Below are 56,244 nucleotides of genomic sequence, written 5' to 3' on the forward strand. Positions count from 1 at the left end.
CTTCATGTGCAGCTTCCCCCACTTTTTGATAATGGGCGCCCCACGGTTCTCTATAACCCGCACTTCAGTCGCAGCCTGTCTTCATGGCCACGATTTGGCATGAGAGTGCTGGAATATTTCGCGCGGCAGGAAAAATACAATCTCATCTTTGCCCCGCATTACCGGCTTTTCGATACAAATCGTGAGAAAAGCATGGAAATTCTGGCGCCCTTTACCAAATTACCCCATGTGATCATTGACCCTGGCAGCGACAAAAGCGTGGATATGACCTATACCATGGCTGCTGACCTCTATCTGGGGGATGTCAGTAGCCAGGTCAGTGAATTCCTTATCAAACCGCGGCCCTGCCTGTTCCTCAACGCGCACCATACCTCGTGGCGCGGAGACCCCAATTATGAGAGCTGGACCCTTGGCCCCGTCGTGGAAAGCGTGGAGACAGCAGGCAATGACCTTGACAATGCTTTCCTGTCACATGCAAATTTCCTTGATCGGCAAAAAGAGTATATACGCGACACATTCGGGTTTGAGCCGCCAGCGGATACGGCGGCCAAAGGCGCGAAATCGATTATTGACTTTTTGAGGGTAATTGGTTGAACACCGCCCATTCGCCGTTTCAAGATACGTCTGTGGAAGTCAAATTACCGGAAATGATAAGCCTCCCGACCCCCTCCGATTCTGGTCTGCCCCGTCGTTACGGCGATTTTTCGTCGTTTCCGGCTGCGCTGGACTATGCCGCCCAGGGCAAGAGCGGCTTCAACATCTATTCCGGCAAGGGCGTCCTGCTCGAAACGCTGCCTTACAGCACGTTGCGCGAACAGGCGATCGAGACCGGCAGGCGCCTGCTGTCGCTTGGGCTGAAGCCGGGTGACCGGGTCGCCATCGTGGCGGAAAGCGATGGCGACTTCGCCCGCATCTTCTTTGGCTGCCAGTATGCAGGCCTGGTGCCAGCGCCCCTGCCGCTGCCCGTGGCGTTTGGCGGGCGCGAAGGCTATGTCGCTACACTGCGCGGCATGATTGAGGGGGCTGCGGCCTCAGCCGTGGTCATTGCCTCGATCATCGCATCCTGGACGGACGAGATTACCACCGGGCTGGACCTGCAATTCTCCGGCACGCCAGCCGAACTGCTGCAAACGCCCATTACGGTTGAAACCCTGCCCCCGGTCGGGCCGGACGACCTGTCCTACCTGCAGTTTTCCTCGGGCAGCACGCGTTTCCCCATGGGTATTGCCGTAACCCAGCGCTCGGGCATGGCCAATGCGCACGCCATTGCGCTCAATGGACTCAAGGTGCGCGAAACCGGCGATCGCTGCGTATCGTGGCTGCCGCTCTATCATGACATGGGACTCGTTGGTTTTTTCCTAACGCCCATGACCTGCCAGCTCAGCGTTGACATGCTGCCCACGCGCGAGTTCGCCCGCCGCCCCCATGTATGGCTGGACCTGATCAGCCGCAATCGCGGCACGATCTCCTACAGCCCCTCCTTTGGCTATGAGCTGTGCGCACGTCGCGCCACCTCGATCGAGCTTGATCTCTCATCGTGGCGTGTGGCGGGTATTGGCGGCGACATGATCCGCTATCATATCCTTGAGGATTTTGCCCAGCGCTTCGCTTCCGCCGGGTTTGACAGCGGAGCCTTTACCGCCAGCTACGGCATGGCAGAGGCAACGCTGGCCATCAGCTTCGCCCCGCTTGGCGCGGGCATCTGCACCGATACGATCGATCTGCGCGCGCTCGAGACACAGGGCAAGGCCGTACCCTCCAACGATCCGGCCCGCGCGCTGCGCACCTTCGTGCTGTGTGGTGAAGTGCTGCCGCAGCACGAACTCGAAGTACGTGACGCGCAGGGCCATGTGCTTGGTGACCGCGAGATCGGCACCGTCTATGTGCGCGGTCCGAGCCTGATGCAGGGCTACTTCCGCCGCCCGCAGGAAACCGCCCGCGTGGTCGATGCCGAAGGCTGGCTCAATACCGGCGACCTTGGCTACATGCTCAACGGGCAGGTGGTCATCACCGGTCGCGCCAAGGATCTGATCATCATCAATGGCCGCAACATCTGGCCGCAGGATCTGGAATGGTCGGCCGAGACCGAAATCAGCACCCTGCGCAGCCGTGACGTGGCCGTATTCTCGGTTGATGAGGATGAAGGCGAGAAGATCGTGGCCCTCGTGCAGTGCCGCGCCACCTCCCCCGAAGCCCGTGAAACGCTGAAAACCGAAACGGCCAGCCTGTTCCGTCGGCAGCACGGGGTAGATGTGTCCATCATCCTGGTGCCGCCCCATACCCTGCCGCAGACCTCGTCGGGCAAGCTGACACGGGCGCGGGCGCGGGCCATGCTGCTCTCGGGGGCGTTCCAGCCGCTGGAAACATCATCTTCCGTTTCCGTGGTCTGACAGGTCTGGCGAACCGTCTATCGCCGTTGGCACGTCAGTTCAGGGTGGAAAGCAGGACTGGCCAAAAACTTGTTTTTCGCCCATAAGGCTTTGCAATAAGGGGACGGATTGCAGTCCCCGTCCCCGCTCATGCGGGGCGACCATTCATGCTGATCCGCTGCCCCTGGCAGGCTGGACATGCCATAAGGATGTAGGAATGAGTGAAACGGTAGCGAGCGTCTCCGCGCTGATCGTGAAGACGCTGCTGGCGAACCCCAAGGTTCCCCGTGATATCAATGGCAGCAGCAAGATCGTTGAAGATCTGGCCTTTGATTCACTGGCCGTCATGAATTTTGTCATGGAAATCGAGGATACCCTCGATGTTTCCGTGCCACTTGACCGGCTGGCTGATATCCGCACCATCGATGACTTGGCGGCCTGCATCGTTTCCCTCAAGCAGGCTTCCTGACACGTCATGTCGATTTTTTCTAAATATGAAGGTCTCGCCTCCGCCCTCGCATCCGTTACCGTTGGCGGCGGCCGCAACCCCTTCGATGTCGTGATCGAAAAGCCCATTTCCTCAACGGTTGGGTTGATCGAAGGGCGCGAGACGCTGCTGTTCGGTACCAATAACTACCTTGGGCTGAGCCAGTCACCCGCAGCGATCAATGCCGCGGTCGAAGCGGCAAAGGCCTATGGCGTGGGCACGACCGGCTCGCGCATTGCCAATGGCACGCAGGGCCTGCACCGCCAGTTGGAGGAACGGCTTTCCGCCTTCTTCCGACGCAGGCACTGCATGGTGTTCTCCACGGGCTATCAGGCCAATCTTGGCACCATTTCCGCCCTGGCGGGCAAGGATGACTACCTGCTGCTCGATGCCGACAGCCATGCCAGCATCTATGATGGCAGCCGCCTTGGCCATGCGCAGGTGATCCGCTTCCGCCATAACGATGCCGATGACCTGCACAAGCGCCTGCGCCGCCTTGAAGGCACGCCGGGTGCGAAGCTGGTTGTGGTTGAAGGCATCTATTCCATGATGGGCGATGTGGTGCCCATGGCGGAATTTGCCGCCGTCAAGCGCGAGACCGGAGCCTGGCTGCTGGCCGATGAGGCCCACTCCGTGGGCGTGATGGGCGAGCACGGACGCGGCGTGGCCGAAGCCGATGGCGTGGAAGATGATGTGGACTTCGTGGTCGGCACCTTCTCCAAAAGCCTGGGCACGGTGGGAGGCTACTGCGTTTCCAACCATGACGGGCTGGATCTGATCCGCCTGTGTTCGCGGCCTTACATGTTCACGGCCTCGCTGCCGCCAGAGGTCATTGCCGCAACCATGGCGGCCCTGACCGAGTTGGAAAACCACCCCGAGCTACGTATCCGCCTGATGGATAATGCCCGCAGGCTGCATGCCGGCCTTCAGGCGGCGGGCCTGCGCACCGGCCCCCAGGCGAGCCCGGTCGTATCGGTCATTCTGGATGATGTGGCGGTTGCCGTGGCGTTCTGGAACCGGCTGCTTGACCTTGGGGTTTACGTCAACCTTAGCCTGCCGCCCGCAACGCCGGACCAGCACCCGCTGCTGCGCACCTCCGTCATGGCAACGCATACGCCTGCGGAAATTGACAGGGCCGTGGACATCTTCGCAACAGTAGCGCGCGAGATGGGTCTTAACCACGCCGCCTGAAGAACCCTGCCTGCCGTAGCTTCCATAACAGGTACGGCAGGCAGATCAGCGGATGCCGCTCGGAAAACGGCCCAAGTGGCAGTTCAATGCCGGAATGCCGCCTGATCTTCCAGGCAATGTAGCGCGCGCCCCCTTCAAACGTGAAGGCGCCCTTGAACAGGCGGCTGACATTGAGCACCCGCCCCAGCCGCCCGCGCAGCCACCAGCCCTCCTGCATGCTGCGCCGTAGTTGCGGTGTCAGGCGGGGGGCAAGCTGCGCGCCATCACGCGAGAAGGGCAGGCCATCGGCCAACCATATATCGGGCAGCAGCGCGCGATAACGCGCCTCGCGCCCTTCCAGCAGGGCAGATGGCCTGCGCCCGTTTTCCACCCGCAGTTCCGCGCCATAAGTATGCGCGAACAGCGCCAGCCAGAATTCATCCGCCGTGCCCTGCGCCGGGCCAAGAGCCGCCGCCCAGCGCCCGGCCTGCCCCATGGCGCGCACCAGGCAGCCCAGTATGGCATCAGCCGCCTCAGGCCCGCGCACCCAGACCAGCCTGACCGGCTGGCAGAACCGCGCCCAGATGGTGGTATCGAGCGTGGCCCGCCCCGTCATGCGCCGGAACTGGGCAATCGACAGGATGGCAACCTTGGCGCGGATGATGCGCCCGCCTACCGGAATTTCATGATATTCAACATTGGGCGGCAGCAGGCGATTGGCCTCACGCGCGAAGTAGCCTGAGGTCCAGTCCTCCAGCCGTTCTACAATGACATAAAAATCCAGCACGCCATCGGGGTCGGGTTCGCGCAGCACGGAGCCGTAAAAGAGCACGCCCAGAGGCTGCGCTGAACCCAGCAGGTCGCATACGAACTGCGTGACAAAGGCAGGAACGGGCTGGACCAGTTCATTGGCCAGCGTATGGGCAATGCGCCCTGCCGCGGCAAGGCGGCTGGAAGGATCAGCCATGGTCAGCATTCCTCAGGCGTGGATGAAGTCGATGGGTGCTGTGGCGGACAGCATGATCCGGCCAGACGCGCCGGGAGAAAAGACTTCCCCATCCAGCACGAAATCGGATTCAAGCGCCATTTCGATCCGCTCTTCGCAACCGCTGCAGTAATCGGGGTTATGGCGCAGCCAGGCCGGGTGCCGCCCCCGCAGCAACGCCCAGGCGGCAGCGGCGAGGCGCGAGGGCTGGCCTGCCACATGCAGGTAATTGATCACATCGCTGCGCCCGCCCGCCACATTCCAGAACGGCCATATGCCATGCGGCAGGCGCTGGAGCGTGCTGGACAGGAACAGAAAGCAGTTTCCATGTCGCACCGACCGCTCACCTGCCTTGAGCGTAATCGGGTTGCCCTGCATCCATTCCCGCCGCGAGCGACGGGTGAACAGATGCGCGACCGAGGACAGGAACGAGACGACAACCGCCATTTCATGGGAATAATTGTTCAGGATGGCGGGCTGGTGGGCCAGTTCAATGCCGCGCGTAAAGGCCGCTGCCCCATGAAACATGCCCACGACCGCAGGCTTGCCCTCGGCCTCGGGCCATTCAACAACCAGCCCGCAGCGCCTGCGCACCCTGCTCCGCAGCTTATCGGCAGCGGCAAGGCTGACCAGCCGGTCAAGCGCCTTTTGCCCGCGCAGGCCAAAGCCCACATCACCCGCGATCAGGTTGGTATTGCCCGAAGGCAGGATGGCAAGTGCTGGAAAGCGCTCAGGGGCATAATGGCGATGGATGGCGGTCAGCACATCGCTGACCGTGCCATCTCCCCCATCGACCACGATACAGCCCATGTCGCGCGCGGCCAGCTGCGCAATTGCGGCATCGAGAAGGGAACGGTCGGCCGGATCAATGAAATTCTCTCCCAGAAGGCTACGGGCCATCGGGGCATACGAACTCTTGTCGCCCATGTTCCGCCGGCTGCGCGGGTTATAAACAAGCGCAAAACGTCCGGTCACTGATGATTCCATCCCTGTCTGAAATTTGACTTACAGGCCATAAGCAACCATCTGCCTTCTATTGCAAGGCACGAAACGATGGAACGCATCACCACACCGGCAGGCATAACACGGCCCGGCCCGGTTACCGACCGGCCTGATGCAGGGAAAGACACCAGCTTGAACGCCATCACCATAGCCCATCTTTCTGACCCGCATCTGCCGACGGAGATGTCGCCCCCGCGCCTGCGCGAGAAGCTGAACAAGCGCCTGTTCAGCCATCTTTCATGGAAGCGGCGCCGCCGTTTCCTGCACCGCCCGGAAATTCTGGCCCGTGTGATGGCCGACATTGGCAGCGCCCATGTGAACATGATCGCGCTGACCGGCGACCTGACCAATATGGGCCTGCCGGGAGAATGCCGCCACGCCCTGCGCTGGCTTGAACAGATGCCTGCCCCCTGCACAGTCATACCGGGAAATCATGACACCCTTGTGCATGATAACTGGCAGCAGACCATAGGCCTGTGGCAGCCATGGATGGGCGCGCTCCCCTTCCCGTTCGTGCGCCAGATAGGACCGGTTGCGCTGATCGGCGTGAGTTCGGCAGTGCCAACGCCCTGGTTCAGGGCAACGGGCCGCATGGGTGCGCGCCAAGCCGCGCGCCTCGCCACAATACTGCATGAAACAGGCAGGCAGGGACTGTGCCGCATTGTCATGATTCATCATCCGCCCGTGCCGGGCCTTGCCATTGCCCGCAAGGCGCTCAGGGATCCCCAGCATTTCGCCCACACCATTGCACGCGAAGGGGCGGAGATGGTACTCCATGGCCATATCCATACCTCCACCCTGTCTTCCCTGCCCGGCCCTGCTGGCGCCGTGCCGGTTCTGGGCATTGCATCGGCGTCGGCACGGTCGCGTGATCCGCTGCGCGCGGCGGCATGGAATCGGATTACCGTCACACCACGCGATGGAGGATATACGCTTGGTGTTACAAGGCGTTTCTTTCCGGCAGACGGGGCAGTGGGTACAACGCAGGAAACTATTTTTTGAATGAGTCCTCCCCCGTATCGTTTTTCGGATATAAGCACGCCTAGATGAGCCGCATGTCTTTACAGCACGGGATTCTGGCCAAGCTGCGTCCCAATACCATGGACCGCTACCTGCTGCGGCAGGTCGTGCCGCCGTTTTCCATCGCACTGGGTGTGGTCATGTCCGCCCTGCTGCTGGAGCGGCTTCTGGTGCTGTTCAACATGCTGGCTGCCAATGGCAGCTCCATGAAAACATTCTTCGGCCTGCTCAGCGACCTGATCCCCCATTACCTGGGGCTGGCGCTTCCGGCGGCCATGTGCGTAAGCGTGTTTTCCATTATCCGGCGCATGAGCGCCAACCATGAAATCGATGCCCTGACGGCCAGCGGGGTCTCGATCTTCCGCATCTGCCAGCCTTTCGTGCTGACGGGGGCGGTCTTTAGCGTGCTGGCCTTCTCGCTCTATGGCTTTATCCAGCCTTACGCACGCTATGACTACCGCTCGGCCTTCTATTTCGCCAGCCATGCGGGCTGGACGCCGCACCTGCAATCCAAGATGTTCGCCATCTCCGATGACATCATGCTCACGGCCGAGAACGTGGACCATGCGGGGTCGCGGCTGTTCCGTGTCTTCATCCGTGACAGTTCGGACAAGACGCGCGTGCGCTACATTACCGCGCAGAAGGGCTACCTGTACAATCCGGCTGACGGCTCGCGCATGCGGCTTGACCTCGTCAACGGCACCATCGTGACCGACACGCATGACAAGCCCCCCTCCATTACCGGCTTTACCCGCACCACCCGCCTCATTTCCGGCGAGGCCAAGCTGGATGATGAAGCCTATCGCCAACGCGGCGAGACGGAGCGCGAACTGACCGTGCCCGAGCTGTATTATGGCCTCCGCCATGGCTATCCCGGCATCAGCCCGTCCTACATGCTGGCTGAACTGCACTTCCGCCTGGCGCGCACCGCTTCCATTCCGTTCATTCCCATTCTGGCCTGCGCGCTTGCGGGCGTGCGCAAGCGCCAGAAGGGCAACCCCGGCCTGGCCATCGCCGCCATCACGCTGGTCAGCTTTGACCACACGCTGCAGATGGGCATGAGCTTTGTCGCCAACATGCACATGTCTCCACTGCTGGTCATCTGGCTGCCCACGGTCATCTTCGCCGGAGTGTGCGTGGGCATGCTGATCCGGCAGGCAGGGGGCCTGCGCACCCTGTTCTCTCAGGGGCCAAGCCTGCCGCCACGCCAGCTTTCGGCAGATGGCCTGCCCCGGCGCATGCAGGAAAAAGAGGCATGAAGCGCCGCCTGCGCCTGGCGAGCGGCACGGTCCTGCTCGGGTATCTCTCGCGTGAGCTGCTGGCCAAGGTGTTTACCACGACCATCATCGTCGTGGCGCTGATGGAAATCCTGGCCCTGCTGGAACAGGTGACGGAAATCATGCACCGCAATCTCGGCCTGTCCGGGGTGTTGTATTACGCGGTCATGCACCTGCCGCTGCTGTTCGGCAATGCCATGCCCATTGCCGTGCTGATTGGCGCGCTGCTTACGCTGCTGCAACTGACAACATCGAACGAAATCTCGATCATGCGTGCGGCCGGCCTGTCCACGCCTGGGCTGATCAAGCTGTTCCTGCCCACCATCATCGGCCTCGGCGTGCTGTGTGGGCTGGTCAATGACCAGGTCACGCCACGCACGGAGCAGCGCCTCGCCCAATGGTGGAACGCCACAACACCCGATGCCGCGACAGTATGGCACAACTACTGGCTGCGCGCGCGTGATGACCTGATCAACATCAACTACCTTTCCGGTGGCGGACAGGTGCTTGACAGGGTCACGGTCTACCACCGCGACCACCAGAGCCTGCTCCAGAAAGTCACCACCCTGCGCAACGTGCATTACACGCATGGCCACTGGTATGGCACGCCCACGCGGGTGCTGAGCGTGCTCAGCCCGACCCGCGTCGACCTGCTCGACACGCCCGGGGAGCCCGTGCGCCTTGACTGGCCCGATACGCTCACGCCGGGCTACCTGATGCAGATTACCGTCAGTTTCACCCAGTCCATCGGCACCATGCTGGCCGAGCAGAACGACAGCCTGCCTTCCAGCCAGTCGCCCTCGTTTTTCATAACCGAAATACTGGGACGCATCATGTTACCGGTCACGTTCGCGGTAATGCTGTTACTTGCCGTGCCGGTGGTCTATATCCCCCCCCGGGCTGGCACGCGCAGTTGGTTGCCCATATGGTGCCTCGGCGCGGGCCTGCTGTTTGTCGTGTTCCAGGGGCTGCTCCGCGCGCTTGGCAATGCGGGAACATTGCCCTCGCTTATGGCGATATTCGTCGGGATCCTGATTTTCATCCTTGGCGTCATCACCGTGCTACTGAGGATCGAAGAGCGATGATTACAAATACCCTGAAGAACAGTTCCATCCGCACAGGCCGCAGCTTCGACCTGGGCAAGATGAACCTGTCCCAGCTCTGGATTGCCTACCTCACCTACCCCACCATCATCCTGTATTTCGTGCTGGCCATCGCCAGCTACGCGGTCATGGTGTACGCCTACACGTCATTCGTGCCGGTCGCCATCAGCATCGCAGCCGTGATGCTGGTCTACCCGCTGGTATGGTATGGCATCCATCGCTACATCCTCCACGGCCGGTTTCTCTACCGCATGAAATGGAGCGCCACCCTGTGGAAGCGCATCCACTTCGATCACCACCAGGACCCCCACCTGCTTGACGTGCTGTTCGGCTCGCCGCTCAACACCATTCCCACCATTGCCATCGTCACCATTCCCATCGGCTACGCCATTGGCGGCCTGGCGGGTTCGGGTGCCGCCTTTGGCGCGGGGCTGACCATTACGTGCATCTATGAATTCTTCCACTGCATCCAGCACCTGAACTACAAGCCGCGCATGCGCTGGATCCAGCTGATGAAACAGCGCCACGTGCTGCATCACTTCCATAACGAGAATGGCAATTACGGCATTACCAGCTTCGTGGCCGACCGCATCTTCCACAGCTACTACCCCGATGCCCGTGGCTGCCCGCGCAGCCCCACCGTGTTCAACCTTGGCTATGACATCGAGGAAGCCCATCGCTACCCCTGGGTGATGGAAGAGACCGGCGCCCCCCCGCGCGACCGCCCCGATGGTGCCAACACCACCCGCAACGCGGCGTGAGCACGGACATGGCACTGAATGTTCTCATCCTGGCGGGCAGCAGGCCGGGGCGGCCCGACCCCATGGCGCAGGCGGCGGGTATTTCGCACAAGGCCCTGCTGCCGGTGGGTGGCAGCCCCATGATCAGCCGGGTCATCACGGCCCTCCAGTCGGTCGAGGCCATTGGCAAGATAGCCATCTGCATCGAACGCCCCGAGGTGCTCGCGGGCATCGTGCCGGACAACGTGATCTTCATCCCGCCCGCTTCGGGGCCGAGTTCCAGCGTGATGAAGGCGCTGGACACGCTGGGCACGCCGCTGCTGGTCACGACCGCAGACCATGCCCTGCTCGAGCCCGCCTGGGTGCGCAGCTTCGTGCAGAAGGCGCAGGAAAGCGGGGCCGACGTAGCCGCAGGCATTGCAATGGAACGCGACATCCTGCGCGATGTGCCGGGCACCAGGCGCACCATGATCCGCCTGGCCGATGGCGCTTTCTCGGGCTGCAACATGTTCCTGTTCCGCACACCTGCCGCAACCGGCGTGATCCGGCTGTGGCAGAAGCTCGAGGCCGACCGCAAGAACCCGCTTAAAATGGCGCGCACGCTTGGCCTGGGCATCCTGCTGCGCTTTGTGCTGCGCCGCCTGACCCGTGCTGATGTATGCCGCCGCATCGGCCAGCTTTCACACGCGCGGGTGGCCATGATCGCGCTGCCCAACGGGCGCGCCGCCGTGGATGTGGACAAGCCCGCCGACCTTGAGCTTGTCACGCACCTGCTTGCATCAAGCCCCCTGCCCGCGACCTGAGGCCCACGCCCTTACGCCATGCACCGCCCATCCGCGCCACAGCTCCAGTCCGCCATCCGCACGGGCGTCAGCCAGATGTGCCGGATGCATGGATGGGCGGTTTTGCATGAATTCGTGCTGCCCGATCGCAGGCGCGCCGATATCATGGCCCTGACACCCCAGGGCGACCTGCTGTGCATCGAGATCAAGTCAGGCCTGCCAGATTTCCGCGCCGACCATAAATGGCCCGATTACCTGCAATGGTGCGACCAGCTCTATTTTGCGGTCAACCAGGACTTCCCCCGCCATATCCTGCCTGAAACTGCCGGGCTGGTGATTGCCGCCACCCACCCTGCTGCCACGCTGGCGGCTACCTGCATGGACTGCGCCATCATCCGCCACCCGCAGCGCAGCCCGCTTGCCGCTGCGCGCCGACGCAAGCTTACGCTGCAGTTTGCCATGCAGGCTGCCGAAAGGCTGGGTCGGGTGGACATGCCGCAGGTGGAACATGCGGTGAAAACGGCGTTACGTGTAGAATAGAATGTTCCACAAGAAAGGTTACCCATGTCACAGGCCATCCTGACCCGTTTTGAAGCCGCCCGCTCCGTCGTGCGCGATGCTGCCGCCCTTGCCATGAAGATGCGCCCCGCCCCGGGCGGCCCCAAGGGCACCCAGAAAAGTGCGCAGGACTGGCTGACCGAAACCGATGGCGCGGTGGAGGCCTTCATCTCCGAGCGAATCGGCACGCTGTTCCCCGAAGATGGCTTTCAGGGCGAGGAAGAAGGCCGTACCCGCACCGGCAGCCTGCGCTGGGTGGTGGATCCGATCGATGGCACATCCAACTACGCGCGCGGGCGCAACCGCTGGTGCATCTCGCTGGGCCTGATGGATGGCGACACCCCCGTGGCCGGCATCATCGAGGCCCCGATGCTGGGCGAGACCTATACGGCGGTAAAGGGGCATGGCGCGTTCCTCAATGGCGAGCGCATTCATGCCTCCCCCGTGACCGACCCCGCCACCTCCCTGATCGAGATGGGCTGGAGCAACCGCGTGCCCCCGGGGGTGTTCCAGGAAAAAATCGATGCCATACTCGGGCTGGGCGCCATGCCGCGCTCGGGCGGGTCAGGTGCCATCGCCCTGGCCGAGGTCGCGTGCGGGCGGCAGGACGGCTATCTGGAAATCCGCATCAACCTGTGGGACGTAGCGGCCGCCCTCGTATTGCTGGAGGAGGCAGGTGCAAAGGTTTCTCCCTTCCTGCGCGATGGCGGGCTTGAAGATGGCATCCACATCCTCGCTGCCGCACCCGGCATTGCCGATGCCCTGTCGCAGGCGGTGGGCGTCTCCCTTAAATAACGGCAATATAGGGCTGGATCATGCCACACAGACTTGCCTAGAGAGCCATGATTCAGCCATGAACACAGACCACTCCAGTGCACGGACCGTTTTGGTGGATCTGCCGTGACGAATCGGAAAGGGAGCATGGGTTTGCACAAGTTTCATCTCATCAGGACGTCATTCACCACGCTGGCCCTGATGATGCCGCTGCACGCCGCGATGGCCGCCAGCATGGAAGAAGAACAGAGCCTGGTGGACCGCGCCACGCTGACCGTGCGCGACATGTTCTCGGGTGCCACGGCAGGGAGCAAGGTCACCCGTTACCTTGCCGAATCGCGTGGCGTGATTGTCTGCCCCTCTGTGTTCCGCATGTCGATCGCCTTTGGCGGCGGCGGCGGCGGTTGCGTGTTCCTTACGCGTGATGCCCATGGCTCATGGTCCGACCCGGCCTTCTACCGCATGTCATCAGCCAATTTTGGCCTCCAGCTTGGCATGCAGGATGTGCAGGTGATGCTGTTCGTCATGACGGATCAGGGCGTGCAGTCGCTACTCGACAGCCAGATGAAACTCAGCGCAGATGTCGGCACGTCCTTCGCCTCATCCGGCTCCGGACTTGAAGCGGGCACGGCAGGTGAGCACAATACCTCCATCAAGGGCGTGCAGAAATCCAAGGGCCTGTTTGCCGGTGCCGCCCTTGGTGGCTCCAAGATGCGGGTCAATAGTGCCGCCAACCGTGCCTATTACAACCAGATTGTAGGGCCTGAGGATATCGTGGTGTCCATGCGGGTGAACAATTCGGGGGCTGACCCGCTGCGCTCCGCCCTGACAGAAGTGCTGGCCGCCGCCCAGAGCCGCCCGGACAAGAACGGCCAGACCAGCACTCCCACCACGCAGACGCAGCCCCAGCAGCCGATGGAAACCGCACCTTCTGGCTCGGTCAGCAGCCAGAGCCTGCCTGCTCAGTAAAAGATTGTCTGAAAATAACGGGAATGTCCGGTGCCGCCTTTTTTCCAAAAGGCGGCATTTCTTTTGAAGCTTTTTGAAAAAAGCTTCACCAAAATCTTTCAGTCATTCGTGCGCGGGCTGGCCTGCGCTGCGCGCCTGCTGGCCCGGAAGGCCGCCACATGGCGGTTATGGTCATCAAGCGTGCTGGTAAAATCATGCCCACCCAGGCCATTGGCCACGAAATAAAGCTGGTCGCCCTCTGCCGGATGGGCTGCGGCATAAAGTGCTGCCATGCCGGGTGAGCAGATCGGCCCCGGCGGCAGGCCAACAATCACGTAGGTGTTGTAAGCCGTAGGCTGCTGCAGGTCAGCATGGGAGAGCGCATGCCCCAGTGGGCCTGCCCCCCTGTTCAGCCCATAAACCACTGTCGGGTCGGACTGAAGCCGCATGCCCTGATGCAGGCGGTTGAGGAACACGCGCGCCACCATGGGGCGTTCGGATGCAATGGCCGTTTCACGCTCGATCATGGAGGCCAGCACCAGCAGGTCATGGCGGTTGACGATGGCCGGATCCACCACGCGGCCCTCCCATGCCTGATCGATGGCGCGATCCATGGCATGCTGCATGCGCGCGAGCATCTGCGCGCGCGGCATGCCCCATTCATAATCATAGGTGAGCGGCATGACCGATCCCTCATTGGGGAAAGGAAAACTGCCATCCATATAGGGGGCATGTTCGAGCAGGTTGGCGATCTGGATGGCGGAGAGCCCCTCCGGCACGGTCAGCCTGTGCACGACCGGCTTGCCATGCCGCAGCACCAGCAGCACCTGATGGATGGAGGCATGGGCGGGAAATACCAGCTCGGCGGCATGAAAAGCGCCATCAACCCGTGTCAGCACGGTGGCGGCCTCGAACACCTTCTGCGCAAGCCAGCCCTGCTCGATGATGCCCGCAGCCTGCAGGCTGGTCAGGACCTGCTCGGTTCCGCCATGAGGCACGACCAGTGTGCGCTGCTGCGCCAGCGGGCCGGGAGCATTGTACTGCCGCACTCCCATGAACAAGGTGCCAAGACCTGACAGAACCAGCACGAGAAATGCCAGTCCACATACTGCCAGAACCCTGCGCACACTCACTCCTTTACCCTATGGCTGAAAATAAAAAGGGGCGCCCTTGAGCGCCCCGGTCCTACACGCCGCGCAGGATGATGCTGGCGTTGGTGCCGCCAAAGCCGAAGCTGTTGGACAGGATCGTGTCGATCTTGCGCTCCTGCGCCGTGTGCGCCACCCGGTCGATCACGCTCTCGCGTGAGGGATTGTCGAGGTTGAGCGTGGGCGGCGCAACATTGTCACGAATGGCGAGGATGGAATAGATCGCCTCGACCGCGCCCGCGGCACCAAGCAGGTGACCCGTGGCCGATTTGGTGGAAGACATGGCCAGCTTGCGCGCATCATCGCCAAACAGGCGCTCGACGGCATCAAGCTCAAGGTCATCGGCCATGGTGGAGGTGCCATGGGCGTTGACGTACTGAATGTCAGCCGTAGTCAGACCCGCGCTACGCACGGCGTTCTGCATGGCGCGGAACGCCCCTTCATGCCCGGCGGCAGGCGCCGTGATGTGGTGCGCATCACCTGACATGCCGTAGCCGATCACCTCGGCATAGATCTTGGCGCCACGCGCCTTGGCGTGCTCGTATTCTTCCAGCACCACGATACCGGCGCCCTCACCCATCACGAAACCGTCGCGGTCGCGGTCCCACGGGCGGGAGGCTTTTTCCGGAGTGTCGTTGAAGTGGGTGGACAGCGCCTTGGCGGAGCAGAACCCCGCAATGCCCAGTGGGCACACGGCAGCTTCGGCGCCGCCGGCCACCATCACGTCGGCATCGCCGAGCATGATCATGCGGGCGGCATCGCCAATGGCGTGCACGCCGGTGGCGCAGGCGGTGACAACCGAATGGTTCGGCCCCTTGAATCCGTATTTGATCGAGACATGCCCGGAGACCAGGTTGATCAGGGCGGACGGAATGAAGAAAGGCGAAAGCCTGCGGGCCCGGCCTTCCTTTACCGTCACGGATGCCTCGTAGATGGTCTGAAGACCACCGATGCCAGCACCGATCATGACGCCGGTGCGGCAGCGATCCTCTTCTGATTCCGGCTTCCAGCCCGAATCCTCGACCGCCTCGGTAGCCGCGACAAGACCGAGATGGATGAAGCGGTCCATCTTTTTCTGGTCCTTGACGGGCACCCAGTCCGAAAGGGTCAGGCCGCCACTTTCCGTAGGCCCTGCGGGCACCTCACCCGCGACCTGCGCGGGCAGGTCAGAGGCGTCGAACGACGAGATACGGCCAAAACCGTTCTCTCCGGCCACGATACGCGACCAGTTGCGCTCAACACCCAGTCCGAGTGGGCTGACCATGCCCATACCGGTTACGACAACGCGCCGCTGTCCAGACATTGATCCGGTAGACTGCATCAACCCGCCCTGCTTCCTGAAAGTAACGATACCTGACTGAATTCGTAGTAAACTATGATCGACAAACGGGTCGATCAGGCAGCTTTCTGCTTTTCGATGTAGTCGATCGCGTCCTTCACGGTCGTGATCTTTTCAGCTGCATCCTCGGGGATCTCGACGCTGAACGCTTCCTCGAACGCCATGACCAGCTCGACCGTGTCGAGGCTGTCGGCGCCCAGATCGTCGATGAAAGAGGCATCCGGGGTGACCTTGCTTTCGTCAACACCGAGGTGCTCGACTACGATCTTCTTAACCTTATCGGCGATTTCGCTCATCTGTCTCTGCTTCCTGTCTGCCCCTGAAGAAACGGGCGGTTCGAAACGTGTTCGTCCTGTAACGTCCCTGCAAACCAATGATGTACACCGGCCCGCTTCGGACGAAGCTGCGGGCGATTAGCACGGTTTTGACGCAATCGCCAAGGCAGCGTTTGCATTTCCTGTCCGCACGCCCCGCAATTAAGGGGACAGCTGGGCTGTCAGGACTATCTTTTTTGTCACTTCAGGCCCGCTGTCCAGCAAAATATCACATTGCTCAGACCATCGCCATGCCGCCATTGACATGAAGCGTCGTTCCCGTGACCCATCCGGCCTCATCCGACGCCAGATAGACCACCGCAGGCGCGATATCACCGGGCTGGCCCATGCGGCCAAGCGGGATGGAGCCGACGAGCTTTTCCTTCTGCGCTTCAGGCAGCACGTCGGTCATGGCGGTCTGGATGAAGCCCGGCGCCAGCGTGTTTACGGTCACGCCACGGCTGCCTGCTTCCTGCGCCAGCGACTTGCCCATGCCGATCATGCCCGCCTTGGCGGCGGCGTAGTTGGCCTGGCCTGCATTGCCCGTGACCCCCACAACCGAGGCGATGTTGATGATGCGCCCCGCCCTGCGGCGCAGCATGCCCTTGAGTGCAGCGCGACACAGGCGGAAGGGGGCAGCAAGATCCACGTCGAGCACGCGGTTCCAGTCCTCATCCTTCATCCGAATCGCAAGCGTATCGCGCGTAAGCCCCGCGTTGTTGACCAGAATGGCCAGAGGTGCTCCTGCCTTTTCCTCGGCTGCCGCGACCAGCGCATCGGCCGCCGTGGCATCCGACAGGTCAGCGGGGCAGACATACAGGCGCTCGGCGCCGCCCTCGGCCCCGATGCTGGCTGCAACCTCATCCAGCACGGCCTGACGCGTGCCTGACAGCACCACCGTGGCCCCCTGCGCATGCAGCGCGCGCACGATCTCGCGCCCGATTCCCCCCGATGCGCCGGTCACCAGCGCTACTTTTCCATCCAGCCTGAACATGAGCCGTCTGTTCCCTTCGGTATCCATCAATCAGAATGCCCCCGGCACGCGGGCCGGGGCGTTGTTTCAGCGCGTGGCCAGATAGGCTTCGATATCCGCCGGCGTGCCCACCGAGCGGGTCGCGACATCGCCATTGATGCGCTTGACCAGCCCCGCCAGCACCTTGCCAGAGCCAATCTCGACAAAGCTGTCCACGCCCATGGCCACCATGGCATCCACGCTTTCGCGCCAGCGCACGGTGCCGGTAATCTGGCGCACCAGCAGGTCACGGATCGTGGCCGGGTCGGTCACCTTGGCCGCCGTTACGTTGGCCACCACGGGCACGACGGGAGCCTTGATCTCGGCCTCGTCCAGCGCCTTGCGCATGGCTTCGGCAGCGGGTTCCATCATCGAGCAGTGGAAGGGGGCGGAGACTGACAGCTTGAGCGCGCGCTTGACGCCCTGCGCCTTGGCGAGGTCGATCACGCGGTCGATTGCCGCCATCTCGCCTGCCACGACCACCTGGCCGCCGCCATTATCATTGGCCACTTCGATGATCTGGTTGTGCGTTTTACCCGCTTCATCGGTAAACGTCGCGGCCTCGGCGCACAGGCTGGCGGCGCGCGCCATGTCCATGCCCACGCCAATCAGCGCCGCCATGCCACCCTTGCCCGGCGGCACCGCTGCCTGCATGGCGTTGCCGCGCAGGCGCAGCAAGCGGGCTGTCTGGGCAATGCCGAGCGCACCGGCGGCCGCAAGGGCGGAATATTCGCCCAGCGAGTGCCCGGCCACCAGGGCCACATCACGCTTAAGGTCCACGCCGCCTTCGCGCTCAAGCACCCGCAGCACGGCCAGCGAGACGGCCATGAGCGCGGGCTGGGCGTTGTCGGTGCGGGTCAGGTCCTCCATCGGGCCGTCGAACATGAGCTTGGAGAGATGCTGGCCCAGCGCCTCATCAACTTCCTGAAACACTTCGCGCGCCGGGGCGAAGGCCTCGGCGAGGTCACGCCCCATTCCAACTGACTGACTTCCCTGACCGGGGAAAACAAAGGCTTGCACAGGCATGACTTCCATCCAGACTAACTATGGTTCTTGGGTTCATCCGCGTGATGCGGGCTGGGGCGGGCAGTGTCAATCACCATCACGCCCGGCGCGCAGCAGGTGGGCAGCCAACAGCAGCACATCCCACGGCAGGGCCACGACCTCACGCATACGCCACCACCACCGCCTGACCCAACGGCGCGCGGCGGGCACGGGTGGTGGTGGCACGCGCACTACCGTCCAGCCCATCATGCGCATGAGCACAAGGCAGCGTGGCAGGTGATAGGCGCTGCTCGCCACCGCCACAGGTCCTTCATGCCCGCGCTGGCGCAGCAGCCGCGTGCAGGCAATGACGGAGGCCAACGTGTCGGGGGCCGTGTCCTCCACCAGCAGCGCATCAGGCGGCACGCCCGCGGCCCCGAGCACCGTGGCCATGACCTCACCCTCCCGCATGCCGGAAGGGCGGGAGGGGCCACCAGTCGGAATATACAGCACCGGGGCATGGGCCACGCCGAAGGCATGGGCCGCAGCCAACCGCAGCCACAATGTGCGCCCCGGCGCGCCATCGGGTTGCAGCTTCGCCCCGAATATGACCACGGCCAACACATGGCCAGGCTGCCTGTCAGTATGCATGGCTCAGGCAGGCGCGCGCAGCAGCACCCGGTTGAGCGATTCCAGCGTGGTGAACATCTGCGCCCAGATTTTGGCAAAGCGGCTGGCCGAGACACCCCGCGTTTCCATGATGGCAGCGAGATCAACCACCGTGCGCTCACCGTCGATCAGCGGCAGGATGCCACGTGCCTGCGGCGGCAGGGCAATGGCGACCTGAAGCGTGCCGAACGCAAAGGGCAGCCGGTCATCGGCCCCCATCATGCGGGCGAGTTCAAGGCCGGGTATCTCGCGCATGATGGGTACGGCATCTGGCGCAAACGGGTCAGCCCGTGTGACCGGCTCGCTCACACGGCGCACATAGGCGACATGCGTGGCCATGTTGCCTGCCACGTCCTCCGCCACGGCCTGACGGGCGCGTTCAGGCAGGGCTGCGATCCGCTCGCGCAGGCGCGGGTCGGGCAGCAGCAGGGCGGGATCATAACGGGCGGGTTCCATCAGACACGCTGCCGCAAGCCCCGCGCGGTCAAGCAGGGCGTGAAAGGCGGTAATGTCATAGGCGCGGTCACGCGGGTTGAGCAGCAGGTCATACAGCCCCGCATCGCCCCCGGTCAGGTGATCGCCAAAATTGGTGTTCTGCCGCAACCAGGCCGTGGCGGGCAGATGGCGCATGACGCGGCGGGCCACGTCGAGCCGCCCTTTGGGGGCTTCCTCCACCGGGGCGAGGCGCTCAAGGGCGTCCTGCAGCATATACACGCCCGTGCGGCCATAAGGCGCATAGACCATCAGCCCCATGCCTCCACCGGGCGCGAGCACGCGCTCGAGTGCGGCAAGCCCGGCATCGGGGTCAGGCAGATGATGCAGCACGCCACAGCAGTCAATATAATCGAACGGGCCAGGAGCCACCTGCGCGATATCGGTCAGGTCACCGCGCACGAAGCGCATGTTCTCCAGCCCGCGCGCCGCCGCACGTTTGCTGACAATGTCGAGGGCTGCGGGCGAGCGGTCGAGGCACAGCACCTCACCCGGCCGCCCGGCACGCGCCATGTGGGTAGCCAGCATGATCGCGCCATCGCCCGTGCCGCATCCCGCCACCAGCACCCGCAGCTTCTGCGAACGCGGGCGGGTGGCACCAAACACCCAGTAATCGATCTCGCGCAGGTGGCTGGGACTGCCAATCAGCAGCCTGCTTTTTTCCTCACGCGGGTCGCGGGCGGGATAGGGGTAATGCTCGTACTGGGCCAGCAGCCCGGCATCACGCCCGTCATGCGGGGCAGGAACGGCGCTTTCATCGCGGGTCATGGCAGGCCTCAGCGCGGCAGCAGCTTGCCGCGCTGCCAGGCCTCGGCGGCATCTTCAGCGCTCATGCCCTCGAAGCGCATGGCATGGTCGAGCGCGCTGACCACCTTGTTGCCCAGCGTCAGCTCATCAAGCTCATCAAGCAGGTCGCTGTCCATGTCGCCACGAATGGCCGAGCGCAGCAGGATACGGGCATCCTGCTCCGTGCCATAGCTACCCTTGGGGTCATCGAGTGACAGCAGCTTCTGGCCATAATGCACGAAGGAAGGCTGCCAGGCGGGAATGATCTCGGGCAGGCTGCCCTCAAGCACCTGGGCTGCGTGATCATAGGCCTGCGCATCAGGCCGCGAGGCGATGGTGTAGCCTGCTTCGGTCAGGTTATAGGCGGCCACGACCTGGCGCACCCGGTCAAGCAGCGAGGCGGGGGTCACGATCTCGCGGTTTACGGGGCAGTCCGCTGCGGCAAGCCCGGCTACCGAGGTCACACCCGTAGCCGCGGCCTCGGGCACGCCCCAGCCAAAGGCGGGCCGATAAAGCTGGCCGAAGGCTTCCATGCCCAGTTCCGGGGCAAGGAAGGCTGCATCCACCTCAGGCAGCCAGGCCGAGACGAACAGGTCCACATCGCCACGGCGCATGTGCTCGATCATCTCAGCGCGCGGGGCGACGACGTATTCGATTTCCAGCTCATAGGCTTCAAGCACGCGGGCAACAGCGGCGGCGGAGGCCTGCTGCACGGTTTCATCAAGGTGCCCGAGGGTCACGGTGGTCATGTAGTTTCACTCCTTGGTGGCAAGTGTGCCCGGCCCGTCAGCCCTGCTGCTGGGGAACCTGCGCCGCGCGCCCGGTCTGGACCGGCGCCTTGCGCACGGGATGCGCGGGTGCAACGGCATAGTCAAATACGAGGGTGCTGACGATATAGGGTGCCGCGAATTTCTTGAAGGCTTCATGCGCGGGGTCGAAATAGGCCGGGTCGGTCACGACCGGGCGGCCCACGTAATAATTGCGATCTCCCTCCGAGCGGAAGGTGACCACGAAGGCCTGCTGCAGGCCGTCATCCACGCCCTCGCCGCTGATCTGCGCACCGGTCTCGATCGAGACCACCACGGGCGATCCGTCCTCGCGGCGCGAGGTGCGGGCCAGCGCCATGAACCGGCGCACCACCTCGGCACGCTGGTCATCGGTAATGGTGGGCAGAAAGCGGAACAGGACGATATGGCGCACAAGACCGCTATGAAAACCCGCCGATGTAAAGTGCAGCAGCCCCACCTGCGATGCCATGAGCCGTTCGGCGCGCGTGGCATCACTGACCGGCGGCTCGGTGGGCGCCTGCGCCCCGCTGGCCGGAGCCGTAGCTGGGGCCGCAGCAGCGGCTGGGGCCGGAACTGGATTCACGGGAGCGGTCGGAGCCGAGGTCGGGGCTGGAACGGGTGCCACAGGCGCGGCCGGGGCTGAGGTCGGGGCCTGAACCGGAGCCACAGGAATGGCCGGAACCGGAGGCTGGGCCGGGACCGGAGCCACGGTAGCATCCGGGGCGGGCGTTGCAGGCACGTCGTCCGCCCGCGCGGTTCCTGCCATGAACAGGCAGCCCGCCGCGATGATGGCAGCCTGCCCCGCCCTGATGTCACGCACCTTCATTCAGTCTTCATTCCTTTCATGCAACTGCCTGTGGTCAGGCTGCGGCGGTCATTCGCGCGAATTTGCGCTGGCGCATCATGAGCAGGCGGTACACCGCGCTGCTGATCAGCCCGTTCAGCCGCCCGTGGGGCGTCCAGCCTATGGTCTTGAGGATCATGCCCGTGACCCGCACGGCATGGCGCGGCTTGTACAGCCGCAGCGCGCGCGACATGTAGGCCGCGATGCAGCGGCGGTGATCGTAGGGCATGGAGGCGGACTCATTGGTGGTGTGGAAGGCGGAGGCCAGTTCGTCATCCTCGCTTTCCGTCACCCGGCCCAGCGCTATGCGGGTGCGCTGCCATGCGCCCAGGCGCTCACGCCGCAGGTAGCGGCGCATGTGGTCATAGAACAGCTTGAAATGCCGGTATTCATCGGCGGCAATCTGTTTGCATATGGCCTTGAGCAGGGGCTCGTCGGTGGCATCGGCCAGGGCGGTGTAGAAGGAGGACGTGCCCGTCTCGACCATGCAGCGCGCGATCAGTTCCCCCGTGCGTGAGCCGCGTATGGAGGCATCCACGTCAAGGTCGAGGCTGTAGGCCTGCCGGTAGCGGGCGAACGCGGCCATGTAGTCCCAGCTCGGGTCGGCCAGCATGGCCCAGCGGCCCAGCGCATCGCCATGCTGCACTTCTTCTTCCGCCCAGTTATCCGCCGCACGGGCAAAAGCGGGGTCATCGGCAAAGACATTCTTCAGGTAGCGGGCGTAATCAAGGCCATTACGCTCCACGACCGATGCCGCCTTGATGACGGGTATCATGTCAGGGTCCACCCGTTGCGGGTCGAAACTGTTCCAGTTCATCTGTTCAATGCGCCAGTGTTTCATCGCAACCTGCTCTTGTGCTTTTTCTCCATGAAGGCGCGCGCTGCGTGCCATTGATGAGGAGGACATGACACATGTTTCATGTTTACGCCAATCCTGACACCATCCCACCCCTGTCATTGCGCGCCCAAATCATGCTAGGGGCCTAGCCCGACACCACCAATAAGAACGACAGATTGGGTCGCCACATGAATATTCATGAATATCAGGCCAAGGCGCTCCTGCGCTCCTACGGCATGCCCGTGCCTGAAGGACATGCCGCCACCACGGCCGATGAAGCCACCGCCGCAGCAAAGGCGCTTGGCGCGCCGGTTACCGTGGTCAAGGCGCAGATCCACGCCGGTGGGCGCGGCGCCGGGCATTTTGCGGGCAAGCCCGAGGGCAAGGGCGGCGTGCGCCTCGCCCGCACCCCTGCCGAGGTGGCCGAGGCCGCCCACGCCATGCTCGGCCAGGTACTCGTGACCAAGCAGACCGGGCCTGCGGGCCGCCTCGTGCGCACGCTGTATGTCGAATCCGGCTGCGACATCGCGCGCGAGCTGTATTTTTCCATGCTGGTCGACCGGGTAACCGGGCGCGTGGTCATTGTCGCATCCCCCGATGGCGGCATGGAAATCGAGGAGGTCGCCGCCCGCACGCCCGAGCGCATCTTCAAGGAATATATCGACCCCGCGAAGGGCCTGTGCGACTACCAGTCACGCGAACTGGCCGTGCGCCTGGGCCTGAAGGGACGCGAGATCCGCGCGTTCCAGGCCGTGGTGCGCGCGGCCTATACCGCGTTCACGGGCCTTGACGCCGCCATTGTCGAGATCAACCCGCTGGTCGTGACCGGTGCGGGCGACCTGCTGGCGCTCGACGCCAAGATGTCGTTCGACGAGAACGCGCTCTACCGTCACCCCGAGATTGCGAAGCTGCGCGACGAGCACGAGGAAGACCCCCGTGAGCGCGAAGCCGCCGAATATGGCCTGGCCTATGTAGGGCTGGACGGCAATATCGGCTGCATGGTCAACGGCGCGGGTCTGGCCATGGCCACGATGGACATCATCAAGATGGAAGGCGAGGAGCCTGCCAACTTCCTCGATGTCGGTGGTGGCGCGTCAAAGGAGCGCGTGGCGGCAGCCTTCCGCATCCTGATCGGCGACCCCAAGGTGCGCGGCATCCTGGTCAACATCTTTGGCGGCATCATGCGCTGCGACGTGATTGCCGAGGCCATCATCGCCGCCTCGCACGAGACCGGGCTGAACGTGCCGCTGGTGGTGCGTCTGGCAGGCACCAATGTCGATCGCGGCAAAGCGCTGCTCGCTGAATCCGGCCTGACCATCATCCCCGCCGATGATTTGGGCGATGCCGCCCGCAAGATCGTAGCCGCCGTCCGTAACGCGGGAGCCTGAAGCCCATGTCCATTCTCGTCAACAAATCCACCAAGGTGATCACGCAGGGCTTTACCGGCGCGCAGGGCACCTTCCACACCGAGCAGGCGCTGGCCTACGGCACCCACATGGTCGGCGGTGTAACCCCCGGCAAGGGCGGCAGCGTGCATCTGGGCCTGCCGGTGTTCGACACCGTGGCGCAGGCGCGGGCCGCAACCGGAGCTGAGGCTTCGGTCATCTACGTGCCGCCCGCAGGCGCCGCCGATGCAATCCTTGAGGCCATCGCCGCCGGCATTCCGCTAATCGTGTGCATTACCGAGGGCATTCCCGTGCAGGACATGGTGCGCGTGCGCGCCGCCCTCGAGCAGTCGGGCAGCCTGCTCATCGGCCCCAACTGCCCCGGCATCATCACGCCCGATGAATGCAAGATCGGCATCATGCCCGGCCCCATCCACCGCCGCGGGCATGTGGGCATCGTCTCGCGCTCGGGCACCCTGACCTACGAGGCCGTGGCCCAGACCACCGCCATCGGCCAGGGGCAGAGCACCTGCGTGGGCATTGGCGGCGACCCGGTCAAGGGCATGGACTTCACCGATGTGCTCGCCCGCATGATCGAGGATCCCGATACGCATTCCATCGTCATGATCGGCGAGATCGGCGGCACGTCGGAAATCGATGGGGCGGAACTGATCCGCGCCAGCGGCACGCACAAGCCGGTCGTGGGCTTCATTGCCGGTGCCACCGCCCCTCCCGGCCGCCGCATGGGCCATGCGGGTGCCGTGATTACCGGCGGGCACGAGACCGCGAGTGCCAAGATCGAGGCCCTGCGCGAGGCGGGCATCCATATCGCCCCCAGCCCTGCCGAACTGGGCACGACACTGGCCCGCGTGCTGGGCTGATCCCTGCTTCCGGCGATGGCCCCACAGGAATAAAAGAGTGGTCATCGCCGGTTTTGTATGGCACAGCCGGAAGCGTTTTTTTCCAACACCTGCCAGAGGACCCAAGCCCGATGCCCGATGGGAGCAGCCCGGATACCCTGCCGTTGCATGGCACCCCCATGCCCCCCGTCCGCACGGACTGGACGCGCGATGAAGTCGCGGCCCTCATGGCCCTGCCCTTCCCCGACCTGATCTACCGGGCCCAGACCGTGCACCGTGCGCGTTTTGACCCCACGGAAATGCAGATCTCCACCCTGCTGTCGATCAAGACCGGCGGCTGCCCCGAGGACTGCGCCTACTGCCCGCAGAGTGCGATGCACGAAGATGGCGGCGTCAAGGCCAGCCGCCTCATGGCGGTGGAAGAAGTGCTGAAGGAAGCCCGTGCCGCCAAGGCTGCCGGTGCCGCGCGCTTCTGCATGGGCGCCGCCTGGCGCAGCCCCAAGGAGCATGACCTCGAGACCGTGTGCGCCATGGTCGAAGGCGTGAAGGCACTGGGGCTGGAAAGCTGTGTGACCCTGGGCATGCTCGACAACAGCCAGGCACACAGGCTCAGGGATGCCGGGCTGGACTACTACAACCACAACATTGATACCTCGCCCGAATATTATGGCGACATCATCTCGACCCGCACCTTCCAGGACCGGCTCGATACGCTGGAGAACGTGCGCGATGCGGGCATCAATGTCTGCTGTGGCGGGATCGTGGGCATGGGCGAGGACAGCACCGACCGCGCAGGCATGATCGCAACGCTGGCCAGCCTGCCCCGCCACCCGGAGAGCGTGCCGATCAACATGCTCGTGCGTGTGGAAGGCACGCCCCTGGCCGACAGGGCTGAAGTGGTTGATCCGATCGAGTTCGTGCGCACCATCGCCGCCGCCCGCATCACCATGCCCGCCAGCCGCGTGCGCCTTGCCGCAGGCCGCGAGGACATGACCGATGAAGCCCAGACCCTGTGCTTTCTGGCTGGTGCCAACTCCATTTTCTATGGCGAGCGCCTGCTGACCACGCCCAATCCCGCAGCCTTGCGCGACCGGCAGTTGCTGGACCGGCTGGGCATGCATACATCCCACAAACAGGGCTGAACCCGACGCGGCCGGGCGAGGTCCGGCCGGGGCATTTTCCCATGCTGGGCCTGTAATCCGGCCACGTGCATCACGAAATCTGGAACATGTCCTACACTGTAAAGGAAATCTTCCCCACCCTGCAGGGTGAGGGCGCACAAGCCGGCCGCACGGCCGTGTTCTGCCGCTTTGCAGGGTGCAATTTGTGGAGCGGGCTGGAGCGCGACCGCTCAAAGGCCATCTGCCAGTTCTGTGATACGGATTTTATCGGAACGGATGGCGCAGGCGGCGGCCGCTTTGCCGATGCCGATGCGCTGGCCGATGCCATCGCCGCACAATGGTCCGGCCCGGATGCCGCTCGGGCCTTCGTGGTGTTTACCGGCGGCGAGCCCCTGCTCCAGCTTGATGCGGCGCTGATTGCCGCCATGCATGCACGCGGGTTTGAAATCGCGGTGGAAACCAACGGCACCGTAGCCGCCCCCGCCGGCATAGACTGGCTGTGCGTCAGCCCCAAGGCGGGCGCTGAGCTGGTGCAGAAATCGGGGCATGAACTCAAGCTGGTCTACCCCCAGCCCGGCCTGCCACCCACCGATGTGGCGGGACTGGACTTCGGGCAGTTCTGGCTCCAGCCCATGGATGATGCGCGCCGCAACCAGAACACGGCGGCAGCGGTTGACTACTGCATGCGCCACCCGCAATGGCGGCTGTCGCTCCAGACCCACAAGCTGATCGGGATCCCCTGAACATGAGCGTTGCCCCTCCCCCCTCGAAGCCCGAGAACGAAGCGGCCCTGGTCCTGTTTTCCGGCGGCCAGGATTCGGCCACCTGCCTTGCCTGGGCGCTGGCGCAGTTTGGCCGGGTGGAAACGCTGGGCTTTGATTACGGGCAGCGGCATGCAGTGGAACTGGAATGCCGCGCCACGCTGCGCGATGGCATGGCGCGGCTCAACCCCACATGGGCGCAGCGCCTCGGCGCCGATCACACGCTTGACCTTGCAGCCCTTGGCACCGTGTCGGACACGGCACTGACGCGTGAGGCGGAAATTGCGCTGACCGAGGGCGGGCTACCCAACACCTTCGTGCCCGGTCGCAACATCATTTTCCTCACCTTCGCCGCAGCCCTGGCCGCGCGCCGCAATATCCGCCACATCGTGACCGGCGTGTGCGAGACAGATTATTCCGGCTACCCCGACTGCCGCGATGACACGATCAAGTCCCTGCAGGTGACCCTCAACCTGGGCATGGCCAGTCATTACATCCTCCATACCCCGCTCATGTGGATCGACAAGGCCCAGACATGGGATCTGGCCGAGCAGATGGGCGGCGATGCGCTGGTGCAACTGATCAACCACGAGAGCCATAGCTGCTACATCGGCACGCGGGGCGTGCTGCATGAATGGGGCCATGGGTGTGGCACATGCCCGGCCTGCCTGCTGCGCAAGGCGGGGTGGGAGCGGTTCATGGCACAAAAACACCATGTTTGAACTGGTCTTCAGCCGCCGCTTTTCCATGGCGCACCGGCTGCTGGCAGGCAGCAGCGAGCGCTGCGCCCTGCCGCACGGGCATAATGAATATGTGCGCGTGCACCTGCGCGCAACAACACCCGCACCGCTTGATGGCAGCACCAACATGCTCGTGCCCTTCGAACGCGCCAAAGGCGTGTGGCACGGCTTTATCGACAACCATGTTGACCATGCACTGCAACTTGGCGAGGGCGACCCGCTTCTGGGCTGGTTCCACGCGCATGAACCACAGCGCGCGGCCCGCATCATGGTCACGCCGGGCGACCCCACGACCGAGCTGCTGGCCTGCCTGCTCATGGCCAAGCTCAATGCCTTCCTTGCCGCCGATGGCGGGGCACTCACCTGTGCGGCCATCGAAATACAAGAAACGCCCACCAACACGGTCCGTTACACCGGCGACCCGCTCGCGGTCCTGCCCCAGCCCCGTGCGGCCCCCCAATGCTGGTGGCGGCGCGCGGACATGACCATAGCCGACACCTGATCCTACCCTGAAAGGCCCCGTTTTTTACATGTCAGCACTCGCCCGCTACCGCCACGAATGGTTCGGCAACATCACGCGCGACACCCTGGCCGGGATGGTCGGAACGTTCGCGCTGATCCCCGAGGTCATCGCTTTTTCCTTCGTGGCGGGGGTAGACCCGACCGTTGGCCTTTATGCCTCCTTTGTCATCAGCGTGGTCATTGCGTTCACGGGCGGGCGGTCGGGCATGATCTCGGGGGCCGCGGGCTCGGTGGCGCTGGTAGCGGCGGCGCTGGTGCGCGGGCATGGCGTGCAGTACCTGCTGGCGGCGACCCTCCTGTGCGGCCTGCTGCAGGTTGTGTTCGGCATCCTCAAGCTTGACGTGCTCATGCGCTACGTCTCGCGCCCGGTGCGCACCGGGTTCGTCAACGCGCTGGCCATCCTGATCTTTTCGGCCCAGTTGCCACACATGCTGCATGTCACGTGGCATACCTATGCAATGATCGCGCTGGGGCTTGTCATCATCTACACGGTGCCGCGCTTTTTTACCGCCATCCCCTCGCCGCTCATCTGCATCGTGGTGCTCACGGCGGTAGCCGTGGCCTACCCCATGCCGCTGCACACGGTAGCCGATCTGGGCCGCCTACCCGACAGCCTGCCGCATCTGGTCTGGCCCGATGTGCCCTTCTCGCTTGATACGCTAGGCATCATCGCGCCTTACGCCCTGGCCATGGCCAGCGTGGGCGTGCTCGAATCCATGATGACCGCCCGCGTGGTCGATGACATGACCGACACCCACAGCAGCAAAAAGCAGGAATGCATGGGCCTTGGCGTGGCCAACATTGCGGTGGGCCTGTTTGGCGGCATTGCGGGTTGCGGCATGATTGGCCAGACGGTGGGCAACCTGCGCTATGGCGGGCGGGGGCGGCTTTCCACCTTCGTGGCGGGTGCATTCCTGCTACTGCTGATGGTTGCCCTGCGGCCATGGGTGGCGCAGGTGCCGGTGGCAGCCCTTGTCGCGATCATGATCATGGTCTCGGCCAGCACATTCTCATGGGGTTCGCTGCGTGATCTCGCGCACCACCCGCGCACGACCAGCATCATCATGCTGGCCACCGTGGCGGTTGTGGTGGGCACGCATGACCTTGCGGCAGGCGTGGCCGTGGGCGTGCTGCTCAATGGCCTGTTCTTCGCCTTTCAGGTGTCGAACATGCTGTCGGTCACCAGCACGCTCTCGCCCGACGGCTACAGCCGCACCTATATCGTGAACGGGCAGGTGTTCTTTGCGTCATCGGACGGGTTTACCGATGCATTCGACCTGCATGATACCGCCCGCGACATCACCATCGATCTCAACCACGCCCATCTGTGGGACATGACGGCAGCAGGCGCAGTGGAAGAACTGGTGGGCCGGATGAAGGCGCAGGGCATGCTGGTGCGCCTGACCGGGCTGAACACGGCCAGCACCACGCTGATCGAGCGGCATACCGAACTGGACAGCCTGGCCTGAGCAGAATGGGGCTGCATGCCCCTCCTGCTCTTTTCCCGGGTTTTGCCTGAAAAGGCCGCCCGGGAAATATCCTGAAAATCATAAAGAAATTGCAGGTGAAGCTTTTTAAAAAGCTTCACGGGACGCAGCCTTCCCCGCTTGCTGAAAAGCGGGTCAGCCTGACTGGCTAAGGCACGATCGGAAACCGTCCCTACAGGTCCAGCCCTTCAATGATCCGCGCGGCAAGCTGGGCATGCAGGTGCTGGTCATGGCAGAACCAGACATCCTTTTCCGTAACGCCGTCTGCCTCGAAAGGCCGACGGCAAGGTGCGTTCATCTGTCATGAAGTTGCCTTGCCGGGCTGAACGATCACCCTTAACCTTATATCGAAAAAAATTGCCTGCAGTGCGCATGCGCTCCACAGGGCATCGGGCTGCTATTTCCCGCTTTTTCCTGCCGTGTCTTTAGCCGCGGTTGCGGCCGGTGCCGCAAAGGGATCGGCAACCGGGGCCGTACCCGCAAGTTTGGCCCACTGGTCGGCTGCCGTCGTATCGCCGGCCTGCCGCGCGCTCTGGCTGGCGCGGGCATAAAGCTGGGCTGCAGCCTGCACATTGCCTGCCTTGGTCGCCGCACGGGCGGCTACGCCAAGGGCGCGGGCCATGTCACGGTAATGCACCTGTGTCTGGCGGATGGTCGCGGCCTGCAGCGCATCCTGCCAGGCGGTCTGGGCACTGCCGCCGGTGGCGAGCAGGTTACGGGCCGCCATCTCCTTGCCATCTGCGGTCCAGCTATCGGGCAGCTTGCCGGTCAGTGTTTCGAAATACGCCGCGACCGAGGCAAGTGTCGCGCCATCCCCGCTCTCATCGGCAATCAGCCCGCGAATGAACTGGCCTTTCTCGGCAATGTCAGGATCCTGCGCACCTGCGGCAAGGGCAGCCTGTTTCGCGGCTTCGGCCTCGCGGCCCAGTCGGTGCAGCGCACCAGCCTGCACCAGGTCCAGCCCCGTATCATCGGTGGCCTGCCCGCGCAGCGCCACCGCCGCGCGGGTTGAGGTGATGGTGGCCAAGGCATCCTGCGGCTTGTTTTCATCAAGCTGCACGGTGGCCAGATTGTAGCCTGCATCGCCTATGGCCGTTACATCATCACGCGCTACGGCACGCTGGCCTGCCGCGCGGTACTGCTGCTCGGCCACCGCAAGCCGGTCAAGCCCTACGGCATCGTGCCCGGTATCCATATCCTGCGACAGGGTGCTGTCGGTCGGGGGGGCGGCCTTCTGTGCCCCGCCGCAGGCGGCAAGGGCCAGTGCCAGGCCCAGGGTCGCGTAGTTTTTTTTCATCTTCATGGCTGCACCTTCTGCGCGGGAAGACGGGCGTGGCGCTGCTTCACCTTGTTGCCGCTGCCACCCAGCAGCCACATGCCCCGCATCTGGTCAACCAGCTTCTGCAGGCTGCTGGCCGTGGTCTGGGCCTGCACCAGAAGGACCGGCAGCTGCTGGCTGGCATCCTTCAGGTTGCCGGTAATGGCGGGCGTGGCATTGCTCAGGTCGCCCGTCGCCTTCTGCACGTTGCTCATCGAGGCACTGGCCTTGTCCATAACGACGGCAAGCTGCTTCTCGATCGGGGTCAACTGGCTGACCGTGGCGTCAAGGCTGGTGATCATCTGTTCCGCCTGGCGGATCAGGTCATCATTGGTCATGAGCCGCCCGATGGAGCCCTTGCCCGCATGCATGTCGGTAATGGTGGCATCCAGCGTTGCCATCATGTGCTGGGCGTTATCAAGAACAGGGATCACACGGTCGCGGATGTCACTGAAGGTCTGGGTAATGGTATCGGCCGGGTTGGGCGCGTTGGTGGCACTGAGCACGGCATAGCTCCAGTCCAGCTTCTCGCCCACGCCACGCGAGATGTCGATATAGCTCGCCCCCGCCACAACGAAACGCTTGCGGATGATGGCCGTGCTGTCATGGCGGATATAGGGTTCGATATCCGGATCGATCTCGGCCACGGCGTACATGCCGCCCGACGGGTTGATGCGCACGCGGCGCACCGTGCCCGCATGGATGCCCATCACCTCAAGGTCATCGCCAACGGAAAGACCGCTCACCCCGTCTTCTGGCAGGACGATGCGCAGCCGACCCGCGGGCGTGAGCCAGTCGCGCAGCACGCCAGCCTCGATTACCGCGCCAAACAGGATGATCAGGGCGACCAGAACAAGGATGCCCACCCATTCATCGGCGTAACGGACGCGCACAAGCTGCCGGATTCCGTCTGACTGTTGTTTCTGCACCATTACACCACCCGCAGGGAAAAAAGACCTTCGTCGAGAAGGCGCATGTGGATATTCACCGCCTTGCGATATGCATGCCACGCAGCAGAGGAGCGGACGAACCACAGCACCCCGCAGCCACGGTCGCGCGCGGCGGTCATCGTCTCAAAAAACGGCAGGACCGTCTCTTCTGGCAGCATGTCGGAAATATCTTCCAGTATCAGCAGGTCTGGCCGCCCCATGAAGGCGCGCACGCAGGCCGCCCGTGCCAGATCCGCGCCTGAAAGCCGGTCTGGCGCGGTAATGGGCAGGCCGGGAAAGCCGAATGTATGCCCAAGCTCGGTTGCGCGCCGGACCACGTGCTCGAACGGGTCTGTCGTATGGTACAGGTGTGGCAGCATGATGTTGAGATGCGTGCCAAACAGGCTCAGCCAGCTGCCATGGCGCGAGATACGGCCAATACGCCCGCGCAGCGCATTGAGCTGCCGGTCATACAGCGTGCTCCAGTCCAGCCCCATGAACTTGATGCTGCCCTGCGTGAGCGGGATCATGCCCGTGCACAGATCAGCGAACATGGCGGCGCGCTCGAAGTCACGGCAGTCGATCACCGCGCATTCGCCTGGCATGATGCGCAGGTTGTAGGGCGCGGGCATGAGGCCGCTTTCCTCGAACGAAGGTACGGCATCGCGTAGTTCCAGCAGGGGCGCGTTTGCTGCCATGGTCAGAAATCCAGCATGAAGAGGATATTGACCACCAGCACCAGCATGATCCCGCGGGCAAAGCCGCGCGGCATGATGGTGGCCATCGTATCGTTACTGCTTACGGTCAGCCCCGAAATGCACGCCCCCAGCCCGACAAAGAAACCGACCAGCACGAATTTGAGCGGGATGACGAGGTAATCCCACGTGGTCATGGCGGCCAGCACGTTGAAGAAGAACGTCCAGACCGAGGACGTGATCGCCCCGCTGGCATGTGCCACCACGAAACCCATGAGCAGCGATACGACCGCGAAGATCATGCCAAGCGTAAAGCCGCCCACCGTAAAGGCAAAGGTGCGCGGCATGACCAGTACGAGGAAGGGATCGATGCCCCGCGCCTGCAGGCCACGTACTTCGCCGCCAAGCACCATCATGCCGATCTCGGTCAGTGACAGCATGCCGCTACGACCCATCAGGATGATCCCCACGAGAATGGGCGAGATTTCACGCACCAGCACCGAGACCAGGATCGAGCCTGTCATCTGCGCCATGCCAGCATAACCCAGCCAGTACGCCGCCTGCGACACGACCATGAGGCCCGCGAGTGTTGCGGTAATGACAATGCTCAGAAAACCGCCACCAATCACCTGCCGCAAGGTGGCGCGAAATTCATAGATGACCGGCCTGCGCCATGAATTGGGGCGCAGGCTCTCGCGCAGCGTGCCCCACCCCGCCCCGATCAGCAGCAGCGTGAAGCGGACCTGATGGCGCGTCAGCCGCCCCAGCGCGGCAAGCCATGGCGCAAAACGCCCGACCAGCGTGGCGAAGCGGCCGGTGTCCCTGCTCTCCTCTGGCGGGGCCATCTGGGCCAGCACGCTTGATGCCTCCTGTTCGGGCGGCGGGGAAGCGTTTTCTGTCATCGCCGCCCGGCCAGCACATAGGTGCGCGTCAGCCCCGCGCCGGGAATGAAGAAGCGCCCGCGCTCACGGAACAGGAAGTTCTGGCGCAGCTGGTGGTAGACATCCTCCGTCACCTGAATGGTGCCGACATCGGGCGCGCCCTGGGCCATCATCTCGGCCATGCCCATGGCATCGCCCCACAGGTTGAAGGCCTGCGGCGCCTTGCCGAGCATGCCGCCAAAGACGGGGCCGACATCAATGCCGATGCGGAAGACGGGGTCAAGATCCTCCTTCGCCAGCACGGCCAGCGTGTTTTCACGCATCATCAGCGCCGCGTTGGCCATGCGGAAGACCGCACCCTTGTCGGGTGTATGTGAGCAGCCCGCCACGCACACCACGCGGTGGCCGAGCATGCGGATGGAGAACAGCCCGCACTGACGGGCGATGTCCTGCAGCATGCCTGCCATCATATCGATCAGCTTGAGGTTGGCCATCGGGTCGTTCTGGGCCGTCATGACCATGTCCGACAGGCTGATGACCATGATGGCTACGGCAGGGAAGAACCCTTCCATATTGGCCAGATCCTGCGCCGCAGGCTGGCCGTTCATGCCCAGGCTGCCGGGCGCGAGCAGGAAGCCCTGGTTGGGATCATGCGCCACTTCATCAGGCGAAGGCTCGGATTCCAGTTCCTCACGCGCGGCGGCGACCGCCGTGTAATGCTGCGCCGAGAAGCGTGCCGCCGTAACGCCTGCCACCATTTCCACGAAATGGGAGACCACCTCCGCCCGCGGCGCATCCTCAAGCGTGATCACGCCCACCGGGCCGCTGCTGCCCAGGATGGGGCTGCAAAACAGCGCCCGGCTGCCAAACGAGCGCATGTAGATGCGGTAGAACGACCCGACCCGCTCATCGGCCGCCGCATTTTCCGTTGTCAGCGCATCACCATGCGAGACGGCATCGAAGAAGGTCTTGAGGTCCGTTGTGGCCATCTCGAAGCCACCGGAATGCACATCTTGCTGCCGGTCGTAGGAATCGATGCACATCAGCGTGTGCCCGTCATGCAGGATGCGCCAGATGGCGGCCCGCCGGGCATGGGACTGATCGGCCAGGGTCTCGGTCAGCAGCAGGGCATTGTCTTCCGGGTTGAACAGGTCCGGATAGGTCGCAACCGACTGCAGGGCATGACTCTCGTAATTGGCCACGGCGCGGGAGCTGGCAATCTGCTCACGCATGCGGTCGGCCCGGCGCGCCTGCAGGAACAAAAGCAGCCCCAGCCCCGAGGCCAGCATCACGACCAGCACGGTAAAGAGCAGGTTCTGCCGCCCATCCGCCATGGCAAACTGCGAGAAATCATCCTCCGGCGCCACGAGCAGCAGCACCCAGCTATCGCTGCCAACCGGCAGGTTGGCGGTGATGGTGACGTAATTCTTGCCGTGAACCTTGACCGTGCGCGCGCCATCGCCATGAACGCGGTATTCGTCAAACGCCTTGGTCATGACCGGAAAGTGCTTGGGGTCGAGCTTCATCCTGTCGGGGTCGCCGCCTGCGGCGGCCTCGGCCTCCTGCATGCCGTGGCCTGCCAGCACATGCCCCTCGCGATCCATCAGGATGGCGTTGCCGCTCTCACCGATGCGCAGGGAATTGAGGAATTTGTTCAGATGCGCCAGCGACATGTTGATGGCATAGACATAGGTCTTGTCGTCCATCCCCTTATAGGGAATGGCCGCCGTCAGCGTCAGCTGACGGGTCACTTCCACGATATAGGGATGGGTCCAGTGCAGTTGCCCTGCCTTGACTGTATCAGCAAACCAGGCATGGCCACGCGGGTCATAGCTGCCTGCGGGGGTCTGCCACTGCCTGAGCACCTTGCCGTTGGCATCACGCAGTTCATGGGTGAAGATGGGCGGCTTGTCCGCCTGCCGGACCAGGGTGGTCAGAGCCACCTGCTGATCGTTCTCGCCATGTTCGAGCGTGCTGAAATTGCCATCGCCGTCAGCGATATAGAATGACTGGATCTGCGGCACGTTGCGCAGCATGGTGCTGCTGTAGCCCATGAAGATCTTCTGTTCCACCGCGGGCGCGCCATGTTCGAGCATGTCGCGTGCCACCACGCTGCCCGCCGATGCCGGAGCGAGGAAGGAATTGACTTCCTTGGCGATGTAATCCTGCTGGCTGACCAGCAGTTCATGCGTCAGGGCGAGCGCGCCGGTGCGCACCGTGCGGTAGGAGTGCCAGCCAAAGCCTGCGATGATGGCAATAATGCCCACCACGCACCCCACGGGCACGCCCACATGCCGCAGGAAACGCTTGACCTGATCGGAAGGGGCAATCGTGGGATCGACAATCTCGTCCGTGGACAATGCTCTCTTCCTGTTCAACACATCAGGGCCGGTGAAGGGACAAGACTAGACCAAAGCCACCCGAACAGCCACTCCCTTTGTTACATACCCCCTATTCAGGTCAGCCAGACGGGGTCGGACAGGGCGGCCACAAAGGCCTGATGGGCCTCGATTTCCGCTGTGTCGGGCTGCACGCGCACCGCCACATGCCCCGGCGGGCGCGCATAGGTGTAGGTAGCGATGCCCCCACCCCCTTCAGCCACCGACAGGCCAAGCCCGCGCTGGCGCCCGCCGGTCAGTTCAAGATAGACCTCGGCAAGCAGTTTGCAGTCGAGCAGGGCGTTATGGGTGGTACGGGCCGAGAGGTCGATGCCAAAGCGGCGGCACAGCGCATCAAGGCTGTTGGGCATGCCGGGAAAACGCTCGCGCGCCATGTCCAGCGTATCAACCATGCGACCCATATCAAGTTCAGGCAGGCGGGCGCGGGCGAGCTCCGCGTTCAGGAAGCCAAAGTCAAACCGCGCATTATGGGCGACCAGCGGATCATTGCCCACGAATTCAAGGAAACCAGGAGCAATCTCGGCAAATTTCGGCTTTCCCTCAAGGTCGGCATAGGTAAAGCCATGCACGCGCGATGCCTCCTCGGGCACGTCGCGCTCGGGGTCGATCAGCACATGGAAATTATTGCCCGTGGGCAGGTCGCCCATCAGTTCCAGCGCTGCGATTTCAATCACGCGGTCGCCCTTGAGCGGGTCAAGCCCCGTAGTTTCCGTATCGAACAGGATGGAACGTTTCATGCGGGTTTTCCCCTGTAGGCCGCCCATGCGGCGGGGCTGGCATCATGCATGGCCCGCAGCAGGCGCCTGACCTGCCGGAGCGTGTCATGCCGCGACAGCCCGGTTTCAATCACGATATCGGCCCTGCGCCGCCGGGCGGCATCGGGCATCTGGCGGACCAGAACGGCGTCAAGCTGCGCGGGCGTCATGGTGCCGCGCCTCAACACGCGCGCGCGCTGGATGGAAGCAGGCGCGCTGACCACCACAACCCTGTCACAGATCCGCTCGGCCCCGGTCTCCAACAGGAGCGGAATGTCGAGCACCACCCACCGGCATCCGTCACGCCGCGCCCGCTCAAGAAAGCGCGTGCGCGCGGCCCGCACCAGCGGGTGCATAATGCCCTCAAGCCCGCGCATGATGCCGGGATCAGCCAGCGCTGCGCGTCGCAGCACCGCCCGATCGAGCACGCCATCGCGCACGCTGCCGGGTACCAGCTTTTCAATGGCGGGCAGCGCGCGGCCATGCGGGCCCTGAAGCGCGCGCACCTGCGCATCGGCATCGAACACGCGCAGGCCGGCGCGGCGCAGCAGGGTCGCCATGGTGGACTTGCCCATACCGATCCCGCCCGTAAGGCCGAGCACCCGCATGGTGTTCAGCCCCCTGCGTGGGCCGCGCGCAGATCGGCATCAAGCAGGGCTTCGACCTCCGGGCCGATGGCAGGCCTCGCGCCAAACCATTTTTCAAACCCCAGCCCGGCCTGATGGATCAGCATGCCCAGCCCATCCACCGTGCGCAGGCCGTGGCGTGCGGCAAGTTGCAGCAGCCCGGTCTGGCGCGGCACGTAAACGATGTCGCACACCACAAGCCCGGCATCGGCCTGCGCCAGATCAAGCGGAAACGCGGCGTCATCCGCCCCTTCCATCCCGATCGAGGTGGTGTTGACAAGCAGCGTGCAGCCCGCCAGCGCCTCACCGGCCCGCACCCAGTCAATGACCTCGATTCCCTCCAGCGCGGCTGCAAGGGCCTCGGCACGGGCGCGGGTGCGGTTGGCAACGATCACCTTCACGCCCCGGTCGAGCAGGCTTGCGGCGATGGCGCGCGCAGCCCCACCAGCGCCAAGCAGCAGGGCACGCCCGCCGTGCACCGCCACGCCATGCGCCTCGACATTGGCCACGAAGCCATCGCCATCGGTGGAATAGCCCTCGATCTGGCCATTGGCGGCAAAGACCAGCGTGTTGACCGAGCCCGAACGCTGTGCCGAGCGGTCAAGACGGTCAACGATGCGATAGGCGGATTCCTTGTGCGGGATGGTCACGTTCACCCCCCGGAAGCCCGCGGCCTGCAACCCTTTTACCGCCGTATCAAACGCGCCGGGCTGCACGGGCAGCGGCACATAGGCGCCATTGATGCTGGCCTGCGCCAGCCAGAAATTATGCATGAGCGGCGAGCGTGAATGCGCCACCGGCCAGCCGATCACCCCCGCAAGCAGGGTATGCCCGTCAATACGGAGGCTGCGTTCCATCGTGTTGTTCATCAACGGCGTGTTCCTGCTCAGTGGCGGTATTCTTCCCAGGCCCGGGGCAGGATGCGCGCAAGCCGCGCAGCCCATTCGGCCTGCCCCTCCGGGGTGGCGATCAGGTCCTGCCTGATCTCGATTTCCAGATACGGCAGGCCGCGCCCTTCGGCATGGACCGGCACGGTGTAGTCATTCACATCCGTCAGCGCATAGGGCTCGTTGCTGCCCACCACCAGCCCGTCTTCCGCCGCGAGCAGGTCACGCACGCGCAGGCCGAAGGCGGGGTTGCGGTTGTGCAGCACGCCCGTATGCCACGGCCGCACCTGACCGTTCATGCAATCGGTAAAGCTGTGCAGCGAGATCAGCACCACGGGCAGGCCGGCCTCAAGTCGCGTGGAAATCTCGCCGCGGATTTTCTGGTGATAGGGCAGGAAGATCTCCTCCACCCGGCAGCCTTCCGCATCTGCGCTCAGGGCGGCATTGGCGGGTACGGGCGTGCCGTCGCTTTCGCGCACGATGGAGGCGGGATGCCCCGGTGCGCGGTTACAGTCGATCACGAGACGGGAATAGGCCTGCTCGATCAGCACACAGCCCAGCTTTTCGGCCAGAAGGCGCCCGGTTTCGGCCATGCCCAGATCACAGGCGATATGGCGCGCCCGGTCCTTTTCACTCACCCCCATGTCGCCCAATGCGGCGGGGATGGCTTGGCCCGCATGGTCACTGACCAGCACAAAGGGCAGCCCCCCTGCCGTGGCCACGCCATCAAGCGCCGACGGGCCGAACTGGATGACCGGTGCCGGATCGGCCGGGGTCAGCAAACGTGACGGCTCCTGTGCAAGGGCTGCATGGTGCATTGTGGCGTAACGTCCTCTGCCATGGGCGGGTTGGGGGCCGACATTACAGCCCTGACCCGCCAAGTAAAAGACCCCGCCGGGGCTACGCGCCGCAACCCCGCCCCGCGCCACCGCCCCATGCGCGCAGGATTGCGGCGCGCCATGATTGTATCTGCCGCGCCGCGCCGGTAGGGTGCGCAGCGCGCAATGGCATTTTGCCATGAAGGCGCGCCATAATCCTTTTCACACTTGGGGTAGCTGGAACACAGGATGCCGGGGAACGCAAAAACGCTGACGGATCAGGACGCGCACAAGGCGAACGCACAATGGGGCGGCCGCTTTGCCGGAGGGCCTGCGGCCATCATGCAGGACATCAACGCCTCGATCGGCTTTGACAAGGCGCTGTGGCGGCAGGACATCGCAGGCTCGAAGGCCCATGCTGCCATGCTCGCGAAAACCGGCATCATTTCAGACGAGGACGCCAGGGCCATTACCGAGGGGCTGGAGCAGATCGGCCGCGAGATCGCGGCGGGCACGTTCGAATTCAGCACCGCCCTGGAAGATATTCACATGAATATCGAGGCCCGCCTGTCCGATCGCATTGGCGAGGCGGGCAAGCGCCTGCACACCGCGCGCTCGCGCAACGACCAGGTGGCGACCGATTTCCGCCTGTGGGTGCGCGATGCGATTGACGGGCTGGACCAGCAGGCCGCCTCCCTCATGCGCGCGCTCGCCCGCCGCGCGCTCGAGCATGCGGCAACCCCCATGCCCGGCTTCACCCACCTCCAGACCGCCCAGCCCGTGACCTTCGGCCATCACCTCATGGCCTATGTCGAGATGCTGGCGCGCGACCGGGGCCGCCTGAACGATGCCCGGCGCAGACTCAACGAATCCCCGCTCGGCTCGGCAGCGCTTGCAGGCACGTCGTTCCCCATCGACCGGGAGATGACGGCCCATGCGCTGGGCTTCGACCGCCCCACCGCCAACTCGCTCGATGCCGTATCGGACCGGGATTTCGCGCTGGAATATCTCTCGGCCCTGTCCATCATGGCGATGCACCTGTCGCGCCTGGCGGAAGAAATCGTGATCTGGTGCTCGGCCCCCTTCTCGTTCATCCGCCTGTCGGATGCGTTCACGACCGGCTCGTCCATCATGCCGCAGAAGCGCAACCCGGACGCCGCCGAGCTGGTGCGCGCCAAGGGCGGCCGCATTACCGGCGCGCTGGTCGGCCTGCTTACGGTCATGAAGGGCCTGCCGCTGGCCTATGCCAAGGACATGCAGGAAGACAAGGAACCCGTCTTCGCTGCCACCGATGCCGCCACCCTGTGCCTGGCCGCCATGGATGGCATGGTGCGCGACCTCACGGTCAATGAGGCGCAGATGCGCGCCTATGCCGGGTCCGGCTTCTCCACCGCCACCGACCTGGCCGACTGGCTGGTGCGCGTGCTCAAGGTGCCTTTCCGCACCGCACACCACGTGACCGGCCGCCTTGTGGGCAAGGCGGAAGCAAAAGGCGTGGGGCTGGCCGAACTGAGCCTTGCGGAAATGCAGGCAGAGGAAGCAGGCATCACGCAGGATATCTTCTCGGTGCTGAGCGTCGATTCCTCCATCGCCTCGCGCACCAGCCACGGTGGCACGGCGGCCGATAACGTGCGGGCACAGGCCACCCGCTGGCTTGAAACACTGGGAGCAAAAGAATGAACACCCTGACCACCCTGCGCCGGGGCGCACCCCGCTTCATGCTCATGGTTGCCATGCTCGCGGCCATGGGGGCGACACTTGGCGCCTGCGGGCGCATTGGCAACCCGCACCACCCCAGCAAGGCGATCTACAACACCTACCCTGACAAGGACCGCTAAGGCCCGCGCCGGTCAGGTCAGGCTGCCCGGCCCGAAACTGTCGGGCAGCAGGTCGGCCAGCGTATGGACCACCAGCGTTGCCCCCTGGGGCGAGATCATGGCGATCTCGGCCCCGGGCGGTGCGAATTCCCTTATTTTCTGGCGGCATCCGCCACATGGCGTGCAGGCCGCCCCCGTGCCGCCACACACCACCACGCGCCGGATCTCGCGCGCGCCTGCCGCCACCATGGCCGCAATGGCGCCTGCTTCGGCGCAGGTTCCCTCGGGGTAGGCCGCGTTCTCGACATTGCAGCCGGCAAAAATCCGGCCATCCGCAGCCTCGACCGCGGCCCCGACCTGAAAGCGGGAATAGGGTGCATAGGCATGCGCCCGTACGGCCATTGCCGCCCGTGCCACGGGGTCGTGATTCATGATGGGCCTGTCCTTACCTGTTCTTTCCTGCGTCAACCACCTTGGAAGGGATGCTGCAAGGCGGTATCGTGCAGGCATCATGGCTGATACTCCCCTCCCCTGTCCCGGACAGGACCCTTCCGTTGCCGACCTTCTGGCTGTCCGTCCCGCGCTGTCAATGCACGCCATGGACGGGCTCGTGCTCGAAGACGTGCCGCTCAACGCCATAGCCGACGCGCTGGGCACGCCCACATGGGTCATGAGTGCGGGTACGCTGCGCGCGCGCTACCGCAGGCTGGCCCATGCATTCAAGGCGACGGGCCGCCCGGTTTCCATCCATTTCGCGGTAAAGGCCAACGACCATCTGGCCGTGCTGCGCGCGCTGGCGGCTGAAGGCGCGGGGGCCGACGTGGTGAGCGGCGGCGAGCTGCGTCGCGCCATGGCGGCGGGCATTCCGGCGGGCAGGATCGTGTTCTCGGGCGTGGGCAAGACCGCGGACGAGATGCGGCTGGCGCTGCGCGCGGGCATTTTGCAGATCAATGTGGAAAGTGCCGAGGAACTCGAACTCCTCTCCGCCACGGCGCAGGCCGAAGGGCTTGAGGCGGCGGTGGCCCTGCGCATCAACCCCGATGTCGATGCGGGAACGCACGCCAAGATCACCACGGGGCTGGCCAACAACAAATTCGGCATTCCCTATAATCGCGCCGTTGAACTTTATGCCCGCGCCGCCGAACTTCCCGGCATTCGCCCCGTGGGGCTGGCCATGCATATCGGCAGCCAGATCGTGCGCATGCAGCCTTACCGCGCCGCCTATGCCCGGCTGGCCGAACTCGTGCATGCCATCCGCGCGCGCGGGCTGGTGGTCGACGCGCTGGACTGCGGCGGCGGCCTTGGTATTTCCTACCGCGATGAAACCGAAGGCGCGCCCGAAGCGCTTGCCGCCGCTATTGCGGCCGAACTTGGCGGGCTGGGCACGCGCCTTGCCATAGAGCCGGGCCGCTGGCTGGCCGGGCCTGCGGGCGTGCTGCTGAGCACCGTCATCCTGCGCAAGCGCGGCTATGATGGCATGCCCCCCTTCCTGGTGCTTGATGCGGCGATGAATGACCTCATGCGCCCCAGCCTGTACGATGCATGGCATGGCATTCTGCCGCTTTCGGCCAAAGAGGCCACAGCCCCGGTCGAGACAGTGCATGTGGTCGGCCCCGTATGTGAAAGTGGCGACAGCTTCGGCCACGACCGCACCCTGCCCCACATGGAGGCAGGCGCGCGCGTGGCCCTGCTGGACTGCGGCGCCTATGGCATGGTGATGAGCTCCACCTATAACGACCGCCCGCTGGCGGCGCAGGTCATGGTTGATGGCAATCGCTGGGCCGTCATCCGCCCGCGCCAGCCCGTTGAGGAACTCTGGGCTGCCGACCATGTTCCCCAGTGGGTGGACCAGACCCTTACCCCCGCTGGCGGAGGCCTATGACCGTCGGGCAGGACAGCACCCGGACGGGCGGCGACCTGCCGCAACGCCTTGCCCGCGCGCGCGGACAGGCCCGCCGTGCCCTGTGGGCCGAACGCCTGTGGCCGCTCATGCTGCCTGCCGCAAGCACAGCCATGGGCGTGGCCCTGCTGGGGCTGGCGCGCATACCCCAGCGCCTGCCCGACAGCGTGCACGCACTTGCACTTCTGGGGCTGGGCGGAGCCGTTGCCTGGCGTACATGGCGGCTGTGGCAGGGTATCAACGCGCCGACCGCCACTGAAACCGACCGGCGCGTGGAGCAGGCCTCCGGCCTGGCGGGGCAGCCACTGCGCACCCTGCATGACCAGCCCGCCAATACCGGCACGCCTGCCCTGCATGAATTGTGGCAGTTGCATCTGCACCGCACGATGGCGGCCCTTGATCACCTGCGCGGCGGCTGGCCGCATCTGCGGCTGCCCGCCTCGCAATGGGTACGCGCGGCCCCCGTGCTCGCGGTGCTGCTGGCCGGAGGGCTCGTCTGGACCGGCCCCCATGCCGCAAGCCGCATCACGGCCGCTTTCCTGCCCGGCATGGATGATGCCGATACCCCCGCCCCGCAGGTCAATGCCTGGATCACCCTGCCCGACTACGCGCCCGGCGCGCCCGTTTTTCTTGATGCCACCCATGCCACCGCCACCATTCCCGCAGGGGCCGTGCTGAGCGTTACGCTAAACGGGCTGGACGGTACGCCCGCCCTACGCATGCAGGCCAGCCAGTCGGCTCCCGCCATTGGCCCCCACGCCTTTCACGCACTGGGCAAGGCAAGCTGGAGTGCCCAGGCCACCCTTCTGGCAAGCGGCACGCTGCGCCTGCGTGGCCGGGGGCGCACGCTGGCACAATGGAGCCTGCACGTAACCCCCAACCCGCCACCGGATGTGGCCTGGGGGCCAAACCCCGGCAGCGGCGAGGGAGAATGGCGCACGCGCCTGCCCTACCATGTGGCCCAGCCTTACGGCATTGCCAGCCTGCATGCCGAACTGGTCATGCCTGACAGCGCGAGCGACATCCTGCGCGTGCCTCTGCCGCTCAACGGCCAGCCCCGCACGGCTGATGGCGTGGCAACGCCCGACCTGTCAGACAACCCATGGGCGGGCGAGGACGTGACCGCCCGCCTTGTGGCCACCAGCCACAGCGGCACCACTGCCACCTCTGCCCCCATAAAGCTGCGCATCGGCGCGCGCGCGTTCCATAACCCGGTCGCCAAGGCGATTCTGGACATTCGCAAGCGCCTCGCCCTGCATCGCGAGAACCGCGCACAGGCCGCGCGCGAACTTGTGGGCCTGGGGCAGGCCGATACCGTGCTGACGCACCATATCGGGCTGCTGCTGGCCCTGACCAGCACTGCCGCCCTGCTGGGCAGCGAGGATACGAGCGATGAAGCCACCATTACCCAGGCCACCGCGCGGCTGTGGTTTCTGGCCCTCGATGTGGAGCACAACCGCCGCGATATTGATAACGAACAGGCGGATTTTGGCGTAAGGGCCGCGCAGGAAGCCGTGCGCCAGCAGCTTGAGCATATGCGCGAGATGGGCCCAAAGGGGCAGGATGCCGACCAGCAGGCCGAACTCCAGCACCGTATGCAGGCACTGAAAGATGCGATCTCGCGCAAGATGCAGGCTTTGGGCCAGCAGGCCATGCGGGAACATTCCGCCATTCCCGCCATGCCGGAAATGACCCAGCAGGGCGAGCAGAATCTGGGTCAGATGATGCAGCAGCTGCAGGATGATGCCGCATCGGGCCGCAATGCCGATGCCATGCAGAAACTCCAGCAGATGGAGGACATGGCCGACGGAATCCGCAACGCAACCCCGCAGGACATGATGCAGCTGGCCCAGCAGATGCAGGCCCGCCAGCAGGCGCGCGAACTGCGCCGTGACCTGCGCGATCTGGTCACCCGTCAGTCGCAGTTGCTCGATCATGCCCAGTCGCGCATTGACCAGGACCAGCACCAGCGTGACCGCGAGGCCGCCAGCCGCCAGACCGACATGGATGAGGATGAAGGCGACCTGTCCTCCATGTCCACCACAGACCTTTTGCGCCAGTTGGGCATTACACCCCAGGGCAGCACGGCTCCAGCAGCCCCGCAGGCAGGTCCACCCCCACCACCGGCCCAGACGCCCGAGGCCCGTACGGCCCAGCAGCATGCCGACCGCGCCGTGCAGCATGCCCTCGCCCGCGCCCTGCATGAGCTCCAGCGCGAGTTCAGGCAGGCCATGGGCAAGGACATGCCCGCCCTCGACAAGGCCCAGACCGACATGAAGGCGGTGCGCGCCGCCCTTGGCGCGGGCAAGGACCCCGAAGCTGCGGCAGCGGAGAAAAAAGTGCTGGCCGACCTGCAGCAGGGCAACCAGCAGATGCGCCAGTCCATGCGCAGCCAGAGCAGCAGGGGCACCATAAGCGTGCTGCTGCCCATGGTGTCTGACGATGGCAAGGGCAAGGGCTCCCGCGGCAGTGGTGGCAACCAGTCCGGCGACCCGGATGATGAGGATGACGAACAGCAGCAGGCCGGTGACAAGGGCGATCGTGATCCGCTCGGCCGCAAGAGCGGTGGCACCCATGCCGGCATGGATAACGACACCCACCTGCCCGACAATGCCAGCCGTGAACGCGCGCGCGAGATCGAGCAGGAACTGCGCCGCCGCGATGCCGACCGCACCCGCCCGCCAGAGGAACTGGAATATCTCGACCGCCTGCTCCGCCCGTTCTGAACCCTAATGTTCAGGCGGGAGGGCACGGGAAGCAGTCGCCTTTTTAGAAAAGTGACGGTTGACGAAGCTTTTTGAAAAAAGCTTCACCAAAAACTTTTGCTGTTTTCAGCAGTTTCAGGCGCTGCCTGAGCCGCTCCCCCGCACCGGTATGGCCTGTGTTACCGGGGCCGTAGCAAGGTCGATCGCATCATAGGAAGGCGTGCGGCCCGCCATTTCCGCGCCATCGCCGGGCAGAAGCTGGGCATCGGGCAGTTCGCCCTTGGCGCGGGCCTGTAACAGGCGCTCGAGATTTTCACCGATATGGGGATAATCCTCGACCAGCTTGCGGAAGTCGCGCGCGCTCATGGTCATGAAATGCCCGAACTGCAACGACCGGCTGGTCGCCGCCACGCGTCCGTCCTTCAGGGCTTCCTCGCCACCAAGCACGGCCCCTGCCCCGAATCGCACGTCATGCTTGGGGTAATGCGTCTCGGCCAGGCCCGCGCTGATGAAGTAGACCGTGCGCACCTTCTGCCCCTTGCGGTACAGTCGCTCGCCCGGCGTGGAGAAATGGATCGACATCTTCATCGCGATATCATGCAGCACGCCATCGGCCACGCCCTCGAAGAGAGGGAAATTGTGGATACGGCTTTCAATACCCGCGCGGATGTTGAACTTGAGCCGGAAATCAAGCTGCTCGCGGCGGTGTTCCACATCGCGGTGCAGTTCGCGGTGCAGTTCCTCGCTCAGCAGCGATTCCGACATCAGGGTATCGTATTTTTCCTCTTCCAGCCTTAGCGCGATCTGGCGCAGCATCCGGTTTTCCAGCGCCTCGGAATACCCATGATAATGCAGCCGCAGGGTCTGCAGCGCCTCATCAAGCAGCTTGCACTGCCGGCCGAGCACCTCGCCCACGATCTCGCTGATGCGGACACCGAGCGTGGGCTCCATGCGCTGGCGCATGAAGCGCGTGAGCGACAGCGAGACGAAATAGCCGATCATCAGCATCTCGAAGCGCTCCATCATGCAGTACATGAGGGGGGTGTCGAAATTGAAGCGATGATGGATGAACTGCGCCACGCGAAAGCGCAGCGAGGGCCGCAGCCTGCGCCGCAATGCGCGCACATAGCCAAAGCGGCCTTCAAGGCGCGCGCCATCCACCATGGCCTCGGCCGAGCGCAGCAGCGTTTCCATCACCCGGCGCGACAGGCCCTGGATGCGGAACAGGTCGAGCAGGATGGAGCGCTCGCGGTTGGCGATCACGATCAGTGCGAGTGTCACGCGCTGGCGGTCACCAAGTGCCGTATCGAATGTATTGGCCTGTTCCTCCGAATGGACGCGCCGGTCGAGCACATCGACTACCGTGCTGGTCACGTTGCGGGAAAAGCCGAGTTCACCCGCCACGTCGCGCGTCTGGTCACGCACTTCGCCAAGGCCGATGGCCAGAATCTGGTGGCGCAGCGCCTGATCGATCAGCGGCAACTGGTCGAGCTTGAGGAACAGCACGAGGTAGCGCAGCGACAGCCCGTTGACGAACAGCGTGATCAGCACGAACCCCGTGGCGATAATGCCGATGAAGTGCGCGATGCTGCTGGAGACATGCTCATTTTCCGTCACTGCCAGCGCCAGTGCCAGCGTGATGGCCCCACGCAGGCCGCCCCACACCATCGTCACCTTGAACGGCGTTGGCACCGGCGGCGAGAGCTTGGTGGCGGCAAGCACAGGCAGCATGCCGAACACGACCGCCCCGCGCGCGAGCAGCCCGGCCCCGGCGGCCACAAGGATCAGCACGCAGTCCCACTTCGTCATGCCCACCAGCAGGCGCGGCACCAGCATGGAGGCCAGCACGAACACGAGCGACCCCGCCCAGAACACAAGCTGCTGCCACAACTCGTTAAGGAACCGCCAGGTCTGGGGCCGGAAGGTGGACGGGCCATAGATTGAGATGGTCAGCCCCGAGGCCGCCGTGGCCACCACGCCCGAAAAACCGAGGAATTCATCACACACGATATAGGACAGATAGGGCAGCGCCACCGTCAGCGTGACCTCGGCCGCAGGTGCCGCACCCAGTGCCGGGATCATCATGAGCACCAGCCGCCCGAACAGCACGCCGATGATGAGCGCGCCAATGAACGAGACCAGGAACTCCAGCACCGCCCCGCCCAGCATGATCTTGTGGTGCGAGGTGATGGAACCGAGCAGGATGGTGAAGATGGAAATGGCCGCCGCGTCATTGAGCAGCGCCTCGCCTTCCACCAGTCGGGTCAGGCGGCTGGCGGCTCCGATTTCCTTGAAGATGCCCGCCACCGCAGACGGATCAGTCGTGGCCACGATGGAGCCGAGCAGCAGGCACACCGCAAGCGGCATGCCCGCCAGCGGATAGAGCGCAAAACCGATGGCGGCGGTGGAAACGGCAACCGCCACCACGGCCAGCAGAAGCACGGTGGCGGTTTCATGCGCGAGCCTGCGCACGTCAATGCCCAATGCCCCCTGAAACACCAGTATGGGCAGGAAGATGAGCAGGAACGCTTCGCTGTTAAGCGGAAAATCCAGCAGCGTTTCCGCAGCGCCATTGAATATTTCCAGATGGCTGTTGCGCAGCACCAGATCGGCCGCGCCACCGATCACGATGCCCACGATGGCAAGCAGCACGGTTTCGGACAGTTCGAGGCGGCGGGCAAGCGGCTGGACCGCACTGACCACGACAAGCAGCACGGCAATCGCCATCAAGATTGCTGCCAGACCCGCTATCTCCATTCAAAATCCCCGCCTTCCGGCCACATCAATATGTAATAGGCCAACCCTAGCGACCGACCATGAACAGATTATGTCCATCACGTATCGGCGCGGCAGAATCCGGCATTCCAAACTCAATATCTGGCCGTAAAAGGCGTTCCTTCAAGGACCAGTATTATCAGTACCAATAATGCCACAGAAGCGTTGCATGAACAACACAACGCCGATCACATTATGTTCCGCTTTTTCACAAGGCCTGTCCCGTGTGGGTCGCGGCAAGCCAGGCCTTTACCTGCCCTGCCGGGTCAGGCATGCGAATGAAATCCGACACCGCCGAGACACAATCCGCCCCCGCCGCGATGCATGAAGGTGCGCGCTCGAGCGTAATGCCGCCAATCGCCACCAGTGGCAGATCACCGATGCGCTGCTTCCACACGGTCAGTTTGGCCGTGCCCTGCGGCCCCCACGGCATTTTTTTCAGCCTGGTGGGCCAGACCGGGCCAAGGGCCACGTAATCGGGGCTGACCGAGAGGGCACGATCGAGTTCCGCCTCGCTATGGGTGCTGACACCCAGCCTGATTCCGGCGGCGCGGATGGCGGGCAGATCCGCCGTATCAAGATCTTCCTGCCCCAGATGGATGTAATCCACCCCCTCCTCGATCGCGATGCGCCAGTAATCATTGAGCACGAGGCACACGCCGTGCTGCCGAGCCTGTGCAATACCTGCGCGGATTTCGCGCAGGAGAGCCTCGGGGGCCATATCCTTGAGGCGCAACTGGATCAGCTTCGCCCCGGCCAGCCCCAGTTCGCCAACCCAGCGGGCTTCATCGACAACCGGATAGATGCGCGAAGGCAGCGGGGCGGTGCTCATAGCACGGCCTGCCCGATAACGGGCGTGGAGGGCACGGCCATGTCGCGTTCTTCCATCGGGTCGGCAATATAGGCCATGCGTCCGGCCTCGACCGCCATGGCGAAGGCACGCGCCATTTCTGCCGGATTACCCGCCTTGGCCACCGCCGTGTTGATCAGCACCGCATCATAGCCCAGCTCCATGGCCTGCGCGGCATGAGAGGGCACGCCAATGCCCGCATCGACCACCATCGGCACATCGGGGAAGTGCGCACGCAGCGCGCGCAGGCCAAACAGGTTGTTCAGCCCCTTGCCCGAGCCGATCGGCGCGCCCCAGGGCATCAGCACCTCGCAGCCCGCGCGCAGCAGGCGCTCGGCGCCCACCAGATCCTCGGTCATGTAGGGAAAGACGTTGAAGCCGTCCTCGACCAGAATGCGCGCCGCCTCGACAAGGGCGAACATGTCGGGCTGGAGGGTGTCGGATTCGCCAATCACTTCAAGCTTGATCCAGTCGGTGCCAAATACCTCGCGCGCCATCTGCGCCGTGGTCACGGCCTCGCGCACGGTGTGGCAGCCCGCCGTATTGGGCAGCACGGGCACGTCAAGCCCGCGAATCAGTTCCCAGAAGGCCTGACCCGCGCGCGCGCCTGCCGCCTCGCGCCGCAGCGAGACGGTCACCACTCCGGCTCCGGCCCGGCGCACGGCATCCGCCAGAATTTCGGGCGAGGGATACTGCGCCGTGCCCAGCATCAGGCGCGACGAGAGTTCGGTGCCATAGAAAAGGGTCATTGCGGTTATCCTCCCTGCATGGGGGCCAGAATTTCCACCTGCACGCCCGCGTGCAGCGGCAAAGCCGTGCGCTTGCTGGCTGCTACAAAGCACCCATCCACCGCCGTGGCGATGCGGGTCGTGGCATCATAGCCCATCTCGTCAAGCAGGGCGCTCAGGGTTGTGGCCTGCACGTCATGGCGTTCGCCATTTACGAGTATCTGCATGGAACGCTCCTGTAGGGGCTGCTTACACCGCGCCGAACACGATATCGGCCGCCTCCGCCGCCCGCACGGGCGAGAGCAGGAAGCCGTGGCGATACATGCCGTTGATATGGATGTGCCGCCCCTCATGGCGCACGGCGGGCATGTTGTCAGGGTAGGAAGGGCGCAGGCCGGTGCCGGTTTCAAGGATCTCGGCCTCGCCAAAGGCAGGGTGGAGGGCATAGACCGCGCCCAGCATTTCCACCATCGAACGCAGGGTCATGGGGCCTGCGTTCTCGCTCTCGATCATGGTCGCCCCCACCATGTACACATGGTCGGCACGCGGCACGATGTAAATGGGAATACGCGGATGCAGCATGCGCACCGGGCGGTGCAGCGTCACATCCGGGCAGCGCAGCAGCAGCATCTCGCCGCGCACGCCGCGCATGTCGGTCAACTGCTCACGCGCGGCGATGCCAGTGCAGTCCACCACCCAGTCAAAGCCCGCGGGCTGTTCATCCACCGGCACGTTGAAACGGATTTCACCCCCGCCTTCAACCACGCGCGCGGCAAGAGCCGCCAGCGCATCACGCGGGTTGACGTGACCTTCACCCGCAAAGAACAGCGCGCGCGAGAAACGATCGGCCAGGTCCGGCTCAAGCTGCGTGATTTCGGCCTCGCCAATGGTGTCGTAATGCGAGGTGCGGCGGCCAAAGCGCGTGATCTCGCGCACGTCGCGCGGGGGGGCGAGCACCAGCGTGCCGTTGCGGTCCACGCCGGGTACATGCGCATCCCACCAGTCGAGCGAGGCGAGGGACTGGGCGGTGACCTCCGGCGTTGCGGATTCGGCCTCGCACCACGGGGCCAGCATGCCGCCTGCCTTCCATGATGCGCCCCAGCCCACGCGGGGGCCACATTCATGCACCACCACCCGCGCGCCACGCTCGGCCAGCGTTACCGCCGCCGTCAGCCCCGAAACTCCGGCACCCCGCACCAGAACGCGCGGACCCGACCCGTGGGGGAATGCCGTTGGTGCTGTCATGTGCCTGCCGTGCCCCTGTGCTGGTTCAGTCCTGCTGGCGGCGAGTGTGCCAGCGTGCCTGCGCGTGTCTATTCAACAGTAACGGATTTGGCCAGATTACGCGGCTGGTCCACATCCGTGCCTTTGATGAGCGCCACCTCATAGGCCAGGATCTGCACCGGAATGGTCTGCAGGATGGGGGCCACGAACTCATCAACCGTCGGGATCGCCACCACGCATTCCGCAATCTCGCGCAGGCGGGGCGCGCCCGCCATGTCGGTAAACACCAGCAGGCGGCCGCCACGGGCCTTGGCTTCCTGCAGGTTGGACAGCGTTTTTTCAAACAGAGGGCCCGACGGCACGGTGGCTACGACCGGCACGGTGCTGTCGATCAGCGATATGGGGCCGTGCTTCATCTCGCCCGCGGCATAGGCCTCGGCGTGGATGTAAGTGATTTCCTTGAGCTTGAGCGCGCCTTCGAGTGCTACGGGGAACATCGCACCGCGGCCCAGATACAGCACATCACGCGCGCCAGCCACAATGGCGGCCATGCGGCGGATCTCGTCATGGCGCTCGAACACCTCGGTGGCCTTGCTCGGCAGGTCGAGCAGGTTGGTGACCATGCGTTCTTCCTGTGCGGCATCAATCGTGCCCCGCGCGCGGGCGAAGGCGATGGTCAGGCACGCCAGCACGGAAAGCTGGGCCGTGAACGCCTTGGTGCTGGCCACCGAGATTTCAGGGCCCGCCACGGTGCCGAGCACGGCATCGCTTTCGCGCGCCATGGTGCTCTGCTCCACATTGAGCACCGAGACGATATGCTGCCCCGCCGCCCGCATGCCGCGCAGGGCCGCCAGCGTATCCGCCGTCTCGCCTGACTGCGAGATCAGCAGCCCCAGCCCGCCATGAGCCAGCGGCGGGTTGCGGTAACGCATCTCGCTTGCCACGTCGATATCGACCGGCAGGCGCGCATACTGCTCGATCCAGTAGCGCCCGATCATGCCCGCGTAGAAGGCCGAACCACAGGCGGTGATTACGGCACGCGGAATGGCGGCAAGGTCAAACGGCAGCTCGGGCATCACCACGCGGCGGGTGGCGGGGTCGATCAGGCGCTGCAGCGTCTGGCCGATCACCACAGGGTGCTCGTGCAGTTCCTTTTCCATGTAATGCCGATAGCCATCCTTGCCCACCGAGGCCGCGATCAGCGCCGTCATTTTCACCGGACGCTCGACCGGGTTGCCCGCCATGTCAAAGAAGGCAGCGCCAGCGGGCGTGATGACCGCCCAGTCGCCATCATCCAGATAGGCGATGCGGCGGGTAAGCGGGGCAAGGGCCAGACTGTCGGAGCCGAGGAACATCTCGTTATCGCCAAAGCCCACCACCAGGGGGGCGCCATGCCGCGCGCCGATGACCATGCCGTCATGCCCTGCGAAGATCATGGCCAGCGCATAGGCCCCCTCAAGCCGCCTGAGGCATTCATGCGCGGCCTCACGCGGGGAAAGGCCGCGCTGCAGGTGGTAGTCAACCAACTGGGCGATGGTCTCGCTATCGGTATCGGTCGAGAAGACCTGGCCTGCCGCCTCAAGCTCGCGGCGCAGTTCCTCGAAATTTTCGATAATGCCGTTATGCACCACCGACACGCGCTCCGTGCCATGCGGGTGAGCATTGTTCTCGGTCGGTGCGCCGTGCGTGGCCCAGCGCGTGTGGCCGATGCCGGTCACACCCGGCAGCGGCAGGCGCGCGAGCAGCGTGGCAAGGTGGTCAAGCTTGCCCGCAGCCCTGCGGCGCTCGACATGGCCGTGCTCAAGTGTTGCGATACCGGCGGAATCATAACCGCGATATTCCAGCCGCCGCAGGGCATCGAGAATGACCGGCGTGGCCTGATTGCTGCCAACAACCCCTACAATGCCACACATCAGCCCTGTTCCTTCCTGTTCTTCAGCCGCTGACGGAACGTACGGGCGTAGCCCGCCTTGTCCGCCTGCCGCGCCCGGCCAATGGCCAGGGCATCATCGGGCACGTCATGCGTAATCACGCTGCCTGCTGCCGTAATCACCCCTTTACCCAACCGCACGGGGGCGACAAGCACCGAATCCGACCCGATAAAGCTTTCGGCTCCGATTTCCGTGCGGTGCTTGAACACGCCATCATAATTGCACGTAATGGTGCCCGCGCCGATATTGGCCCTGGCTCCCACGGTAGTATTGCCCAGATAGGTCAGGTGGTTGGCCTTGGCCCCCGCGCCGAGGGTGGTGGCCTTGAGTTCAACAAAGTTGCCCACGCGCGCGCCCTGCCCCACATCGGTGCCCGGCCGCAGGCGGGCATAGGGGCCGATCTGGGCATCGGGGCCGACCGTTGCTCCCTCAATATGCGAGAACGCATGGATTTCCGTGCCGCGCCTGACATGCACCCCCGGCCCGAACACCACATGGGGGTGGACCACCGTATCAGGCTCAAACACCGTATCGGCGCACAGGAACACGGTATCGGGGGCCACGAGGGTCGTGCCACCCGCCATGGCGGCAAGGCGCAGGCGGGCCTGCACGCAGGCCTCGGCCTGGGCCAGTTCGGCGCGCGAATTGATGCCGCGCAGTTCATCCTCGGGTGCCACGACAGCCCTCACCCTGCGCCCTTCGGTCACGGCACGCGCCACTACATCGCCCAGATAGTATTCGCCCTGCGCGTTGCTGTTATCAATCTCGCTCAGCCAGCGGCGAAAATCGGCGGCATCGGCGCACAGCACGCCTGCGTTGCACAGGCCGATGGCGCGCTCGGCAGGTGTCGCATCAGCCCATTCCACGATCCGCTGCACCAGCCCGTCATGGGTGATGACGCGGCCGTAGCGTGCGGGATCGGCGGGTTCCATGGCCAGCAGGGCAAGGCCCGTGTTATCGCTGCGGCGCTGGGCCAGCAATGCGCGCATGGTGCCCGGCGTAATCAGCGGGTTATCGCCATACAGCACTGCCACATCACCCATGCCAAACGCGGCCTCGGCCTGGCGGGCAGCATGGCCCGTGCCCAGACGGTCGTGCTGCACCACCACCGTGTGCGGGGCGGCAAGGGCCTCTACATCCTCCATGCCCGGACCGGCTACGACAATAATCCGGTCAAACACTTCGGCTGCGTTATCAATCAGGTAGCGCAGCATGGGCTGGCCCGCGAGCGGATGCATGACCTTGGGCCGCTCCGATTTCATGCGCGTGCCGCGACCTGCCGCCAGAATGACGGCGGTCGACATGGGCGAGGCGGAGGCGGACTGGGCAGTCTCTGTGTCGGTGTTCATGGCAGTGTGCGGGTACCCCGCACCTGACTACCCTGTCAAACCCTTATCCGCATGGGGGCGCATCACTTCAAATGTCTGCGTGCTACGGTAGTGCTGCCCAAAAATAACATGCTGATAAAAAATGAAATTTTGCGACCCGTCATTTTTCAACACCCTTCCCTGATAAGGTTTTTATGGAAGAAGGCAGGCCAGATAATATCCTGAAATTATAAAAATTTCTGGTGAAGCTTTTTTCAAAAAGCTTTGGAAAATGTCGTCTTTTAAAAAAGGCGACACTCAAAAACTTTTCTTTTTTATCAATAAGTTGAATCCAGACAATCTCTTATGACTTGCAGGGCGGCGCACAGTGAGGCTTGCTGTACACCAGACAGTCAAAGGCGTTCATGATGACATCCTCCCCTCCCCGTCTGGCGGTTTTTGATATGGATGGCACGCTGATCGACAGCCTGCCCGACCTTGCGGCCTGCGCCGACTGGCTGCTGTTGCAATACCGGCTGCCGGGCATATCACCCGAGGCGGTGCGCCCGATGATTGGCGATGGCGTGGCCGTTCTCGTCAGCCGCCTGCTTGACCATGCCGGCCCCGCCGCCGCCCGCATTGACCGCGCTGAAGCCACGACCCGCTACATGGCCCATTACACCCCTCATGCAACCGACCATTCCCGTCCCTTTCCCGGCACAGTCGAGACATTGGCAGCCCTGCACGCAGCGGGCTGGCACATGGCGGTATGCACCAACAAGCCCGTGGCGGCAGCCCGGCGCATCCTTCAGGTCATGGAACTGGAAAAATGGTTTGTCACTGTGGGCGGGGGTGACAGCTTTAGCGTACGCAAGCCCAACCCGTGCCACCTGCTGGACACCATTGCGCAGGCAGGCGGTATCCATGCCCGCGCCCTCATGATTGGCGACCACCATAACGACGTGGCCTGCGCAACAGGTGCGCATGTGCCCGTCATTTTCGCCCGCTGGGGTTACGGGCGGCCGGAAATGGAAGCCGGGGCCACGGTGGGCGCCGATTCCATTACCGAAGTGCCACATCTGGCAGGCGAACTGGTGCCTGCCTGAGCCCGATCACACGTCGAGATTGGCGACCTTGAGCGCATTGCCCACGATGAAGTCACGGCGCGGCTCGACCACATCGCCCATCAGGGTCGAGAAGACCTGCGCTGCGTTTTCAATATCGCCCACCTTCACCTGCAGCAGCGTGCGCATGGCGGGGTCGAGCGTGGTTTCCCACAACTGCTCGTCATTCATCTCGCCCAGGCCCTTGAAGCGGTTGATCGACAGCCCCTTGCGGCCCTGCGCCAGAATCCGCTCATACAGCGAGGCCGGACCGTGGAAGGGATGCGGCGTACCGTCAAGCACAAGGCTGACGGGGCCTGCAAAATCCTTCACCAGCCGCTCATGGCGTTCGGCCAGCCAGCGCACTTCCGCACTGCGCAGGGTGGTGGCCTCAAGCCGGTAGACCTCACCCACGCCACGCACGCTGCGTGCCATTTCCAGCCCGCTTTCACTTACGGCCACTTTCCACCCCCGCTCGGTGGGCGGCGAGATGGCGTCAAGCCGCGCCTGCAGGTCCACAATGCGCTCGGGCACCGTGTTCAGGTCCGGGCGCAGCACGCCCGCAATGGCCGCCTGCTCCAATATCCACACCGGCACGCGGGCCGACAGGCGCGAGAGCGCGCGCGTTACGTCACGGATGAAGTGCACCTCAGCCCGCATGGCCTCGCCCTGCACCTCGCGCCCATCGGCATAATGCAGCGCCGCATTGGCCAGCGCCTTGTCGAGCAGGTAGGATTCAAGGGCCGCGTCATCCTTGAGGTAACGCTCGTCATTGCCGCGCTTGGCGCGGTACAGCGGCGGCTGGGCGATATACAGGTACCCGTTCTCGATCAGTTCAGGCATCTGGCGGAAGAAGAAGGTCAGCAACAGCGTGCGGATGTGCGAGCCATCCACGTCGGCGTCGGTCATGATGACAATGCGGTGATAGCGCAGTTTCTCGATCGAGAAGCCGCCATGTTCCACATCACCCCGCCCGATGCCGGTGCCGAGTGCCGTGATCAGCGTGCCGATTTCAGCCGAGCCGAGCATGCGGTCAAAGCGCGCGCGCTCCACGTTCAGGATCTTGCCCTTGAGCGGCAGGATCGCCTGAAAGCGCCGGTCGCGCCCCTGCTTGGCCGTGCCACCTGCCGAGTCACCCTCGACGATGAACAGTTCGGACCTGGCCGGGTCACGCTCCTGGCAGTCCGCGAGCTTGCCAGGCAGCGAGGAAATATCGAGCACGCCCTTGCGCCGGGTGAGTTCACGCGCGCGGCGCGCGGCCTCACGCGCGGCAGCGGCATCCATCACCTTG

General features: G+C 64.2%; 55 protein-coding genes (2 of these 55 only partly in view). 24 read left to right on the plus strand and 31 right to left on the minus strand.

Annotated elements, in window-relative coordinates; translation table 11 throughout:
- From FMA36_RS16540 to spt, 4 genes are all read left to right on the plus strand, one after another.
- On the plus strand, positions 1 to 594 hold the 3' portion of the coding sequence (locus FMA36_RS16540) for a sensor domain-containing protein (protein WP_159263361.1). Its footprint begins 540 nt before the window's first position; only the last 594 of its 1,134 coding nucleotides appear in the window; the start codon falls outside the window, past its left edge; its stop codon occupies positions 592 to 594.
- 53 nt (positions 595 to 647) lie between these two features.
- Complete coding sequence (locus FMA36_RS16545; protein ID WP_206065133.1) at positions 648 to 2,390, plus strand: fatty acyl-AMP ligase; 1,743 nt, start codon at positions 648 to 650, stop codon at positions 2,388 to 2,390.
- A 196-nt stretch (positions 2,391 to 2,586) separates the two neighbouring features.
- The gene (locus FMA36_RS16550) at positions 2,587 to 2,838 is read left to right on the plus strand and encodes an acyl carrier protein (RefSeq protein ID WP_007400085.1); all 252 of its coding nucleotides are present in this window, start codon (positions 2,587 to 2,589) and stop codon (positions 2,836 to 2,838) included.
- Between the two features lie 6 nt (positions 2,839 to 2,844).
- Positions 2,845 to 4,047: a serine palmitoyltransferase gene (gene spt, locus FMA36_RS16555; protein ID WP_159263365.1), complete on the plus strand. Its 1,203-nt coding sequence runs from the start codon at positions 2,845 to 2,847 to the stop codon at positions 4,045 to 4,047.
- On the opposite strand, the gene FMA36_RS16560 is transcribed toward spt, so the two are convergent.
- Both FMA36_RS16560 and FMA36_RS16565 read right to left on the minus strand, forming a co-directional pair.
- A complete protein-coding gene (locus FMA36_RS16560) occupies positions 4,031 to 4,993 on the minus strand; it encodes a hypothetical protein (protein ID WP_408885635.1) in 963 nt (320 codons plus the stop codon). The two genes, spt and FMA36_RS16560, sit on opposite strands and share 17 nt — an antisense overlap.
- Positions 4,994 to 5,005: 12 nt before the next feature.
- Positions 5,006 to 5,986 (minus strand): diacylglycerol/lipid kinase family protein, encoded by a 981-nt coding sequence (locus tag FMA36_RS16565; protein ID WP_159263369.1) that lies wholly within the window; start codon positions 5,984 to 5,986, stop codon positions 5,006 to 5,008.
- A gap of 159 nt (positions 5,987 to 6,145) precedes the next feature.
- Here FMA36_RS16565 and FMA36_RS16570 point away from each other — a divergent pair, with 159 nt between their 5' ends.
- The 8 genes from FMA36_RS16570 (at position 6,146) to FMA36_RS16605 (ending at position 13,236) form a co-directional block, all read left to right on the plus strand.
- Positions 6,146 to 7,015, plus strand: a complete 870-nt coding sequence (locus tag FMA36_RS16570; RefSeq protein ID WP_159264081.1) for a metallophosphoesterase family protein — start codon at positions 6,146 to 6,148, stop codon at positions 7,013 to 7,015.
- A gap of 44 nt (positions 7,016 to 7,059) precedes the next feature.
- On the plus strand, positions 7,060 to 8,292 hold the full coding sequence (locus FMA36_RS16575; RefSeq protein ID WP_408885636.1) for an LptF/LptG family permease: 1,233 nt from the start codon (positions 7,060 to 7,062) through the stop codon (positions 8,290 to 8,292).
- Entirely contained in the window at positions 8,289 to 9,395 is a 1,107-nt protein-coding gene (locus tag FMA36_RS16580) for an LptF/LptG family permease (RefSeq protein WP_159263371.1), read from the plus strand. Before FMA36_RS16575 ends, FMA36_RS16580 begins: the two co-directional genes overlap by 4 nt.
- Positions 9,392 to 10,174, plus strand: a complete 783-nt coding sequence (locus FMA36_RS16585; protein WP_159263373.1) for a sterol desaturase family protein — start codon at positions 9,392 to 9,394, stop codon at positions 10,172 to 10,174. The genes FMA36_RS16580 and FMA36_RS16585 overlap by 4 nt, the downstream gene beginning before the upstream one ends.
- An 8-nt stretch (positions 10,175 to 10,182) precedes the next feature.
- Complete coding sequence (locus FMA36_RS16590; protein ID WP_159263375.1) at positions 10,183 to 10,956, plus strand: nucleotidyltransferase family protein; 774 nt, start codon at positions 10,183 to 10,185, stop codon at positions 10,954 to 10,956.
- Between the two features lie 18 nt (positions 10,957 to 10,974).
- Positions 10,975 to 11,475: an MmcB family DNA repair protein gene (locus FMA36_RS16595; protein ID WP_159263376.1), complete on the plus strand. Its 501-nt coding sequence runs from the start codon at positions 10,975 to 10,977 to the stop codon at positions 11,473 to 11,475.
- 24 nt (positions 11,476 to 11,499) lie between these two features.
- On the plus strand, positions 11,500 to 12,288 hold the full coding sequence (locus FMA36_RS16600; protein ID WP_159263378.1) for an inositol monophosphatase family protein: 789 nt from the start codon (positions 11,500 to 11,502) through the stop codon (positions 12,286 to 12,288).
- A 126-nt stretch (positions 12,289 to 12,414) separates the two neighbouring features.
- Positions 12,415 to 13,236, plus strand: a complete 822-nt coding sequence (locus tag FMA36_RS16605) for a lipid-binding SYLF domain-containing protein (protein WP_206065135.1) — start codon at positions 12,415 to 12,417, stop codon at positions 13,234 to 13,236.
- Between the two features lie 98 nt (positions 13,237 to 13,334).
- On the opposite strand, the gene mltG is transcribed toward FMA36_RS16605, so the two are convergent.
- The 10 genes from mltG to FMA36_RS16655 form a co-directional block, all read right to left on the minus strand.
- Positions 13,335 to 14,342: an endolytic transglycosylase MltG gene (gene mltG, locus FMA36_RS16610; protein WP_159264087.1), complete on the minus strand. Its 1,008-nt coding sequence runs from the start codon at positions 14,340 to 14,342 to the stop codon at positions 13,335 to 13,337.
- Positions 14,343 to 14,400: 58 nt separating this feature from the next.
- A complete protein-coding gene (fabF, locus tag FMA36_RS16615) occupies positions 14,401 to 15,666 on the minus strand; it encodes a beta-ketoacyl-ACP synthase II (RefSeq protein ID WP_240906424.1) in 1,266 nt (421 codons plus the stop codon).
- Between the two features lie 92 nt (positions 15,667 to 15,758).
- Positions 15,759 to 15,998 (minus strand): acyl carrier protein, encoded by a 240-nt coding sequence (locus FMA36_RS16620; RefSeq protein ID WP_003618476.1) that lies wholly within the window; start codon positions 15,996 to 15,998, stop codon positions 15,759 to 15,761.
- 256 nt (positions 15,999 to 16,254) lie between these two features.
- Positions 16,255 to 17,010, minus strand: coding sequence for a 3-oxoacyl-[acyl-carrier-protein] reductase (fabG, locus tag FMA36_RS16625; RefSeq protein ID WP_159263380.1), 756 nt, complete (start codon positions 17,008 to 17,010; stop codon positions 16,255 to 16,257).
- A 66-nt stretch (positions 17,011 to 17,076) separates the two neighbouring features.
- On the minus strand, positions 17,077 to 18,003 hold the full coding sequence (gene fabD / locus FMA36_RS16630; RefSeq protein ID WP_240906425.1) for an ACP S-malonyltransferase: 927 nt from the start codon (positions 18,001 to 18,003) through the stop codon (positions 17,077 to 17,079).
- Between the two features lie 117 nt (positions 18,004 to 18,120).
- Positions 18,121 to 18,663 (minus strand): YdcF family protein, encoded by a 543-nt coding sequence (locus FMA36_RS16635; protein ID WP_159263383.1) that lies wholly within the window; start codon positions 18,661 to 18,663, stop codon positions 18,121 to 18,123.
- A 3-nt stretch (positions 18,664 to 18,666) separates the two neighbouring features.
- Complete coding sequence (locus FMA36_RS16640) at positions 18,667 to 19,941, minus strand: class I SAM-dependent methyltransferase (RefSeq protein WP_159263385.1); 1,275 nt, start codon at positions 19,939 to 19,941, stop codon at positions 18,667 to 18,669.
- Positions 19,942 to 19,949: 8 nt separating this feature from the next.
- Complete coding sequence (locus tag FMA36_RS16645; protein WP_159263387.1) at positions 19,950 to 20,708, minus strand: glycine betaine ABC transporter substrate-binding protein; 759 nt, start codon at positions 20,706 to 20,708, stop codon at positions 19,950 to 19,952.
- 37 nt (positions 20,709 to 20,745) lie between these two features.
- Positions 20,746 to 21,573, minus strand: coding sequence for a Dabb family protein (locus tag FMA36_RS16650; RefSeq protein ID WP_408885637.1), 828 nt, complete (start codon positions 21,571 to 21,573; stop codon positions 20,746 to 20,748).
- A 34-nt stretch (positions 21,574 to 21,607) separates the two neighbouring features.
- A complete protein-coding gene (locus tag FMA36_RS16655; protein WP_159263389.1) occupies positions 21,608 to 22,432 on the minus strand; it encodes an acyl-ACP desaturase in 825 nt (274 codons plus the stop codon).
- A 185-nt stretch (positions 22,433 to 22,617) separates the two neighbouring features.
- Between FMA36_RS16655 and sucC the strand changes: the two genes are divergently transcribed.
- From sucC to FMA36_RS16690, 7 genes are all read left to right on the plus strand, one after another.
- A complete protein-coding gene (sucC, locus tag FMA36_RS16660; RefSeq protein ID WP_159263391.1) occupies positions 22,618 to 23,817 on the plus strand; it encodes an ADP-forming succinate--CoA ligase subunit beta in 1,200 nt (399 codons plus the stop codon).
- Between the two features lie 5 nt (positions 23,818 to 23,822).
- Positions 23,823 to 24,695, plus strand: a complete 873-nt coding sequence (gene sucD, locus FMA36_RS16665) for a succinate--CoA ligase subunit alpha (RefSeq protein ID WP_078527083.1) — start codon at positions 23,823 to 23,825, stop codon at positions 24,693 to 24,695.
- Positions 24,696 to 24,805: 110 nt separating this feature from the next.
- A complete protein-coding gene (bioB, locus tag FMA36_RS16670; RefSeq protein ID WP_159263392.1) occupies positions 24,806 to 25,816 on the plus strand; it encodes a biotin synthase BioB in 1,011 nt (336 codons plus the stop codon).
- An 86-nt stretch (positions 25,817 to 25,902) separates the two neighbouring features.
- Entirely contained in the window at positions 25,903 to 26,538 is a 636-nt protein-coding gene (queE, locus tag FMA36_RS16675; RefSeq protein WP_159263394.1) for a 7-carboxy-7-deazaguanine synthase, read from the plus strand.
- Positions 26,539 to 26,540: 2 nt separating this feature from the next.
- Positions 26,541 to 27,278, plus strand: a complete 738-nt coding sequence (gene queC, locus FMA36_RS16680; protein WP_159263396.1) for a 7-cyano-7-deazaguanine synthase QueC — start codon at positions 26,541 to 26,543, stop codon at positions 27,276 to 27,278.
- Positions 27,271 to 27,798, plus strand: a complete 528-nt coding sequence (locus FMA36_RS16685) for a 6-pyruvoyl trahydropterin synthase family protein (RefSeq protein ID WP_159263398.1) — start codon at positions 27,271 to 27,273, stop codon at positions 27,796 to 27,798. The genes queC and FMA36_RS16685 overlap by 8 nt, the downstream gene beginning before the upstream one ends.
- A 28-nt stretch (positions 27,799 to 27,826) precedes the next feature.
- The gene (locus tag FMA36_RS16690) at positions 27,827 to 29,287 is read left to right on the plus strand and encodes a SulP family inorganic anion transporter (protein WP_159263400.1); all 1,461 of its coding nucleotides are present in this window, start codon (positions 27,827 to 27,829) and stop codon (positions 29,285 to 29,287) included.
- Positions 29,288 to 29,477: 190 nt separating this feature from the next.
- Here the strand turns inward: FMA36_RS16690 and FMA36_RS19810 are convergent, their stop codons facing one another.
- From FMA36_RS19810 to FMA36_RS16735, 10 genes are all read right to left on the minus strand, one after another.
- Positions 29,478 to 29,603: a hypothetical protein gene (locus FMA36_RS19810; RefSeq protein WP_276612592.1), complete on the minus strand. Its 126-nt coding sequence runs from the start codon at positions 29,601 to 29,603 to the stop codon at positions 29,478 to 29,480.
- Positions 29,604 to 29,702: 99 nt separating this feature from the next.
- Positions 29,703 to 30,608 (minus strand): hypothetical protein, encoded by a 906-nt coding sequence (locus FMA36_RS16695; RefSeq protein WP_159263402.1) that lies wholly within the window; start codon positions 30,606 to 30,608, stop codon positions 29,703 to 29,705.
- Positions 30,605 to 31,555 (minus strand): MlaD family protein, encoded by a 951-nt coding sequence (locus FMA36_RS16700; protein ID WP_159263404.1) that lies wholly within the window; start codon positions 31,553 to 31,555, stop codon positions 30,605 to 30,607. Before FMA36_RS16700 ends, FMA36_RS16695 begins: the two co-directional genes overlap by 4 nt.
- Positions 31,555 to 32,250 carry a P-loop NTPase family protein gene (locus FMA36_RS16705; RefSeq protein WP_159263406.1) on the minus strand — a complete coding sequence of 232 codons (696 nt, stop codon included), beginning with the start codon at positions 32,248 to 32,250 and terminating at the stop codon, positions 31,555 to 31,557. The genes FMA36_RS16700 and FMA36_RS16705 overlap by 1 nt, the downstream gene beginning before the upstream one ends.
- 2 nt (positions 32,251 to 32,252) lie before the next feature.
- Positions 32,253 to 33,092, minus strand: a complete 840-nt coding sequence (locus tag FMA36_RS16710) for an MlaE family ABC transporter permease (RefSeq protein ID WP_408885662.1) — start codon at positions 33,090 to 33,092, stop codon at positions 32,253 to 32,255.
- Between the two features lie 53 nt (positions 33,093 to 33,145).
- A complete protein-coding gene (locus FMA36_RS16715) occupies positions 33,146 to 35,488 on the minus strand; it encodes an adenylate/guanylate cyclase domain-containing protein (RefSeq protein ID WP_159263410.1) in 2,343 nt (780 codons plus the stop codon).
- Positions 35,489 to 35,583: 95 nt separating this feature from the next.
- Positions 35,584 to 36,264, minus strand: a complete 681-nt coding sequence (gene dnaQ / locus FMA36_RS16720; RefSeq protein ID WP_159263411.1) for a DNA polymerase III subunit epsilon — start codon at positions 36,262 to 36,264, stop codon at positions 35,584 to 35,586.
- Positions 36,261 to 36,890 carry a dephospho-CoA kinase gene (gene coaE, locus FMA36_RS16725; protein WP_159263413.1) on the minus strand — a complete coding sequence of 210 codons (630 nt, stop codon included), beginning with the start codon at positions 36,888 to 36,890 and terminating at the stop codon, positions 36,261 to 36,263. Before coaE ends, dnaQ begins: the two co-directional genes overlap by 4 nt.
- Positions 36,891 to 36,895: 5 nt before the next feature.
- Complete coding sequence (locus FMA36_RS16730) at positions 36,896 to 37,765, minus strand: shikimate dehydrogenase (RefSeq protein ID WP_159264092.1); 870 nt, start codon at positions 37,763 to 37,765, stop codon at positions 36,896 to 36,898.
- A gap of 29 nt (positions 37,766 to 37,794) precedes the next feature.
- Positions 37,795 to 38,613: an N-formylglutamate amidohydrolase gene (locus tag FMA36_RS16735; protein ID WP_159264094.1), complete on the minus strand. Its 819-nt coding sequence runs from the start codon at positions 38,611 to 38,613 to the stop codon at positions 37,795 to 37,797.
- Positions 38,614 to 38,862: 249 nt separating this feature from the next.
- On the opposite strand from FMA36_RS16735, the gene argH reads away from it, so the two are divergent.
- Positions 38,863 to 40,293, plus strand: a complete 1,431-nt coding sequence (argH, locus tag FMA36_RS16740; RefSeq protein ID WP_159263415.1) for an argininosuccinate lyase — start codon at positions 38,863 to 38,865, stop codon at positions 40,291 to 40,293.
- The gene (locus FMA36_RS19235; RefSeq protein ID WP_167518042.1) at positions 40,290 to 40,451 is read left to right on the plus strand and encodes a hypothetical protein; all 162 of its coding nucleotides are present in this window, start codon (positions 40,290 to 40,292) and stop codon (positions 40,449 to 40,451) included. Before argH ends, FMA36_RS19235 begins: the two co-directional genes overlap by 4 nt.
- 12 nt (positions 40,452 to 40,463) lie before the next feature.
- Here FMA36_RS19235 and FMA36_RS16745 read toward each other — a convergent pair whose 3' ends face one another.
- Entirely contained in the window at positions 40,464 to 40,862 is a 399-nt protein-coding gene (locus FMA36_RS16745; protein ID WP_159263417.1) for a cytidine deaminase, read from the minus strand.
- A 79-nt stretch (positions 40,863 to 40,941) separates the two neighbouring features.
- Here FMA36_RS16745 and lysA point away from each other — a divergent pair, with 79 nt between their 5' ends.
- Entirely contained in the window at positions 40,942 to 42,312 is a 1,371-nt protein-coding gene (gene lysA, locus FMA36_RS16750; protein WP_159263419.1) for a diaminopimelate decarboxylase, read from the plus strand.
- Positions 42,309 to 45,056, plus strand: coding sequence for a DUF4175 domain-containing protein (locus FMA36_RS16755; protein WP_159263420.1), 2,748 nt, complete (start codon positions 42,309 to 42,311; stop codon positions 45,054 to 45,056). Before lysA ends, FMA36_RS16755 begins: the two co-directional genes overlap by 4 nt.
- 114 nt (positions 45,057 to 45,170) lie before the next feature.
- Here the strand turns inward: FMA36_RS16755 and FMA36_RS16760 are convergent, their stop codons facing one another.
- The 7 genes from FMA36_RS16760 to glmU form a co-directional block, all read right to left on the minus strand.
- Positions 45,171 to 47,792 (minus strand): cation:proton antiporter, encoded by a 2,622-nt coding sequence (locus tag FMA36_RS16760; protein WP_159263422.1) that lies wholly within the window; start codon positions 47,790 to 47,792, stop codon positions 45,171 to 45,173.
- Between the two features lie 226 nt (positions 47,793 to 48,018).
- Positions 48,019 to 48,642: a thiamine phosphate synthase gene (locus FMA36_RS16765; RefSeq protein ID WP_159263425.1), complete on the minus strand. Its 624-nt coding sequence runs from the start codon at positions 48,640 to 48,642 to the stop codon at positions 48,019 to 48,021.
- Positions 48,639 to 49,409 carry a thiazole synthase gene (locus tag FMA36_RS16770; RefSeq protein WP_159263426.1) on the minus strand — a complete coding sequence of 257 codons (771 nt, stop codon included), beginning with the start codon at positions 49,407 to 49,409 and terminating at the stop codon, positions 48,639 to 48,641. The genes FMA36_RS16765 and FMA36_RS16770 overlap by 4 nt, the downstream gene beginning before the upstream one ends.
- Before the next feature lie 5 nt (positions 49,410 to 49,414).
- Positions 49,415 to 49,615: a sulfur carrier protein ThiS gene (gene thiS / locus FMA36_RS16775; protein ID WP_159263428.1), complete on the minus strand. Its 201-nt coding sequence runs from the start codon at positions 49,613 to 49,615 to the stop codon at positions 49,415 to 49,417.
- A gap of 22 nt (positions 49,616 to 49,637) precedes the next feature.
- Entirely contained in the window at positions 49,638 to 50,633 is a 996-nt protein-coding gene (locus FMA36_RS16780; protein ID WP_159263430.1) for an FAD-dependent oxidoreductase, read from the minus strand.
- A gap of 68 nt (positions 50,634 to 50,701) precedes the next feature.
- Complete coding sequence (gene glmS / locus FMA36_RS16785; protein WP_159263432.1) at positions 50,702 to 52,525, minus strand: glutamine--fructose-6-phosphate transaminase (isomerizing); 1,824 nt, start codon at positions 52,523 to 52,525, stop codon at positions 50,702 to 50,704.
- Positions 52,525 to 53,892 (minus strand): bifunctional UDP-N-acetylglucosamine diphosphorylase/glucosamine-1-phosphate N-acetyltransferase GlmU, encoded by a 1,368-nt coding sequence (gene glmU, locus FMA36_RS16790; RefSeq protein ID WP_159263433.1) that lies wholly within the window; start codon positions 53,890 to 53,892, stop codon positions 52,525 to 52,527. The genes glmS and glmU overlap by 1 nt, the downstream gene beginning before the upstream one ends.
- A 383-nt stretch (positions 53,893 to 54,275) precedes the next feature.
- Here glmU and FMA36_RS16795 point away from each other — a divergent pair, with 383 nt between their 5' ends.
- Positions 54,276 to 54,956: an HAD-IA family hydrolase gene (locus FMA36_RS16795; protein ID WP_159263435.1), complete on the plus strand. Its 681-nt coding sequence runs from the start codon at positions 54,276 to 54,278 to the stop codon at positions 54,954 to 54,956.
- A 6-nt stretch (positions 54,957 to 54,962) separates the two neighbouring features.
- Here the strand turns inward: FMA36_RS16795 and gyrB are convergent, their stop codons facing one another.
- A protein-coding gene (gene gyrB, locus FMA36_RS16800) for a DNA topoisomerase (ATP-hydrolyzing) subunit B (protein ID WP_159263437.1) crosses the window boundary here: on the minus strand, positions 54,963 to 56,244 show its 3' portion. 1,187 nt of this gene lie beyond the right edge of the window; the window shows 1,282 of its 2,469 coding nt (coding positions 1,188-2,469); its start codon lies off the right edge, out of view; the stop codon is at positions 54,963 to 54,965.

It is taken from the genome of Komagataeibacter xylinus (assembly GCF_009834365.1).
GTDB classification, from domain to species: Bacteria; Pseudomonadota; Alphaproteobacteria; order Acetobacterales; family Acetobacteraceae; genus Komagataeibacter; species Komagataeibacter xylinus_D.

What these genes read in the sequence shown, in the direction of transcription:
- FMA36_RS16545 (WP_206065133.1), top strand. Translation starts at nt 648, where the DNA reads ATGATAAGCCTCCCGACCCCCTCCGATTCTGGTCTGCCCCGTCGTTAC.
- FMA36_RS16550 (WP_007400085.1), top strand. Translation starts at nt 2,587, where the DNA reads ATGAGTGAAACGGTAGCGAGCGTCTCCGCGCTGATCGTGAAGACGCTG.
- spt (WP_159263365.1), top strand. Translation starts at nt 2,845, where the DNA reads ATGTCGATTTTTTCTAAATATGAAGGTCTCGCCTCCGCCCTCGCATCC.
- FMA36_RS16560 (WP_408885635.1), bottom strand. Translation starts at nt 4,993, where the DNA reads ATGGCTGATCCTTCCAGCCGCCTTGCCGCGGCAGGGCGCATTGCCCAT.
- FMA36_RS16575 (WP_408885636.1), top strand. Translation starts at nt 7,060, where the DNA reads ATGAGCCGCATGTCTTTACAGCACGGGATTCTGGCCAAGCTGCGTCCC.
- FMA36_RS16580 (WP_159263371.1), top strand. Translation starts at nt 8,289, where the DNA reads ATGAAGCGCCGCCTGCGCCTGGCGAGCGGCACGGTCCTGCTCGGGTAT.
- FMA36_RS16585 (WP_159263373.1), top strand. Translation starts at nt 9,392, where the DNA reads ATGATTACAAATACCCTGAAGAACAGTTCCATCCGCACAGGCCGCAGC.
- FMA36_RS16590 (WP_159263375.1), top strand. Translation starts at nt 10,183, where the DNA reads ATGGCACTGAATGTTCTCATCCTGGCGGGCAGCAGGCCGGGGCGGCCC.
- FMA36_RS16595 (WP_159263376.1), top strand. Translation starts at nt 10,975, where the DNA reads ATGCACCGCCCATCCGCGCCACAGCTCCAGTCCGCCATCCGCACGGGC.
- FMA36_RS16600 (WP_159263378.1), top strand. Translation starts at nt 11,500, where the DNA reads ATGTCACAGGCCATCCTGACCCGTTTTGAAGCCGCCCGCTCCGTCGTG.
- FMA36_RS16605 (WP_206065135.1), top strand. Translation starts at nt 12,415, where the DNA reads ATGGGTTTGCACAAGTTTCATCTCATCAGGACGTCATTCACCACGCTG.
- fabF (WP_240906424.1), bottom strand. Translation starts at nt 15,666, where the DNA reads ATGTCTGGACAGCGGCGCGTTGTCGTAACCGGTATGGGCATGGTCAGC.
- FMA36_RS16620 (WP_003618476.1), bottom strand. Translation starts at nt 15,998, where the DNA reads ATGAGCGAAATCGCCGATAAGGTTAAGAAGATCGTAGTCGAGCACCTC.
- fabG (WP_159263380.1), bottom strand. Translation starts at nt 17,010, where the DNA reads ATGTTCAGGCTGGATGGAAAAGTAGCGCTGGTGACCGGCGCATCGGGG.
- fabD (WP_240906425.1), bottom strand. Translation starts at nt 18,003, where the DNA reads ATGGGGCGTGACCTCGCCGAGGCCTTCGCCCCGGCGCGCGAAGTGTTT.
- FMA36_RS16635 (WP_159263383.1), bottom strand. Translation starts at nt 18,663, where the DNA reads ATGCATACTGACAGGCAGCCTGGCCATGTGTTGGCCGTGGTCATATTC.
- FMA36_RS16640 (WP_159263385.1), bottom strand. Translation starts at nt 19,941, where the DNA reads ATGACCCGCGATGAAAGCGCCGTTCCTGCCCCGCATGACGGGCGTGAT.
- FMA36_RS16645 (WP_159263387.1), bottom strand. Translation starts at nt 20,708, where the DNA reads ATGACCACCGTGACCCTCGGGCACCTTGATGAAACCGTGCAGCAGGCC.
- FMA36_RS16650 (WP_408885637.1), bottom strand. Translation starts at nt 21,573, where the DNA reads ATGAAGGTGCGTGACATCAGGGCGGGGCAGGCTGCCATCATCGCGGCG.
- FMA36_RS16655 (WP_159263389.1), bottom strand. Translation starts at nt 22,432, where the DNA reads ATGAAACACTGGCGCATTGAACAGATGAACTGGAACAGTTTCGACCCG.
- sucC (WP_159263391.1), top strand. Translation starts at nt 22,618, where the DNA reads ATGAATATTCATGAATATCAGGCCAAGGCGCTCCTGCGCTCCTACGGC.
- sucD (WP_078527083.1), top strand. Translation starts at nt 23,823, where the DNA reads ATGTCCATTCTCGTCAACAAATCCACCAAGGTGATCACGCAGGGCTTT.
- bioB (WP_159263392.1), top strand. Translation starts at nt 24,806, where the DNA reads ATGCCCGATGGGAGCAGCCCGGATACCCTGCCGTTGCATGGCACCCCC.
- queE (WP_159263394.1), top strand. Translation starts at nt 25,903, where the DNA reads ATGTCCTACACTGTAAAGGAAATCTTCCCCACCCTGCAGGGTGAGGGC.
- queC (WP_159263396.1), top strand. Translation starts at nt 26,541, where the DNA reads ATGAGCGTTGCCCCTCCCCCCTCGAAGCCCGAGAACGAAGCGGCCCTG.
- FMA36_RS16685 (WP_159263398.1), top strand. Translation starts at nt 27,271, where the DNA reads ATGTTTGAACTGGTCTTCAGCCGCCGCTTTTCCATGGCGCACCGGCTG.
- FMA36_RS16690 (WP_159263400.1), top strand. Translation starts at nt 27,827, where the DNA reads ATGTCAGCACTCGCCCGCTACCGCCACGAATGGTTCGGCAACATCACG.
- FMA36_RS19810 (WP_276612592.1), bottom strand. Translation starts at nt 29,603, where the DNA reads ATGAACGCACCTTGCCGTCGGCCTTTCGAGGCAGACGGCGTTACGGAA.
- FMA36_RS16695 (WP_159263402.1), bottom strand. Translation starts at nt 30,608, where the DNA reads ATGAAGATGAAAAAAAACTACGCGACCCTGGGCCTGGCACTGGCCCTT.
- FMA36_RS16700 (WP_159263404.1), bottom strand. Translation starts at nt 31,555, where the DNA reads ATGGTGCAGAAACAACAGTCAGACGGAATCCGGCAGCTTGTGCGCGTC.
- FMA36_RS16705 (WP_159263406.1), bottom strand. Translation starts at nt 32,250, where the DNA reads ATGGCAGCAAACGCGCCCCTGCTGGAACTACGCGATGCCGTACCTTCG.
- FMA36_RS16710 (WP_408885662.1), bottom strand. Translation starts at nt 33,092, where the DNA reads ATGGCCCCGCCAGAGGAGAGCAGGGACACCGGCCGCTTCGCCACGCTG.
- dnaQ (WP_159263411.1), bottom strand. Translation starts at nt 36,264, where the DNA reads ATGAAACGTTCCATCCTGTTCGATACGGAAACTACGGGGCTTGACCCG.
- coaE (WP_159263413.1), bottom strand. Translation starts at nt 36,890, where the DNA reads ATGCGGGTGCTCGGCCTTACGGGCGGGATCGGTATGGGCAAGTCCACC.
- FMA36_RS16730 (WP_159264092.1), bottom strand. Translation starts at nt 37,765, where the DNA reads ATGGAACGCAGCCTCCGTATTGACGGGCATACCCTGCTTGCGGGGGTG.
- FMA36_RS16735 (WP_159264094.1), bottom strand. Translation starts at nt 38,613, where the DNA reads ATGCACCATGCAGCCCTTGCACAGGAGCCGTCACGTTTGCTGACCCCG.
- argH (WP_159263415.1), top strand. Translation starts at nt 38,863, where the DNA reads ATGCCGGGGAACGCAAAAACGCTGACGGATCAGGACGCGCACAAGGCG.
- FMA36_RS19235 (WP_167518042.1), top strand. Translation starts at nt 40,290, where the DNA reads ATGAACACCCTGACCACCCTGCGCCGGGGCGCACCCCGCTTCATGCTC.
- FMA36_RS16745 (WP_159263417.1), bottom strand. Translation starts at nt 40,862, where the DNA reads ATGAATCACGACCCCGTGGCACGGGCGGCAATGGCCGTACGGGCGCAT.
- lysA (WP_159263419.1), top strand. Translation starts at nt 40,942, where the DNA reads ATGGCTGATACTCCCCTCCCCTGTCCCGGACAGGACCCTTCCGTTGCC.
- FMA36_RS16755 (WP_159263420.1), top strand. Translation starts at nt 42,309, where the DNA reads ATGACCGTCGGGCAGGACAGCACCCGGACGGGCGGCGACCTGCCGCAA.
- FMA36_RS16760 (WP_159263422.1), bottom strand. Translation starts at nt 47,792, where the DNA reads ATGGAGATAGCGGGTCTGGCAGCAATCTTGATGGCGATTGCCGTGCTG.
- FMA36_RS16765 (WP_159263425.1), bottom strand. Translation starts at nt 48,642, where the DNA reads ATGAGCACCGCCCCGCTGCCTTCGCGCATCTATCCGGTTGTCGATGAA.
- FMA36_RS16770 (WP_159263426.1), bottom strand. Translation starts at nt 49,409, where the DNA reads ATGACCCTTTTCTATGGCACCGAACTCTCGTCGCGCCTGATGCTGGGC.
- thiS (WP_159263428.1), bottom strand. Translation starts at nt 49,615, where the DNA reads ATGCAGATACTCGTAAATGGCGAACGCCATGACGTGCAGGCCACAACC.
- FMA36_RS16780 (WP_159263430.1), bottom strand. Translation starts at nt 50,633, where the DNA reads ATGACAGCACCAACGGCATTCCCCCACGGGTCGGGTCCGCGCGTTCTG.
- glmS (WP_159263432.1), bottom strand. Translation starts at nt 52,525, where the DNA reads ATGTGTGGCATTGTAGGGGTTGTTGGCAGCAATCAGGCCACGCCGGTC.
- glmU (WP_159263433.1), bottom strand. Translation starts at nt 53,892, where the DNA reads ATGAACACCGACACAGAGACTGCCCAGTCCGCCTCCGCCTCGCCCATG.
- FMA36_RS16795 (WP_159263435.1), top strand. Translation starts at nt 54,276, where the DNA reads ATGATGACATCCTCCCCTCCCCGTCTGGCGGTTTTTGATATGGATGGC.